49 protein-coding genes (1 of these 49 only partly in view) are annotated in these 57,516 nt (G+C 71.8%); 23 read left to right on the top strand and 26 right to left on the bottom strand.

Going from position 1 to position 57,516, the window contains the following annotated elements; all coding sequences use genetic code 11:
- The 3 genes from PKF00_RS38565 to PKF00_RS38555 form a co-directional block, all read right to left on the bottom strand.
- On the bottom strand, positions 1–464 hold the 5' portion of the coding sequence (locus tag PKF00_RS38565) for a HipA family kinase (RefSeq protein ID WP_271222695.1). It extends 346 nt beyond the left edge of the window; only the first 464 of its 810 coding nucleotides appear in the window; its start codon is at positions 462–464; the stop codon falls past the left edge of the window.
- 106 nt (positions 465–570) lie between these two features.
- Positions 571–2,274 (bottom strand): CHAP domain-containing protein, encoded by a 1,704-nt coding sequence (locus tag PKF00_RS38560; RefSeq protein WP_271222694.1) that lies wholly within the window; start codon positions 2,272–2,274, stop codon positions 571–573.
- A gap of 382 nt (positions 2,275–2,656) precedes the next feature.
- Positions 2,657–3,256 carry a TetR/AcrR family transcriptional regulator gene (locus PKF00_RS38555; RefSeq protein WP_271222693.1) on the bottom strand — a complete coding sequence of 200 codons (600 nt, stop codon included), beginning with the start codon at positions 3,254–3,256 and terminating at the stop codon, positions 2,657–2,659.
- Between the two features lie 160 nt (positions 3,257–3,416).
- Between PKF00_RS38555 and PKF00_RS38550 the strand changes: the two genes are divergently transcribed.
- Positions 3,417–4,355 carry a zinc-binding dehydrogenase gene (locus tag PKF00_RS38550; protein ID WP_271222692.1) on the top strand — a complete coding sequence of 313 codons (939 nt, stop codon included), beginning with the start codon at positions 3,417–3,419 and terminating at the stop codon, positions 4,353–4,355.
- 41 nt (positions 4,356–4,396) lie between these two features.
- Here the strand turns inward: PKF00_RS38550 and PKF00_RS38545 are convergent, their stop codons facing one another.
- From PKF00_RS38545 to PKF00_RS38530, 4 genes are all read right to left on the bottom strand, one after another.
- Positions 4,397–4,777 (bottom strand): VOC family protein, encoded by a 381-nt coding sequence (locus PKF00_RS38545; protein WP_271222691.1) that lies wholly within the window; start codon positions 4,775–4,777, stop codon positions 4,397–4,399.
- An 80-nt stretch (positions 4,778–4,857) separates the two neighbouring features.
- Positions 4,858–7,215, bottom strand: a complete 2,358-nt coding sequence (locus PKF00_RS38540; protein ID WP_271222690.1) for a serine/threonine-protein kinase — start codon at positions 7,213–7,215, stop codon at positions 4,858–4,860.
- 211 nt (positions 7,216–7,426) lie between these two features.
- The gene (gene bluB / locus PKF00_RS38535; RefSeq protein ID WP_271222689.1) at positions 7,427–8,053 is read right to left on the bottom strand and encodes a 5,6-dimethylbenzimidazole synthase; all 627 of its coding nucleotides are present in this window, start codon (positions 8,051–8,053) and stop codon (positions 7,427–7,429) included.
- Positions 8,054–8,371: 318 nt separating this feature from the next.
- The gene (locus PKF00_RS38530) at positions 8,372–9,916 is read right to left on the bottom strand and encodes a BTAD domain-containing putative transcriptional regulator (RefSeq protein ID WP_271222688.1); all 1,545 of its coding nucleotides are present in this window, start codon (positions 9,914–9,916) and stop codon (positions 8,372–8,374) included.
- 161 nt (positions 9,917–10,077) lie between these two features.
- Between PKF00_RS38530 and PKF00_RS38525 the strand changes: the two genes are divergently transcribed.
- The gene (locus PKF00_RS38525) at positions 10,078–11,334 is read left to right on the top strand and encodes an alpha/beta fold hydrolase (protein ID WP_271222687.1); all 1,257 of its coding nucleotides are present in this window, start codon (positions 10,078–10,080) and stop codon (positions 11,332–11,334) included.
- 69 nt (positions 11,335–11,403) lie between these two features.
- On the opposite strand, the gene PKF00_RS38520 is transcribed toward PKF00_RS38525, so the two are convergent.
- From PKF00_RS38520 to PKF00_RS38500, 5 genes are all read right to left on the bottom strand, one after another.
- The gene (locus tag PKF00_RS38520) at positions 11,404–12,927 is read right to left on the bottom strand and encodes an ATP-binding protein (RefSeq protein ID WP_271222686.1); all 1,524 of its coding nucleotides are present in this window, start codon (positions 12,925–12,927) and stop codon (positions 11,404–11,406) included.
- Positions 12,924–14,603: an NAD(P)/FAD-dependent oxidoreductase gene (locus PKF00_RS38515; RefSeq protein ID WP_271222685.1), complete on the bottom strand. Its 1,680-nt coding sequence runs from the start codon at positions 14,601–14,603 to the stop codon at positions 12,924–12,926. Before PKF00_RS38515 ends, PKF00_RS38520 begins: the two co-directional genes overlap by 4 nt.
- A gap of 101 nt (positions 14,604–14,704) precedes the next feature.
- Complete coding sequence (locus tag PKF00_RS38510) at positions 14,705–15,556, bottom strand: TrmB family transcriptional regulator (RefSeq protein WP_271222684.1); 852 nt, start codon at positions 15,554–15,556, stop codon at positions 14,705–14,707.
- Between the two features lie 180 nt (positions 15,557–15,736).
- Positions 15,737–16,750, bottom strand: a complete 1,014-nt coding sequence (glnII, locus tag PKF00_RS38505; protein ID WP_271222683.1) for a glutamine synthetase — start codon at positions 16,748–16,750, stop codon at positions 15,737–15,739.
- Between the two features lie 222 nt (positions 16,751–16,972).
- The gene (locus PKF00_RS38500) at positions 16,973–17,650 is read right to left on the bottom strand and encodes a MerR family transcriptional regulator (RefSeq protein WP_271222682.1); all 678 of its coding nucleotides are present in this window, start codon (positions 17,648–17,650) and stop codon (positions 16,973–16,975) included.
- Between the two features lie 121 nt (positions 17,651–17,771).
- Here PKF00_RS38500 and ngcE point away from each other — a divergent pair, with 121 nt between their 5' ends.
- The 4 genes from ngcE to PKF00_RS38480 all read left to right on the top strand — a co-directional run bounded on the left by ngcE (position 17,772) and on the right by PKF00_RS38480 (position 22,028).
- Positions 17,772–19,181 carry an N-acetylglucosamine/diacetylchitobiose ABC transporter substrate-binding protein gene (gene ngcE / locus PKF00_RS38495; RefSeq protein WP_271222681.1) on the top strand — a complete coding sequence of 470 codons (1,410 nt, stop codon included), beginning with the start codon at positions 17,772–17,774 and terminating at the stop codon, positions 19,179–19,181.
- 6 nt (positions 19,182–19,187) lie between these two features.
- Entirely contained in the window at positions 19,188–20,102 is a 915-nt protein-coding gene (locus tag PKF00_RS38490; RefSeq protein WP_271222680.1) for a carbohydrate ABC transporter permease, read from the top strand.
- Complete coding sequence (locus tag PKF00_RS38485) at positions 20,099–20,989, top strand: carbohydrate ABC transporter permease (protein ID WP_271222679.1); 891 nt, start codon at positions 20,099–20,101, stop codon at positions 20,987–20,989. The genes PKF00_RS38490 and PKF00_RS38485 overlap by 4 nt, the downstream gene beginning before the upstream one ends.
- Positions 20,990–21,161: 172 nt before the next feature.
- Positions 21,162–22,028, top strand: a complete 867-nt coding sequence (locus tag PKF00_RS38480) for a chitosanase (protein ID WP_271222678.1) — start codon at positions 21,162–21,164, stop codon at positions 22,026–22,028.
- Positions 22,029–22,088: 60 nt separating this feature from the next.
- Here the strand turns inward: PKF00_RS38480 and PKF00_RS38475 are convergent, their stop codons facing one another.
- Positions 22,089–22,889, bottom strand: coding sequence for a DNA alkylation repair protein (locus tag PKF00_RS38475; RefSeq protein ID WP_271222677.1), 801 nt, complete (start codon positions 22,887–22,889; stop codon positions 22,089–22,091).
- Positions 22,886–23,575, bottom strand: a complete 690-nt coding sequence (locus PKF00_RS38470) for a TetR/AcrR family transcriptional regulator (RefSeq protein WP_271222676.1) — start codon at positions 23,573–23,575, stop codon at positions 22,886–22,888. Before PKF00_RS38470 ends, PKF00_RS38475 begins: the two co-directional genes overlap by 4 nt.
- 690 nt (positions 23,576–24,265) lie before the next feature.
- On the opposite strand from PKF00_RS38470, the gene PKF00_RS38465 reads away from it, so the two are divergent.
- Positions 24,266–25,777, top strand: a complete 1,512-nt coding sequence (locus PKF00_RS38465; RefSeq protein ID WP_271222675.1) for a glycoside hydrolase family 3 protein — start codon at positions 24,266–24,268, stop codon at positions 25,775–25,777.
- Positions 25,778–25,960: 183 nt separating this feature from the next.
- Here PKF00_RS38465 and PKF00_RS38460 read toward each other — a convergent pair whose 3' ends face one another.
- Complete coding sequence (locus PKF00_RS38460) at positions 25,961–26,398, bottom strand: GNAT family N-acetyltransferase (RefSeq protein ID WP_271222674.1); 438 nt, start codon at positions 26,396–26,398, stop codon at positions 25,961–25,963.
- A 120-nt stretch (positions 26,399–26,518) separates the two neighbouring features.
- Between PKF00_RS38460 and PKF00_RS38455 the strand changes: the two genes are divergently transcribed.
- From PKF00_RS38455 to PKF00_RS38445, 3 genes are all read left to right on the top strand, one after another.
- On the top strand, positions 26,519–27,562 hold the full coding sequence (locus PKF00_RS38455; RefSeq protein WP_271222673.1) for an SDR family NAD(P)-dependent oxidoreductase: 1,044 nt from the start codon (positions 26,519–26,521) through the stop codon (positions 27,560–27,562).
- A 265-nt stretch (positions 27,563–27,827) separates the two neighbouring features.
- Positions 27,828–28,319, top strand: coding sequence for an ATP-grasp domain-containing protein (locus PKF00_RS38450; protein WP_271222672.1), 492 nt, complete (start codon positions 27,828–27,830; stop codon positions 28,317–28,319).
- A gap of 49 nt (positions 28,320–28,368) precedes the next feature.
- Positions 28,369–28,554: a hypothetical protein gene (locus tag PKF00_RS38445; RefSeq protein WP_271222671.1), complete on the top strand. Its 186-nt coding sequence runs from the start codon at positions 28,369–28,371 to the stop codon at positions 28,552–28,554.
- Between the two features lie 94 nt (positions 28,555–28,648).
- Here the strand turns inward: PKF00_RS38445 and PKF00_RS38440 are convergent, their stop codons facing one another.
- Entirely contained in the window at positions 28,649–29,947 is a 1,299-nt protein-coding gene (locus tag PKF00_RS38440; RefSeq protein ID WP_271222670.1) for a DUF2252 domain-containing protein, read from the bottom strand.
- A 240-nt stretch (positions 29,948–30,187) separates the two neighbouring features.
- On the opposite strand from PKF00_RS38440, the gene PKF00_RS38435 reads away from it, so the two are divergent.
- From PKF00_RS38435 to PKF00_RS38420, 4 genes are all read left to right on the top strand, one after another.
- Positions 30,188–30,475 (top strand): YceI family protein, encoded by a 288-nt coding sequence (locus tag PKF00_RS38435; RefSeq protein ID WP_271222669.1) that lies wholly within the window; start codon positions 30,188–30,190, stop codon positions 30,473–30,475.
- 57 nt (positions 30,476–30,532) lie between these two features.
- The gene (locus PKF00_RS38430; RefSeq protein WP_271222668.1) at positions 30,533–31,258 is read left to right on the top strand and encodes a GntR family transcriptional regulator; all 726 of its coding nucleotides are present in this window, start codon (positions 30,533–30,535) and stop codon (positions 31,256–31,258) included.
- A 163-nt stretch (positions 31,259–31,421) separates the two neighbouring features.
- Positions 31,422–32,945 (top strand): MFS transporter, encoded by a 1,524-nt coding sequence (locus tag PKF00_RS38425; protein WP_271222667.1) that lies wholly within the window; start codon positions 31,422–31,424, stop codon positions 32,943–32,945.
- 297 nt (positions 32,946–33,242) lie between these two features.
- Positions 33,243–35,786, top strand: coding sequence for a glycosyl hydrolase family 18 protein (locus PKF00_RS38420; protein ID WP_271222666.1), 2,544 nt, complete (start codon positions 33,243–33,245; stop codon positions 35,784–35,786).
- 78 nt (positions 35,787–35,864) lie between these two features.
- On the opposite strand, the gene PKF00_RS38415 is transcribed toward PKF00_RS38420, so the two are convergent.
- The 4 genes from PKF00_RS38415 to PKF00_RS38400 form a co-directional block, all read right to left on the bottom strand.
- Positions 35,865–36,680, bottom strand: coding sequence for a putative protein N(5)-glutamine methyltransferase (locus tag PKF00_RS38415; protein ID WP_271222665.1), 816 nt, complete (start codon positions 36,678–36,680; stop codon positions 35,865–35,867).
- Between the two features lie 396 nt (positions 36,681–37,076).
- Positions 37,077–38,279: an FAD-dependent monooxygenase gene (locus PKF00_RS38410; RefSeq protein ID WP_271222664.1), complete on the bottom strand. Its 1,203-nt coding sequence runs from the start codon at positions 38,277–38,279 to the stop codon at positions 37,077–37,079.
- A gap of 178 nt (positions 38,280–38,457) precedes the next feature.
- On the bottom strand, positions 38,458–41,763 hold the full coding sequence (locus tag PKF00_RS38405; protein ID WP_271222663.1) for an AfsR/SARP family transcriptional regulator: 3,306 nt from the start codon (positions 41,761–41,763) through the stop codon (positions 38,458–38,460).
- A 72-nt stretch (positions 41,764–41,835) separates the two neighbouring features.
- A complete protein-coding gene (locus PKF00_RS38400; protein WP_271222662.1) occupies positions 41,836–42,981 on the bottom strand; it encodes an acyl-CoA dehydrogenase family protein in 1,146 nt (381 codons plus the stop codon).
- 745 nt (positions 42,982–43,726) lie between these two features.
- On the opposite strand from PKF00_RS38400, the gene PKF00_RS38395 reads away from it, so the two are divergent.
- The 3 genes from PKF00_RS38395 (at position 43,727) to PKF00_RS38385 (ending at position 46,093) form a co-directional block, all read left to right on the top strand.
- Positions 43,727–44,473: a GntR family transcriptional regulator gene (locus PKF00_RS38395; protein WP_271222661.1), complete on the top strand. Its 747-nt coding sequence runs from the start codon at positions 43,727–43,729 to the stop codon at positions 44,471–44,473.
- A gap of 212 nt (positions 44,474–44,685) precedes the next feature.
- Entirely contained in the window at positions 44,686–45,375 is a 690-nt protein-coding gene (locus tag PKF00_RS38390; protein ID WP_271222660.1) for a GNAT family N-acetyltransferase, read from the top strand.
- 43 nt (positions 45,376–45,418) lie between these two features.
- Positions 45,419–46,093, top strand: coding sequence for a copper homeostasis protein CutC (locus PKF00_RS38385; protein WP_271222659.1), 675 nt, complete (start codon positions 45,419–45,421; stop codon positions 46,091–46,093).
- 141 nt (positions 46,094–46,234) lie between these two features.
- Here the strand turns inward: PKF00_RS38385 and PKF00_RS38380 are convergent, their stop codons facing one another.
- The 3 genes from PKF00_RS38380 to PKF00_RS38370 all read right to left on the bottom strand — a co-directional run bounded on the left by PKF00_RS38380 (position 46,235) and on the right by PKF00_RS38370 (position 50,373).
- On the bottom strand, positions 46,235–47,698 hold the full coding sequence (locus PKF00_RS38380; RefSeq protein ID WP_271222658.1) for an FAD-dependent oxidoreductase: 1,464 nt from the start codon (positions 47,696–47,698) through the stop codon (positions 46,235–46,237).
- 206 nt (positions 47,699–47,904) lie between these two features.
- A complete protein-coding gene (locus tag PKF00_RS38375) occupies positions 47,905–49,230 on the bottom strand; it encodes an FAD-dependent oxidoreductase (RefSeq protein ID WP_425582331.1) in 1,326 nt (441 codons plus the stop codon).
- Between the two features lie 171 nt (positions 49,231–49,401).
- On the bottom strand, positions 49,402–50,373 hold the full coding sequence (locus tag PKF00_RS38370) for an acyl-CoA dehydrogenase family protein (RefSeq protein WP_271222656.1): 972 nt from the start codon (positions 50,371–50,373) through the stop codon (positions 49,402–49,404).
- Between the two features lie 121 nt (positions 50,374–50,494).
- Between PKF00_RS38370 and PKF00_RS38365 the strand changes: the two genes are divergently transcribed.
- Together PKF00_RS38365 and PKF00_RS38360 are read left to right on the top strand one after the other, a co-directional pair.
- Complete coding sequence (locus tag PKF00_RS38365) at positions 50,495–51,157, top strand: hypothetical protein (RefSeq protein ID WP_271222655.1); 663 nt, start codon at positions 50,495–50,497, stop codon at positions 51,155–51,157.
- A 96-nt stretch (positions 51,158–51,253) separates the two neighbouring features.
- Positions 51,254–52,996 (top strand): proline--tRNA ligase, encoded by a 1,743-nt coding sequence (locus PKF00_RS38360; RefSeq protein ID WP_271222654.1) that lies wholly within the window; start codon positions 51,254–51,256, stop codon positions 52,994–52,996.
- 170 nt (positions 52,997–53,166) lie between these two features.
- Here PKF00_RS38360 and PKF00_RS38355 read toward each other — a convergent pair whose 3' ends face one another.
- From PKF00_RS38355 to PKF00_RS38345, 3 genes are all read right to left on the bottom strand, one after another.
- Positions 53,167–53,358: a DUF4236 domain-containing protein gene (locus tag PKF00_RS38355; RefSeq protein ID WP_271222653.1), complete on the bottom strand. Its 192-nt coding sequence runs from the start codon at positions 53,356–53,358 to the stop codon at positions 53,167–53,169.
- A gap of 139 nt (positions 53,359–53,497) precedes the next feature.
- Positions 53,498–53,956 (bottom strand): ferritin-like domain-containing protein, encoded by a 459-nt coding sequence (locus PKF00_RS38350; RefSeq protein WP_271222652.1) that lies wholly within the window; start codon positions 53,954–53,956, stop codon positions 53,498–53,500.
- Positions 53,953–54,465: a twin-arginine translocation signal domain-containing protein gene (locus PKF00_RS38345; protein WP_271222651.1), complete on the bottom strand. Its 513-nt coding sequence runs from the start codon at positions 54,463–54,465 to the stop codon at positions 53,953–53,955. The genes PKF00_RS38350 and PKF00_RS38345 overlap by 4 nt, the downstream gene beginning before the upstream one ends.
- Before the next feature lie 189 nt (positions 54,466–54,654).
- Between PKF00_RS38345 and rimP the strand changes: the two genes are divergently transcribed.
- The 4 genes from rimP to PKF00_RS38325 form a co-directional block, all read left to right on the top strand.
- Positions 54,655–55,155, top strand: a complete 501-nt coding sequence (gene rimP / locus PKF00_RS38340; protein ID WP_271222650.1) for a ribosome maturation factor RimP — start codon at positions 54,655–54,657, stop codon at positions 55,153–55,155.
- A gap of 23 nt (positions 55,156–55,178) precedes the next feature.
- Entirely contained in the window at positions 55,179–56,174 is a 996-nt protein-coding gene (gene nusA, locus PKF00_RS38335) for a transcription termination factor NusA (RefSeq protein ID WP_271222729.1), read from the top strand.
- Positions 56,158–56,460 (top strand): YlxR family protein, encoded by a 303-nt coding sequence (locus tag PKF00_RS38330; RefSeq protein WP_271222649.1) that lies wholly within the window; start codon positions 56,158–56,160, stop codon positions 56,458–56,460. The genes nusA and PKF00_RS38330 overlap by 17 nt, the downstream gene beginning before the upstream one ends.
- A 142-nt stretch (positions 56,461–56,602) precedes the next feature.
- Positions 56,603–57,516: translation initiation factor IF-2 N-terminal domain-containing protein (locus PKF00_RS38325; RefSeq protein WP_271222648.1), on the top strand; the 914-nt coding region annotated here is incomplete at its 3' end.

The following is a 57,516-nucleotide window of genomic DNA, read 5'->3' as shown; positions in this document are numbered from 1 at the left end:
GCGCCGTGGTCGATCAGCCAGGTCTCGCCGTGCCAGACGAGGAGGTTCGGGTTGCGCCAGCTCCGGTCCACGTTGTGGATCAGGGCGTCGAACCAGAGCAGCCGGGAGGCGAAATCGGGATCGGGAGGCCAGGTGAGCGGTTCGAAGCCGAGCGCGGCGGGCAGGAAGTCGACCGCCAGGTTGAGGCCCGCGCTGGCCCGGAGCAGGTCCTGGATCTCCTCGTCGGGCTCCCTGAGGCCGAGCTGCGGATCGACGTCGATCACCTTCAGCTCGGGGGTGCGGAAGCCGAGCCGCCTGGCGAGCTCGGCGGAGATGATCTCCGCGACGAGCACTCTGCGGCCCTGGCCCGCCCCGCGGAACTTCACGACGTAGGTACCGAGGTCATCGGCCTCGACCACCCCGGGAAGCGATCCGCCCTCTCTCAGGGGGGTCACGTAGCGGGTGGCCGTGATCTGTTCCAGCACTCCGCCAGGCTACCGGTTGATCCTGCCCGGGAGTCCGGCGGCGGACCGCCGGGGGCACGCCTTCCCGGGGCACGTCCTTTCCGGGAAGGCGTCGGCGGAGGCGGGCCTACACGGACACCCTCGCCCTGCGGCGTCCCTGGTAGCCGCGGTGAACCAGGACGTCGTCCCGCTCGGCGGGGGAGGGGACGGTGGGAGAGGACCCGGTGAGAGAGGGCGCGGTGGGAGAGGGCGGGACGGGGGAGGCGAGGACGGCCGTCTGGTCGGGGAAGCCGTGTCTGGCGCGGCCTGGGGGACGGGTCTGCGTGGTTCGCATGGTCGTGCTGACCACGGGTTCCGCCCTGCGGTGACGCCGCCCGCGCAGGGGGGCGTCCTGGACGAAGGTGGACGACTCGACCACCGGACGCTCGCGGAGGCGGCGCCTGCCCTGGTAGGGCAGGCGAGGACCGTCGTGCCGGAGGTGGCCGGCGCGGGTCTCCCCGGCGCGGGTCACGCTCGCCGGGGAGGCGGCCTCCTCGACGCGGGTCAGACTGGTCCTCGCCGCGGGGACGAGGTCCGAGGGACGCCTCTCCTCGGCCTCCCCGGTCCCGCCCTGACGGGACCGGGTCTCGTGGACGTGCGCCAGCGGGGCCGTGACCGAGGGGAAGTCGACGGCCGCGGCCGGTGCGAGCGTGGTCTCGGCGACGGTCTCCGCGGCGGTCGGGGCGGTGATCCGCAGGGCGGTCCCGCGCTCCTCGGCGAGGACGGGCGCGTTCCCGGTGATCCGGCGGCGGCCGGGGGCGCGGCGGCGGCCCGGAGCCCGCCGCGACGGGCGAGCGGGCGCGGCGGCCTCCGCGGCGAACGCGAGCCGCGTCTTCGACTGCTTGGTCCTGGCGTGGGCGATGATCGCCACCGCCGCCAGCAGGACCGGGGCCAGGATCGCGGGGCTGCCGAGCTGCGGGGCGTCCAGCGCCAGGTCGTGTCCCGTGGCGGCAGGGGCGGCGGCGACCGCGTTGGTGTCCGCGGTGGCGGGCTTGGCGTGCTTGCCGGTACGGCCCGCGGAGGTCTGGGGTGCCGCCGTTGTGACCTTGGGGGTCTCGGCGGTCTTCGCGGTGCCCTGAGAGGCGGTCTGGGCGGTCTTCTCGCGGCTCTCCGGAGCCCTGTTCCCCCCGGTGGACCCCGAGGAGGACTCGGTGGCCGGCTTGGCGTGCTTGGGGCCGGTTCTGACCTGGGCGGGCCTGGCGGGCGCTTCGCTCTCCCGCACCGGGGCGGGCGGGGGGACCATCGACAGCAGGCTGGGCCCCTGGGAGAGGGCCACCGAGTTGTTCACATGGGCGTCGGAGGTGACGATCTCCTGCTGCTGGGCCGCCTCCTTCTCGAGACGCGCCTTGATCTTCTCCGGATATCCGTACCCGACGACCTTGTCGGTGTCGCGCTTCTTGCGCTTGGCGACGCCGCCGTCGATGTTGCCCTCGATGGTGTGGATCGTCCTGCCTTCGACCTTGGTGACGATCCCGACGTGGTCGATGCCGTCGATCTTCTTCGAGCCGCTCCAGTCGAAGAAGACGATGGCCCCCGGCTCGGGGACGGTTCCCCAGGCGCCCTGCTGCTTGAACCACTTGGCGTGGCTGACGGTGTAGGCGAACTGGCCGATCCAGTCCTCGTATCCAAGCTTCTTGGCCGCCCACGACAGGTACATGTCGCACCAGGGGGCCGCCGTGTAGTCGGCGTCGAACTCGACGTTGCCGCCGTACCAGGCACCGAACTTGGTGTAGCCGCTGTCTCTCTCGGAATATCCGAGCTGGCTCTCCAGCAGTTCGATGTACTTGTGCATCTCAGGTGTCATTGGAAGTTTCGGGTCACCCTCCGACGGCCGTCGAAGCATGGTCGCGCCGCCCTCGCGACCTGGCCGCCGAAAGATGGGGGTTGAGCGATGGCGCGTTCACGGGGACCGATCAGAGGGACGATCGGGACTCGTGTGGCGGCACCATTGGTCAGTTGTCTTCCGTGACGAGGGAGGCTACCTCCCTTAAAGGGAAGGTCAAGACGGCCCGGGGCGCGTGTCTGGAAGCTCGCGGGCATACCGGGCGGCGAAAGCCGACGTCAGAGGCTTTTTCATGATTTTTCCACTGTAAACGCCTCAACGAAAAAGATCCGCCGAATGTCGGATCTGGTGGCTTCGGCGGCCCGAAACCCCGGCGCGGCCGGGGTGGAGGTCACCGTGCCGGCGGGCGGGAGACGGGCGGGGCGGTGAGCAGGGCGGTGGCCGTCTCCTGGATGGACCGGGTGAAGCGCCGAGGGTCGTCGGGGCGCGTCGTGCGCCTGACCAGCTCGCCGTCGAACAGGGCGAGCAGCGCGTGGGCCAGGAAATCCGCGTCGAGGTCGGCGCGCTCCTCCGCCACCAGGGACGCGATGTGGCGGTGCCAGAACAGGTAACTCGGCTCGGTGTACTTGTCGTCGGCGCACGCCTGCTCGTGCGCGGTCAGCAGGGCCGCGTTCCCCTCGGCGATCTCGCCGAGCCCGTCGAGGAAGGCCGTGAGCCGTTCCCTGGCGGGCGCTCCCGGCCCCAGGGGCGGACGGCCGCCGGCGACGGCTTCGCGCAGCGCCAGCGACCGCTCCTCCAGCAGCGCTCGCATCAGCCCGGTGCGGCTGCCGAACCTGCGGAAGACGGTTCCCTTGCCGACGCCCGCCGCCGCGGCGACGCGGTCCAGGGAGACGTGGTCGCTGCCGTGCTCGGCCACCAGCCGTTCCGCCGCCCGCAGGACCGCGTGCCGGTTGCGCGCCGCGTCGGCGCGCTCCTGGTGCTGCCCGGCCATGGAACCCCCTCGTTGACAAACGGACCTTTGGTCCGAATATGCTACTCCGAGATAAACGGACTGTCGGTCCGCTAATTCCGGAGGGCGGCCCCGCCCGCGTCCTCCGCGTCCGCGAGGCGCTCCGCCTCGCGCGCGTCCCGTCTCACCCGAAGGAAGCCTCATGACCGTTCGCGCTCTCGTCGCCGACCCGGCGGCGCAGGAAGGCATCGGCCTCGGCGAGGCCGGGGACCCCGACCCGCGCCCCGACCAGGTGCTGGTCGACGTGCGGCACATATCGCTCAACCGCGGTGAGGTGGCGTTCGCGAGCCGTTTCGCGCCGGGAACGACGCTCGGCCACGACGCCTCGGGCGTCGTGGCGCGGGCCGCGGCGGACGGCAGCGGGCCGGTGGAGGGCGCTCGGGTCGTCGTGTTCGGCGCGGGCGCCTGGGCGCAGCGCGTGGCGGTCGGCACGGACTCGGTCGCCGAGGTCCCCGACGGCGTCGACCTGGCCGACGCCGCGGCGTTGCCGATGGCCGGCGTCACCGCGTTGCGGACGTTGAGATCCCGCCCGATCCTGGGCCGCCGGGTCCTGATCACCGGGGCCGCGGGGGGAGTCGGCAGGTTCGCGGTGCAGCTCGCCGCGCTGGGCGGGGCGCGCGTCATCGCCTCCGTCGGTTCGGCGGCACGCGGGGAGGGGCTGGCCGAGCTGGGCGCCCACGAGGTGGTGGTCGGCCTCGACGGGATCGACCGCCCCGTCGACCTGGTCCTGGACAACGTCGGCGGGGCGCAGCTGGTCGCGGCGTGGCGGCTGCTCGCCCCCGGCGGCGACATCCAGAGCGTCGGCTGGGCCTCCGGCGAGCCCGCCGCGTTCGCGCCGCACTCGTTTTTCTCCCTCGGCCCGTCAAGGTCGATCAGCACGTTCGGCGACGCCACCCGGTTCGGGCCCGACCTGGCCACCCTGGTCGAGTTCGTCGCCGAGGGCAGGCTCTCTCCCGAGATCGGCCTGCGCGGAGCCTGGGACGGCGTCGCCGAGGCCGCGCGGGCCCTGCTCGGCCGCCAGGTCTCCGGAAAGGCCGTACTGGACGTCGAGCCGTACCGGCGGGACGCCGGCGGACGGTGAGGGGCGAGGGAGAAGAAGGGGGAGCCGCAGAGGGAGGGGTCTCAGAGGGGCGAGTAGAGCACGAAGACGTTGCCCGACGGGTCGCGGAGCACCGCCCTGACCTCGTGCGGTCCCGTCTCGGGCTCGCCGACCACCTTCGCGCCCGCCTCCACCAGCTCCCGTACGGCCAGCGCGACGTCGCCCACCTTGTAGGACGGCGCGGTGACGTCGCCCGCGACCCGTTCGAGCGCCCCGACCAGCGCGACCGTGACACCCCCTCCGTCCAGGGCGGCGAACCTGTCGCCGTCGCGGAATCTCACCGCCAGGCCGAGCGCACCCGAGTAGAAGGCGATCGCCCCCTCCATGTCGTCGACGGGGATCAGGACGTTGCCGAGCTTGCTCACACTGGCCTCCACGGGGGGCAGGTCGAAGGTCACTCGCACCGGTGCGCGGATTCGCAGCCGGTCCCGCGCGTCGCCGGTCGCCGGTCCCGCGCCGATCTGGTCCGACGACGGGGCGTCCGCTATCCCGGTTCCTCCGGGGACGTCCCGCCGTCCGAGGACGGCTCCTCGGACACCGACGGCTCCGGTTCCTCGTCCGACTGGCACGGCGGAAGGGTGATCCGCGTCTCCCTGGAGCGGCTCTCCCCCTCGGGGACGGTGGTGATCACCACTGTCCGCCTGACGGGCAGGCCGCATTCGGGCAGGGGGGCGAACCGGCCGGTCACCTCGCGCGAGTACTCGGTACGGCCTGACAGCTCCAGCGTCTGGGCGCTGCCGGTCTGCCCGGTCTCGCCGCCGACGACCTTCTGGGCGAACGCGAGTCTCACGGTCACCGGAGAGGCGTCGGAGGCGCGGACCCGGAAGCCGACCGTGGCGCCGTCGAAGGAGGTGATCGTGACCGAGGGAGGCGCGCACCTGTCTCCCCCCACCGTCGTCTCCTCGTACTGCGCGCCGTTGGCGGAGGGACGGTCGGTGGTGACCGTGATCCCGAGCACGGCCTCGCCGTCGCACGGGATCTCCGTCGCGGGGCCGGGGAGGTCCACGCTGTAGCCGGTCTCGCCGGACAGGTTCCTGGTCAGGGTGCTCAGGGTCCTGACGGCTCCCTCGCCGTCCTTGCGGGTGAAGACCGCGGTGAGCCGCACCTTGCCGGGGCCTCCCGCGCGGACCTTGACGGTCGCCTCGTCGCCGTCCCACGAGGCGATGTCCACGCTCTGGACCGTGGGCGCGGGGCAGGGATCGCCCCTGACCTCCGTCGTACGGCTCAGCTCCCCTCCGGAGAACCGGGGCGAGGTGGAGACCGTGACCCGCCGGTAGAGGGTCTGCTCGCAGGCCGGGGCGGTGAAGGCGTACCCGACAGGCTGGGAGTAGACGTCGGCTCCGGTGAGGGTGAAGCTGCGCGGGGCCGTCTCGGTCAGCTGGTCGCGGTCGTCTCCCTGGGCGAACCTGACGGTCAGCACGACGTCCGCCGGGGTCGACGCGCGCAGGGAGACCGTCGCCCCGCCCGCGTCCATCCGGGTGATCGCCAGGTCGCTGACCGCGTGCCTGGGCGTGGGCGGCGGCGTCGTGGGGGCGGTCGTGATCGGGGTCGGGGTCCGAGGGGGCGAAGGGGAGGCCGAGGGGTTCGAGCCGGTTCCGCGGGTCGGCGACGGGCGGGGCGAGTGGCTCGCGCCGCCCGGGTTGGTGTTCCCCGAGGGAGGAGAGGTGCGCTCCGTGAGGCTCCGCGAAGGGCCGGGCGGGGTGACGGGCTCGGCGGGGGGCGACCCCCCTTCGCCGCCCGGCGGCGTCTCGTCGGAGGAGGATCTCGGCGGCGGAGTGAAGATCGTGTCGGCCGAGAGCCTGTCGGTCGACCGGCCCGAGGCGACGAGCCCGACGGTGGCCGCGACGGTGATCACGGCCACTCCGGCCAGGATCCTGGGACCGACCCGCGGGCGTCGCACCCCGCCCGCGCGGCCCGCGGCCCCCCTGCCGCCGATGCGGCCGACCACGCTCCGCGCGATCGAGGTGCTCGCCCTCTGCGTCGGTCTGGCGAGCGGGAACGCCAGCGCCAGCAGCGTCGCGAGCTCGGCCAGGTGCCGCCGCCCCCGCTGCTCCCACTCCGGTCCGTAGGCCGAGACCGCCGCCGTCTCCAGCTCGGCGAGGAACGCCTCCGCCGTCGCGGGCCGGGCCGCCGGGTTCTTCGCCATGCCCCGCGCGACCAGTCCCCGTACCGAGCTCGGCACCTCCTCCAGCGGGATCGGCGCGGTCTGGTGCTGGTGCATCAGCGCGGCGCCGTGCCCGGCCCGGTACGGCCTGCGCCCGGTGAGGCACTCGAAGAACACGCACGTGGCCGCGTAGACGTCGCTCGCCGCGGTCGCCGGGTGCCCCGTCCACTGTTCGGGGGCCATGTAGGGAGGGGTGCCCTCCGGCGTGCCCGCCTCCCCGGTCCGGGCGGCGATGCCGAAGTCCGTCAGCTTGCTGCCGCCGTCGGCCTGGATCAGCACGTTCTCCGGTTTGTAGTCGCGGTGCACGATCCCGGCGGAGTGCGCGAACGCCAGGCCCAGCAGCGAGCCCTTGAGCACCACGAGCGCCGCCTCGGGGCTGGTGGTGCCGTGGTCGGCCAGGATCCTCCTGAGCGCGACGCCGTCCACCAGTTCCATGACGATCGCGGCCTCGAGCACGTCCTCGTAGTACTCGTAGAACTGGACCACGTTCGGGTCGTGCAGCTCGACCATGACCCGCGCCTCCTCGCGGAAGCGCACCAGGAACCGGTGGTCCTGTCTCAGGGCCGTGTTCAGATATTTGATCGCCACGTAGGCGCCGGTCGCGGTGTAGGTGGCCAGCACCACCCGGCCACCGCCTCCCGCGCCGAGCTCTCGAACCTCGTGGTATCCCGGAACCAATTGAGTCCCCCTCCGAGCGCCGTCGCTTGTTCGACGGTCTCACCCCCGCTGTCGGTTGTCACGGTTCGCGAATTTCGCTGGAAAGGTCGCAGGGAGTGATCGGAAATTCCGGTCGTCCCGCGCCGGACACGCGGCACGGCGGCGACGGCCGTACGGTCTCCACGGCTCCGTACGGCCGGGCTCGCGAGGGGACGTTCTCGAAGAAGGGCGCTCAGCGTCCTTTCCAGCCGTCCCGGTGGACGAGGTCGGACAGGGGGACACGCTTGCGCCACCCCTTGCGCTCGAGGTCGGGGACGGTCTTGAGGTGGCTCACGGGTCCCAGGCAGAGCCAGGCCACCGGGCGGACCCCCTCGGGGACGCCGAGCAGGCCGGTGACGAACTCCTCGCGGTAGAAGGACACCCAGCCGACCCCCATGCCCTCGGCGGTCGCCGCCAGCCAGAGGTTCTGGATCGCCAGGCAGACCGAGTAGAGCCCGGTGTCGGCGATCGAGTGCCGTCCGAGGACGGCGGGCGCGCCGCGCAGAGGGTCGTAGGTGACGACGACGGAGAGCGTCGACTCGCGCACCCCGTCGACCTTGATCGTGGCGAACGTGGCGGCCCGTTCCGCGTCCAGGGAGGCCGCGAAGACGGCGCGCTCCTCCTCGACGTGGCCGGCGAACGCGTCGCGGACGCCCTGGTCGCGTATCACGATGAAGTCCCATGGCTGCGAGAGGCCGACGCTGGGCGCGGCGTGCGCGGCCTCCAGGATCCGCATCAGGATCTGCTCGGGAACCGCCTCCCCGGTGAACTCCCCGCGTACGTCCCGCCGATCGAAGATCACTTCGTAGAACTCAGTCATGATCGATAGCATCTCCGACCCGGCCCGTGTGCCCGCCGGTGCCCCCGCCGTTCCGTGACCCGACGGGTTTCGGACATCGGCGAAGGGGCCGGCGGACACGCCCCCGCGGGCCGGAGGAGAGAGGAAGGCGAGGAGAGCAGCAGGCCTTCCGACCGAAGGCGGCAGGATGGGTGACCGCCCGCCGACAGCCTGTCGGGACGCTCTGTAGATTCGCTGTACGGCCGCCGTCCCCCGGGGGAAGGAGCCGGGAGCGGCCCTACAGGAATTGTGAAGGTCCAGGTCAGAAGGGGCGGCTTCGGGCGGCCCGTGCCCCGTTCCTCAGGGAACGACCTTGACGTCGAAGAAGATGCCGCTGAGGTGGGGCATGTACTGGTTGCCGTCCGCGTCGACCATCTTCCAGTAGACCTTGCACTTACCCGGTTCCCTCGGAGCCCGCACCTCCACGTTCACCAGCGCCGAGCCGCCGGGGTCGGTGTCGGGCAGCGGCACGCTCCGCTCCGTCTGGCACAGGTCCTCGCCGTCCCACGGCCACTGGCGGTACAGGAAGCGGTCCCGCCACGGGACCGTGCCGATGTTGTCGATCTTCCAGGTCTTGACGAACCTCTCGCCGACCCTGACCGCGCTGCCGTCGGGATAGGTCACGTCCGCGGCCAGCCGTGACTTGTCGCCGGGGACGGGCCGGACCAGGTCGGGCTCGGGAGGGCCGGAGGCCGGACGCGACAGCCACAGGAACACCGCCGCCGCGGCCAGGCAGACGACCACGGCCGCGGCGGCCACGCGGCGGGCGCGCGATCCGAGTGGGCCGAGGCCCGGACGCCTCTCCGCGCCCGGCGCCTCCGCCCCGGCTCCGCCGTCGCCGCCCGGCGTCTCCGCTCCCGCTCCGCCTTCGCCGTCCGGCCGCCCGGCTCCGCCGTCGTCCTTCCCACGCAGGGGTCCGCCGTCACCGTTTTCCCGCTCGGCCTCACCGCCGTCACCGTTTTCCGGCTCGGCCTCACCGTCGTCGCCCGTTCGCCCGATCTCGCCCCCGAAGGAGCCGGCCTCGTGGGTCTCCCCTTCCGCCTTCCGCACGAGGAGCGGGGTGTCGTCCCGGGGGAGGAGCACGGGGCACGGCGGCCCCGGCTCGGCGGCCAGGATCTCCTGGTGCAGGGCGCGCACCTCGGGTCTGGGATCGGTGCCGAGCTCGTCGCGGAGGGTCCTGCGGAGCCGTTCGTAGAGTGTGAGCGCCTCCGCCGACCTGCCGGTGGCGTGCAGGACGCGCATCAGGAGGAGGTGCAACGGCTCGCGCAGCGGGTTGCGGCTCGCCAGCGTGGTCAGGTCGGCGACCAGGGTGGCCGGGACCCCCGGCCCTGACAGGCTCAGCGTGGCGTACGCCTCCATGGCGGAAAGGCGCAGCTCCTGGGCGTGCGCCGCCTGGTCCGTGACGCACGGCGTCTGCGGGACGTCGCAGAACGGCTCTCCGCGCCACAGCGCGAGTCCCTCCCGCAGCGCCTTCATCGCCGTCTCCGGGGTGTCCGCGCGGCCCGCGAGGGAGAGCGCTCCCTGCAGGCGCGCCAGGTCGGTGCCCGCGTCGCCGAGGTCGAGCTTGTAGCCGCCCGACCGGCTGCACAGCACCGACTCCGCCTCGGCGGGCGCGGTGACGGACCGCAGCAGCGTGCGCAGCCGGGACGCCCGCACCTGCACCGCGTTCGCCGGGTCCGCGGGCAGGCGGTCGGGCCACAGGGTGTGGGCGAGGTGCTCGGTCGAGACCAGCTCGCCGGGATGGGCGAGCAACTCACCGAGGAAGGCGCGATCTTTGGCGGCGCTGGGGGCGGTGGACTGCCCCTGGTGCGTGATCGTCAGGGAACCCAGCACGAGAAAGTCCACGGGGTGGAGTATCGCATAACAGGTCACTTAACCGACTGCGCGGATTGATGTTCGAAGCGTGACGTGGCAGCGCCTACCGTGATCTTTCGTAAGGGCGGAGAAACGCGGCGAACCCGGTGACGACCTCTTGAACCGCCGGGACAACGGGTAGCGTTTCGCGGGTGACCGTCCTTCTGCCCGGTGTCGCGCTCACCGACCACGTGTTCACCGTCCCCCTCGACCACGCCGACCCCGGCGGCGAGACGATCGAGGTCTTCGCCCGTGAGGCGGTCGACCCGGCCAAACAGGACCGGGACCTGCCGTGGCTGGTGTTCCTGCAGGGCGGTCCCGGCGGCAAGTCCCCCAGGCCCGTCGCGGCGGACGGCTGGCTGGGACACGCGCTGAAGACCCACCGGGTGCTCCTGCTCGACCAGCGGGGGACGGGGCGCAGCACCCCTCTCACCGCCAGGACGGTGACCGGCACGGACGCCGAGCTCGCCGCCCGCCTCAGGCACTTCCGGGCTGACGCGATCGTCGCGGACGCCGAGCTGATCCGGCGCGAGCTCGCGGGCGGCAGGCCGTGGGAGACCCTCGGCCAGAGCTACGGCGGTTTCGTCACGCTGACCTACCTCTCCAGGGCGCCGGAGGGCCTGGCCGCCTGCTATGTGGCCGGAGGGCTGCCGGGGCTCGACGCGACCGCGGACGACGTCTACTCCCGCACCTACCCCAGGGTCCGCGGCAAGGTCGACCGCTTCTTCGCCCGCTACCCCGAGGACTCCGCCAGGCTGGACGCGATCGCCGCCCGCCTGCGCGAGGAGGAGGTCAGGCTTCCCGACGGCGACGTGCTGAGCGTGCGCCGCCTGCAGTCCATGGGCATGTGCCTCGGGATGGGCGACGGAGCCGACTACCTGCACTGGGTCCTCGACGAGGCGTGGACCGGCGGCAGGCTCTCCGACCTGTTCCGCTACGAGGTCATGATGGCGACCGGCTTCGTCGGCAACCCGCTCTACGCGGTCCTGCACGAGCCGGTCTACGCCCAGGGGGCCGCGACCCCGTGGTCCGCGCACCGGCTGCTGCCCGCCGAGTTCGCCGAGGACGCGCGGCCCCTGCTCCCCACCGGGGAGATGATCTACCCCTGGATGTTCGACGAGATCTCCGCCCTGCGCCCCTTCAAGGGCGCGGCCGAGATCCTCGCCGCCGACACCGTCTGGCCCGACCTCTACGACCCGGTGCGGCTGGCCGCCAACCAGGTCCCGGTGTTCGCGGCCGTCTACTACGACGACATGTACGTCGACGAGGACCTGTCCATGCGGACCGCGCGTGCGGTCGGGAACGTGCGGACCTGGGTGACCAACGAGTGGGAGCACGACGGGATCAGGGTCTCGGGCGGCCAGGTCCTCGCCCGCCTGATGGAGATGGCCGACGGCGTGCACGGGTGAGGACGCCGGGGCGGGCACGCGCCGTCCCGGCCGTCACGCGCGGGCGTCCGGCCTCTCCGGGCCCCGCCCTCAGGCGACGGGAAGCTCGGTCAGCGGCAGCCGTACCTGGAAGCGGGTGTTCCCGGGGACGGACTCCACCCGCAGGTCGCCGCCGTGGCGGCCCGCGACGATGCGGAAGGAGATGTCCAGGCCGAGGCCCGTGCCCTCGCCGACCGCCTTCGTGGTGAAGAACGGCTCGAAGATCCGCTCACGCAGGTGCTCGGGCACGCCGGGGCCCGTGTCGCAGATCTCGATCAGGGCGGTGGTCCCGTGCTCGAGGCGGGTGCGGACGGTGAGCGTGCCGACGCCCGCCATCGCGTCCAGCGCGTTGTGGATCAGGTTGGTCCACACCTGGTTGAGCTCCCCCGCGTAGCCGGGCAGCGGCGGCAGCTCGGGGTCGTAGTCGGTGGCCACGGTGATCCCCGGCGGGATCTTGCCCCGGAACATGGTGAGCGTGCTGTCCAGCAGCTCCCGCACGTCGATCGTCTGGTAGGGCGCGCGGTCCATCTGGGAGTACTGCTTGGCCGAGGCGAGCAGTGAGGAGATCCGCTCGGTCGCGTCGGTCACCTCGTCGAGCATCTGGGAGATCTCGACGGCCTCGGACAGCCAGCGCACCGCCCCGGACAGGTGCTCCTGCCCCACTTTGCCGCGGACCTTCTCCAGGTTCTCCGGCCCGAACCCGGCGCTCACCAGCGGCGCCGCCAGCTCCCAGCCGTTCTCGACGCCGGCCTCCTCCAGCGCGTCGCCCAGCTCGTCCTCGGCGTCCGAGGTCTCGAGCGGGGTGCGCGCGGGCACGTTCCCGACGCTCTCCGCGCAGCTCTCCTGCAGGTCGACCAGCGCGCGCAACCTCTCGGGCGGGATGCCGCTCTCCGCCAGGTCGGCGAGCTCCCGCCGCGCTGACTTGATCTTGTCCCGCAGCTCGCCCACCGCGCGCACGGCGGCCGCCGCCGGGTTGTTGAGCTCGTGGGTGAGCCCGGCGGTGATCGTGCCGAGCGCGGTCAGCCGCTGCCGCCGGTCGATGAACTCCCGCTGGGCCAGCCCGCCGAGACGCACCCCGTCGAGCAGGTGCACCGCCATGGGGAACCACTCGGTGAGGATCTTTCCGTACTTCTTCGCGGGGAGCACGAAGAGGCGCGAGGGCTTGGTCGCGCGCAGCGAGTGGGCGTAGGTCTCGGGGGCGCGCTCGCCCAGGTAGGCCAGGGTCGCCCCGGCGTACACCCCGACCTGGGAGGTCGGGGTCATGGTCACCAGGCCCGCCGGGGTCTCGGTGGACATGACGATCTCGCCGTCGACGAGCACGACGAAGCACTCGGCGGGGTCTCCCTGCCGGATGACCAGCTCGCCCGCGCCGAAGTCGCGCTCCTCGCCGTACGTGGCCAGCCACTGGAGCTTCTCGTCGTCGAGTTTCTCGAAGAGGAACAGCCCTCTGAGCACGTCCGTGCTGGTCATGAGGCCTCCTTCGTCACCTACGGCCCAGGTGCGGCGCTCGGCGGGATCCCCGTCCCGCCCGGTCGCGTCCTGCCCGGACACCGCCTCCGCGCCCCGCTCGGTCATGTCTTCTCCAGGTAACGGTGCACGAGGGCCACGGCCATGGCCCCCTCGCCGACCGCGGAGGCGACCCGCTTGATCGAGTCGGCCCTGACGTCTCCGGCGGCGAACACGCCGGGCACGTTGGTCTCCAGGTGGTACGGCTCGCGCCGCAGCGGCCAGTTGCGGGGGCGGCTCTCCGCGGCGGTCAGGTCGGGGCCGGTGAGGACGAAGCCCTTCCGGTCGCGTTCGACCGTGTCGCCGAGCCAGTCGGTGAACGGCTCGGCGCCGATGAAGACGAACAGCCACTCGGCGTCGACCGGGCGCTCGCCCTCGGGGCCCTTGAGCGTGAGCCGTTCCAGGTGGTCGTCGCCCTCGGCGCCGACGACCTCGGTCCCGGTGTGCACCTCGATGTTCGGGATCTGCGAGATCTGCTCGATCAGGTAGTGCGACATGGACTTCTCGAGCCCGTCGCTCCTGACGATCAGGTGGACCCTGCTGGCGTACCCGGACAGGTAGACCGCGCCCTGCCCGGCCGAGTTGGCCGCGCCGACGATGTAGACCTCGCGGTCGCGGCACTCCGGGGCCTCGGTCACGGCCGCGCCGTAGTAGACCCCTCGGCCGACGAAGTCGTCCAGGCCGGGGGCGGTCAGCCTCCGGTAGGAGACGCCGGTGGCGAGGATCACGGTGTGCGCGGCGATGCTGCCGCCGTCGGCGAAGCCGACCACCCTGGCCTGCCCCTTGACCTCCAGGCTCGTGACCGTGCGAGCGGTCAGCAGTTCGGCGCCGAACTTCAGGGCCTGGCGGCGGGCGCGGTCGGCGAGCTGGGCGCCGGAGACGCCGTCGGGGAAACCGAGGTAGTTCTCGATGCGGGAGCTCTGGCCCGCCTGCCCGCCGGAGGCGTGCTGCTCGACCATCACGGTGCGCAGCCCCTCGGAGGCGCCGTAGACCGCCGCGCCCAGGCCGCCGGGGCCGCCCCCGATGACGATCAGGTCGTAGAAGTCGGTGGCCGGAGCGGTGGACAGGCCGACGGCGGCGGCCAGCGTCGAGGTGTCCGGGGCGGTGAGCTTCACGCCCTCCGAGGTGACGACCAGCGGCAGCCTGGCGGGGCTGACCTCGCAGTCCTCCCCTTCGAGCTCCTCTCCCGCGGCGGCGAGCAGTTGCGCCCCCTCGGGGGAGTCGGCCAGCAGCCAGCGGTAGGGCACCTGGTTGCGGGACAGGAAGTCGCGCACCTCGTAGGACCTCGCCGACCAGCGCGCTCCGACGACCCGCAGCTCGTCGGACTCGCGCCGGTCGGCCCGCTGCCAGGCGTCGAGCAGGGAGTCCAGCACCGGGTAGAACTTCTCCTCCGGCGGGTCCCACGGCTTGAGCATGTAGTGGTCGAGGTCCACGACGTTGATCGCCTGGATCGCCGCCTCCGTGTCGGCGTAGGCGGTCAGCAGCACGCGACGGGCGTGGGGGTACAGGTCCATCGCCTGCTCGAGGAACTCGACGCCGTTCATCTGGGGCATCCGGTAGTCGGCGAGGATCGCCGCGACGTCGTCGCCGCGCAGGCGCATCTCGCGCACGCTGTCCATGCCCTGGTTCGCGGTGTCGGCCCTGACGATGCGGTAGGACTGACCGTAGCGACGCCTCAGGTCACGTGCCACGGCACGTGAGACGCCTGGATCGTCATCGACCGTCACGATGACCGGTTTGTCCATGACCTGCCTTCCCCCGAACTCCGACAACCTTTATGAAGGATGTCATATCCCCCCAAAGCGACCGCCTGGTTCCCCTTGGGGTGACCGCCTGGTCGGGCCGGTCACAGGTCGGGCATCCCGACGGCGCGGAGCAGGGCCGCCGGATGGCCGTGGGCGGCGCGCAGGCGCATCAGCTCGGGGTCGCTGTTCCAGAACTCGCGCAGCGTGTCGTGGCCGAGCCGGTCGGCGATGATCTGCAGCGCGATGTCGTGCTTGATGTACTCGACCGACATCAGGACCACGGCGGGGTCCTCGGTGTAGACGCCCCAGGCGGAGCCGTTCACGAACCCCCCGATCAGGACCTCGCTGCAGTCGCCGACGACCACCAGGAGACTGCAGCCCAGGTTCTCGATCACCGAGTCCGGAACGGGGAAGCGGTGTTCGTACAGGTGCCCGACCGAGACCTCGGCCGGGCCGAAGTGCACGATCGACACCTCGACCCCGCGCTCGGCCACCCGTCCGACCAGGGGGCAGAGCTGTTTCATCTCGTCCGGCCAGATCGACAGGAACAGGTCGGTGCGCGCGGCGGCGATCACGTCCTCCGCCCGCGCGAGCACCGCCTCCGTGCCCTTGAGGTTGTGGATCATGTGCGCCCCCGGGGGCGCCACGATCGTCGGCAGTGAGGCCTGCAGCGACTCGATCGAGTCGTCGAACTCCCTGCGCATGCGCTCCAGCAGCGACTTGGGCGGCAGCGGCAGGTAGCCGACGGCCTCCTCAGGGCCGCGCAGCTCGTAGGCCGCGCCCTTGCCGACCAGTTTGCCCAGCGTCTCGTAGACGGTGCTACGTGGCACGCCGGAGCGTTTGGCCACCTCGTAACCGTTGAGCGGCTGCCCGGCGACCACCAATGTGACGTACGCCTTGGCCTCGTAACCCGACATGCCCAGGCGCTGCAACTGTTCCACGACGTCCCGCATCGCAGTCATGCTACGGCGCGCAGTGCCGTTTAGCGTTGTCCTAAAGCACCTTATTTGGTGTCATGTTAATCGTTTTGGAGCATCGTCCCGGTAACGACCGCTGTGAGCAGGGAAGTCTCCGGGGACGTGAAAGGCCGCGACCACCCCCGGCAGGGCGGTCGCGGCCTTCCGCGCGTCGGATCAGACCTGGCCGGCCTTCTCCAGAGCGGAGCAGCAGGTGTCGACGATGAGACGCGTCACGAGGTACGGGTCGACGTTGGCGTTGGGGCGACGGTCCTCGATGTAGCCCTTCTTCTCCACCTCGACCTGCCACGGGATGCGCACCGAGGCGCCGCGGTCGGAGACGCCGTAGCTGAACTTGTTCCACGGGGCGGTCTCGTGGTGGCCGGTGAGGCGCTCCTCGATGCCGGCGCCGTAGTGCTTGACGTGCTCGGCGGCGTTCGCGGCGAGCGCCTCGCAGGCGGTGATGATCGGGTCGTAGCCCTCACGCATCGCCTTGGTGGAGAAGTTGGTGTGCGCGCCGGCGCCGTTCCAGTCGCCCTTCACCGGCTTGGCGTCGAGCGTGGCGGCGATGTTGAAGTCCTCGGCGACGCGGTAGAGCAGCCAGCGGGCGATCCACATGTGGTCGGACACCTCGACCGGGCCCGCCGGGCCGACCTGGAACTCCCACTGACCGGGCATGACCTCGGCGTTGATGCCGGAGATCGCCAGACCGGCCTCCAGGCACAGGTCGAGGTGCTTCTCGACGACGTCGCGGCCGAAGACCTCGTCCGCGCCGACGCCGCAGTAGTAGCCGCCCTGCGGAGCGGGGAAGCCGCCGATCGGGAAGCCGAGCGGGCGGCCCTCCTTGAAGAAGGTGTACTCCTGCTCGATGCCGAACCAGGACTCCTGGTCGGCGAACCTCTCGGCCACCTCGACGAGCGCGGCGCGGGTGTTGCTGGAGTGCGGGGTCATGTCGATGTCGAGGACCTCGCAGAGCACCAGCACGTTGCCGCCGCCGCGGATCGGGTCCGGACAGGTGAAGACCGGCTTGAGCACGCGGTCGGAGGAGCCGCCGTCGGCCTGGTTGGTGCTGGACCCGTCGAAGCCCCAGATCGGCAGCTCGGCGCCGTCGGCCAGGATCCTCGTCTTCGAACGGAGCTTGGCGGTCGGCTCGGTGCCGTCGATCCAGATGTATTCAGCCTTGAAGGTCATCAGCGAAGTCCTTGAGGAGGGAGGGGTTGCTGCCCTCAAAGAGTCGCAAGTCGCGATTTCGCATCTGTTGCCCGTATGTGAACAGGATGTTACTCAGGTCTGTTCGGCCAGGCAGAGCCGTCGAGAAAACTTTGCACATTCCCTTTCCGGGGCTGTGAGCTGCTCATACGGCGGAACGGAGATCGGCCGCCCGGTGGACGTCCCGGGCGGCCGACGCCCCGGTCAGGGCGTCGGCCGGTCCTTCTCCGCCTGGCAGTCCTTGCCCGCCTGGCGGGCCTCGAAGATGCGAGCCGAGGCGGACTCGTGCGCGAGGCGGCGCAGGACGTCGAGGACCCGGCCGTGCACGACGGTGCCGATGACCAGGGCCTCGACCGCCGTCTCCCGGGGGCCGTCCATGGGGATGGTGCCCATCTCCTGCTCGACCAGCGAGGCCGCGGCCCGCGCGTAGGGGCGCAGAGCCTCGCCGGTCGCGGGCATGCCGAGCCGGTCGAGGGTCTGGACGGCCTGGGCCAGCTCGTCGCGTGTCGGGGCCCATGGCTCGATCCGCCAGCCGAGCTCGGAGATCAGGCGGTCCGCCTCCGCGCGGGCGCGCCGCCAGTCCTCGTCGTCGGGGTGGGGGGCGACCTCGGGCGCGATGGCGTAGTGGGCGGTGCCCAGCACGTGGTGCATGCTCAGGTCCTCGTCGTCCACGGCGGCGAGCACCTTGCGGATGGACGCGATGGGCAGCCGCCCGACCTCGAGCAGCGCGCGGATCAGCCGCAGCCTGCGCACGTGGGCCTCGCCGTACTCCGCCCTGGTGGCGGAGGTCTGCTCACCCGAGGGGAGCAGACCTTCGCGCAGGTAGTACTTGATGGTGGGGATGGGGACGCCCGACGCGGCGCTGAGCTGGGATATCCGCATAATTAGATAGTACAGGTAGCTAATAGGTGGGCGGGTCGCGCGATCTTCCGAGCTCGCCCCTTGCCGGGCGTCGACGCGCAAAGTAATCTGATGATTACTCTCCGTTGAGGAAGGGGTGGTCGTGGGCGCGGCCGGGCTGTCACGGCGCGAGCTCCTGCGCGGCGCCGTCCTCGCCGGGCTCTGCCCGCCCGCGCTGTCGGCGTGCGCGGGCCCGTGGGGCCGTGGCGGAGCGCCCGCCGCGCCCGTTCGGGGGGCCACAAGCGCCGCCAACCCGCTCGGCCTCGTCGAGGACGGCCCCCTCGAAGTCTGGATCTTCGACGGAGGCCTCGGCGACGGCTACGCCAGGACCATCCACGAACCCCTGGTCGCCGGCAGGTTCCCCAGACTCAGGATCAGGCACAACGCGACCAAGGAGATCGCCAAAGCCCTCCAGCCGCGTTTCGCCGGCGGCGATCCGCCCGAGCTCGTCAACAACTCCGGCGCCAACGCCATGGAGTTCGGCGCCCTGGTCCAGGACGGCCGGCTCACCGACCTGACGCCGCTGTACGACGCGCCGAGCTGGGACGACCCCTCCGTCACGGTGCGCGAGACCGTCGACGCCGCGGCGATCGAGCTGGGCAGCTACGACGGCAGGCCCTACGTCATGAACTACGCCACCACCGTCTGGGGCATCTGGTACTCCCGGGCGCTCTTCGAGGCCAGGGGCTGGCGGCCTCCCCGGACCTGGGCGCAGTTCCTGGCGCTCTGCGAGACCGTCGGGAAGTCCGGGACCGCGCCGTTCACCTACGCGGGCACGCACCCCCAGTACATCTGCGAGGCCATCCTCACCCTCGCCGCGAAGATCGGCGGCAGGGAGGTGCTCAGGCGCATCGACAACCTCGAGGAGGGCGCGTGGCTGGCCGAACCCGTCAGGCAGGCCGCCGAAGCCTTCGCGGAGATCGGGGCGAAACACCTTCTTCAGGGCACCGCAGGTCTCGACCACGTCCAGACCCAGACCGCGCAGAACAGGGGACGGGTCGCCATGCTGCCCTGCGGGTCATGGCTGGAGAACGAGCAGAGAGGCGCGGCCCCCGCGGGCTTCGACTACGCCATGTTCCCGCTGCCGGACTTCGGGCCGTCGGACGCCATGCCGTACGGCACGCTGCACGCCCAGCCGGGCGAGGAGTACATCGTGCCCGCGGGGTCGGCCAACCCCCGGGCGGGCCTGGAGTACATGCGGGCGATGCTCTCCAGACGGGCCGCGGGGAGGTTCACCGAGGCGGTCTCCACGCTGACCGTCGTCAAGGGGGCGAGCGAGGGCCACGTGCGCGGACCCGGCCTGAGGAGCGCGTCCACCGCCCTGGCCGAGGCGGGCGAGCACGTCGTGTCGTTCCTGTTCCGCAAGTGGTACGCCGAGCTGCACGACGAGGTCGCCGCGGTGTCCGGGCGGCTGATGAACGGCGGGCTCACCGTCGGCCAGTGGGCCGAGCGCGCGCAGCGCAGGGCCGACGCGATCAGGAACGACTCCTCGGTGCGGAAGTTCACGAGGTAGCACGGCGTGGACCGCGGCGGGAGACGGTTCGTCGCCGGGTTCCTCGCCGTCCCGCTCCTGCTCTACGCGATCTACGTGATCGTCCCCTGCGCGCAGGCCTTCCTTCTGGCGTTCACCGGCTGGCGCGGTGTGAACGCCACCCCGGAGTTCGTGGGGGCGGACAACTTCCGCAGGCTCCTCGCCGACGACGTCTTCTGGAGGGCGGCCGGCCACAACCTCCTGCTGCTGCTTCTGCTGCCTCCCGTCACCATCGTGATCGCACTCCTGTTCGCCCTCCTGCTCGGCGGCCAGGGCAGGGGCGTCGTCGGCGGGCGGGCGGCGGTGCGGGGCGCGGGGTTCTACCGGGTGGTGTTCTTCTTCCCCCACGTGCTGGCCGTCGCCCTGGTCGCGGTCCTGTTCCAGCAGGTCTTCAGGCCGGACCGGAGCGGCATGCTCAACGCTCCGCTGATCGCTCTGGGATTCGAGCCGGTCGGCTTCCTGTCCGACCCCGGTGTCGCGCTCTGGGCGGTCCTGGGCGTGCTCGTCTGGCAGGCGGTCGGGTTCTACGTGGTGCTCTTCTCCGCCGGGCTCGCCTCCATCCCGCGTGACCTGTTCGAGGCGGCGGCGATCGACGGCGCGGGGGGAGCGCGGCTGTTCGCCGGGGTCACGCTGCCGCTGCTCAGGGACACGGTCCAGGCGGGCTGGGTCTATCTCGGCGTCGCCGCGCTGGACGTCTTCGCCGTCGTGTGGGTGATGACGGCCGAGCGCGGAGGGCCGGACCACTCCACGACGGTGATGGCGGCGGAGACCTACCGCAACGCCTTCCAGTACTCCAGGTTCGGCTACGCCTGTGCGATGGGTGTGGTGCTGTTCCTGTTCGCCGCCGGGTTCGCGGTGCTCGCCCTGCGCCTGTCGCGGCGTGAGCGGATCGAGTTCCGGTGAGGGCGGAGCCCCGCAGAGCGGGGGAGCGCGCCAGGAGGGGTGTCCCGGCGGCCCTGGCGCACCTCGCGCTGCTGGTCTGGACGTTCCTGGTCGCGGTGCCGATCGTGTGGACGTTCCTGGCCTCGGTGAAGAGCGAGGAGGAGATCTTCGGGGACGCCTGGGCGCTGCCCGCCTCCCTCAGGCTCGACGGCTGGGGACGGGCGTGGGAGCGGGCGCACGTGGGCCGCTACATGCTCAACAGCGTCGTCGTGGTGGCGTGCGGCACGTCCGGCACGATGCTGTTCGGCTCGATGGCGGCATACGTGCTCGCCCGTTACCGCTTCCGCGGCCGTCGGGTGGTCCACGCCCTGTTCGTCGCGGGCCTGGCCCTTCCCGTCCACCTCGTGCTGACCCCGCTGTTCTTCGTCGTGCGGAGCACGGGCGAGATCCCGGTGATAGGCCCCTTCGTGGGCCTGAACACCCACGGCGGCCTGGTCCTGGTCTACGTCGCCTGCTCGCTGCCGTTCACGGTGTTCTTCCTGACGGCGTTCTTCAGGACGCTCCCGGAAGCGGTCGCGGAGGCGGCCTTCCTGGACGGGGCCTCGCACACGCGGGTGTTCTTCCAGATCATGTTGCCGATGGCCAGGCCGGGCGTCGTCGGCGTGGCCGTCCTCAACGTGCTCGGCCAGTGGAACCAGTACCAGCTCCCGCTGGTCCTGCTCCCCTCCGACAGGGACAGGTGGGTGCTCACCCAGGGCATCGCCGACATCTCGACCGCCGCGGGCTACGACGCCGACTGGCCCGCGCTGTTCGCCGCGCTCGGCATGGCGATCGTCCCGATGCTCGCCGTCTACGCGCTCCTGCAGGGACAGATCCGCGAAGGCCTGGTCGCGGGGGCCTTCAGATGACTTCGGCGATCATCGATTAAGACTCCCTTCGGGAGATCGTCTATGGTGGTTCACAGAGAATGGGTTGACTGTTGGGGCCTTCCAGAGAGAAAGTTCGTTAGGAAAGTTTCCTAACGAGCGGGCGGAAAACATCGCCCGTGGCAGAGCCTCCGACCCTCCCTGGAGAGATCACGTGCCTACCTCGTCAAACCGGCGTTCCCGCAGGGCCCTCAGCCTCCTGCTCGCTCCCGTCGTGGTCGCGGCCCCGGCCCTGATCGCCTTCGGCGGCCCCGCGCACGCCGACGACCCCTCGGCGTCCCCCGCGGAGGTCTCGCAGGTCGCGGCCGCCGCGGTCGACCTCAGCGATCCCGTCAAGAAGGAGATCGCGATGAAGCTCGTCTCCAGCGCGGAGAACTCCTCCCTCGACTGGAAGGCGCAGTACAAGTACATCGAGGACATCGACGACGAGCGCGGCTACACGGCGGGGATCATCGGCTTCTGCTCCGGCACCGGGGACATGCTGGACCTCGTCGAGCTCTACACCCAGCGCAAGCCGGGGAACGTGCTCGCCAAGTACCTGCCCGCCCTGCGCAAGGTCAACGGCACCGACTCGCACAAGGGCCTCGACCCCAACTACCCGAAGGACTGGGCCACCGCGGCCAAGGACACGGTCTTCCAGCAGGCGCAGAACGACGAGCGGGACCGGGTGTACTTCAACCCGGCGGTGAGCCAGGCCAAGAAGGACGGCCTGCGCACCCTCGGGCAGTTCATCTACTACGACGCCATCGTCATGCACGGTGACGGAGACGACTCGCTCAGCTTCAGCTCGATCCGCAAGAACGCCCTGAAGAAGGCCAAGCCGCCGTCGCAGGGCGGCGACGAGGTCAAGTACCTCCACGCGTTCCTCGACGCCCGCAAGGTCGCGATGAAGGCCGAGTCCGCCCACGAGGACACCAGCCGGGTCGACACCGCGCAGCGGGTCTTCCTCAACAAGGGCAACCTCGACCTGAACACGCCGCTGAGCTGGAAGGTCTACGGCGACTCCTACACGATCAAGTAGGACCGGCCGGCCCCCGGCGGTCTGACGGCCGTCCTCCGCCGGGGTCTCCCGCGACCGGGCTCACAACGGGACGGGTCCGCTCGCCGGGCCCGTCCCTCGGCCTGTTCGGCTGCTCCCTCCGGCTGATCCGTCCGGTCGGCCCGCTCGCCGGGTCCGCCCGCCGAGGGCGGGAACGGCGCCGCCGTCCGGCAGGTTCCTCAGGGCCTCGCGGCGGCTCAGACCGGTGATGCCCATGTGGTCGACGTAGCGGACGACCCCGTGCGGGTCGGTCCTGGCGTACTCGCGCAGGGCCCAGCCGATCGCCTTGCGGGCGAAGAAGTCGGTGTCCGCCAGGCTGGGCTCGATGCACGCGTGGAGCAGGCCGACGTCCGTGGCGGACCCGAACCTGTTCTGGCAGAGGATCGCCGTGCGGCGCTTCCAGAGGTCGTCGCCGCGAGCCCATTCGAGCATGAGAGGGCGCATCACGTCGGGAAAGGCGGTGAGCAGGCCGCCGACGCGGTGGACGGCGAGCTCGTCGACGTAGTCCCACCAGGCCCCGCTGACGATCATCTCCTCGTACATCGGGACGGCCTCGGGCGTCTGGAATCCCCGGCAGGCTCTGGAGCCGCTCAGCTCGATCGCCGCGTAGCGCTCCTCGCGGTATCCGGCGTCTCGCCACAGTGCGAGCACGCTGTCCCGCCACAGCGTCGCCTCGCCGATCGGGTGCGCGGCGAAGACCTTCCGCAGCGCCGTACGGCGAGGCGTGGCCTGGACCCCGAGGAACGGCATGTCCGACTTCATGTAGGCGCGCATGGCCGGGGCCTTCGCCGGGTCCGCCACCTCGGTGAGCGCGGCGCGCACGGCCGCGTGAAGGGGCGTCATGCCTGCTGGCTGCTCCGATCGCCGGTGGCCAGGCCGTCGAACAGGGTCGTGATGTAGTGCTCGGCGAGGTTCGCGGTGTTCAGCCGGCCGCCGGTCCTGAACCAGCGGACCGTGACCCAGATGCTGTCACGGATCATGCGGTAGGTGAGCTTGGGATCCACGTCGGCGCGGACCTGGCCGACGGCCTGGCCCCGCTTGATCTGCTCGACCCACATGCCCTCGACCTCGTCCTCGACCCTGACGAGATAGTCGAAGCGGTCGCCGGGCAGGGAGCGCAGGTAGTTCCAGTCGTTCTGCATGACGGTGATCGCCGCGCGGTGCGGCTCAAGGGTGTCGAAGCCGATGCGGACCATCTGCGAGAGGATCTCGCGTGGTTCGCCCCCCTGCTCCAGGGCTGTGCGGTAGCGGCCGACGAGGTCGTCGAGGAAGGTGGTCAGCACCTCGTCGACGATCGTCTCCTTGGAGTCGAAGTGGTGGTACAGGCTTCCGGAGAGGATGCCCGCCTCCTCCGCGATCTCGCGGACGGTGGTCGCCTGGAAGCCCTTGCGGGCGAAGAGCTCGGCGGCGAGCTTGACGAGGTAGTCGCGGCGCTCCGAGGCGGAGCCGGATGACGGCGCGCGCTTCGTCGTGCCCTGGCGCCTGACGGAGGTGGTGGCCGCGCCGCCGGAGTTCCTTCGCGTGTTCACGCCTTTCATTATGAACCTTTGCGCAATCGCTTGTTCATGGGAACGCGCCAGCTCATCCGGGCCCTGGGTGTCACCGATCACTTGTTCGGTCCATCCGGAGGCGACCGGGCTCCGCCTGGACGCCGGCCGGGACGGTCGGGGGCGTCCGGGGAGGGCGGGGCGGGTGGCGCGGGGGCGGAGGGAACCTCGCCGCCGCGCCGGCGGCGGGGACGAGGCCGGAGCGGCGGAGGAACTCGCCCCTGGAACGGGTTCCGGTTCTCCGCAAAATGGCGCTAAATTACTCCTCTTACTGACAAAACTCACAAACATCACCTCTCTGGACATGCCCTAGGGTCTGTCTGAAGCGCGCGCCTGGGCGTCGTCGCCTCGTGACGGATCCGGCATCGATCTCTCACATCTCATGATTGGTTTCGCTGGGACGCCGGTCGCGGTGACGCACCCGGCGCGTCCCGGGGCCTCCGATGACCGTTCCCCTGGCATCGCTGGAGCGTTCCTGGACCCCACCTGCCACTCCAGAGTGCAGACTCTGGGTGAAAGGCCCATGGTCAGACCCCTAGCGATAAAGAAAGTTTCCTATTAGATTTGCGCCCAAGCCTATGGGAGCGCTTCCTCCCGAGGCATCTGAAAACAACATGTTGTCCGCGTGTCCTCGGCATGAGATGCCGGCCGGCCGTGAGGCGAGGAGGGTGCATGAAGCGCGGCCAAGAGCTGCTTCGTCTGGCGGACACGGTTGTTCTCCCGGGATTCGAGGGCAAGTCGCCGCCTGACTGGATCCGCAGGCGCCTCGGCGACGGGCTGACCGGTGTGGTGCTCTTCTCCAGGAACATCGCGACCCCGTCCCAGGTGGCCGACCTCACCGCGACGCTCCGTGCGGAGAACCCGCAGGTCCTCGTCGGCATCGACGAGGAGTCGGGGGAGGTCACGCGGCTCGAGGCCGCCGCCGGGAGCACCCGCCCCGGCAGCTTCGCCCTCGGCGTGGTCGACGACGTCGTGCTCACCGAGGAGATCGCCGCGGACCTGGGTCGTGACCTCGCCCTCGCGGGGGTGAACCTCAACTTCGCGCCCTCGGCCGACGTCAACTCCAACCCGGACAACCCGGTCATCGGCCTGCGATCCTTCGGAGCCGACCCCGACCTGGTGTCCCGGCACACCGCGGCCTGGATCCGCGGCCTGCAGTCCGCGGGCGTCGCCGCCTGCGCCAAGCACTTCCCCGGGCACGGAGACACCTCCGTCGACTCCCACCACAGCGTCCCGCTGGTGCCGGCGACCGCCGAGGAACTGCGCGAAGTGGCGCTGCGACCCTTTCGCGCGGCCATCGCCGAAGGCGTGCACACGGTGATGACGGGCCACCTGCTGGTCTCCGCGCTGGACCCCGGCGTGCCCGCCACGCTCAGCGGCCGGGTGCTGCACGACCTGCTCCGCGTCGAGCTGGGCTTCGAGGGCGTCATCATCACCGACGGCATCGAGATGACCGCCGTCTCCGGCCCCTACGGCATCGGCGGCGCCTCGGCGCTGGCCATAGCGGGCGGCGCCGACGCGATCTGCATCGGCGGCCAGAACTTCGACGAGCAGACCGCCCTCGACGTCCGCGACGCCATCGTCGACGCCGTGATCGAGGGCAGGCTCTCCGAGGAGCGGCTGGCGGACGCGGCCCAGCGGGTCTGCGACCTGTCCCTCTGGGCGGCGTCGACCGCGAGCCGGCGTCGCTCGCCGGCTCCGCGCTCGGGAGAGGTGTCGATCGGCCTGGAGGCGGCTCGGCGGGCGCTGAGAATCACCCGTCGTTCGGCGACCGCGGCCCTTCCCCTGGTCGCCCCGCCCCACGTGGTCGAGCTGGCCCCCGAGATGAACCTGGCCATCGAGAAGGACACGCCGTGGGGCGTCGGCGAGCCGCTCGGCAAGCTGCTGCCCGGCACCACGGTGACGCGGCTGGGCGCCTCGGCCGCCACCGGAGGGGCGATCGAGGCCGTTCTGTCGGCCGCGACCGACCGTCCGCTGGTCGCCGTCGTCCGCGACGCCCACCGCCACCCCTGGCAGATGGACGCGCTGCAGCACCTCCTGGCGGCCCGCTCCGACGCCGTCGTGGTCGAGATGGGCCTGCCGGGCCGTTCCGACCTCGGCGCGATCCACATCGCCACCCACGGGTCGGCCAAGGTGTGCGGCCAGGCCGCCGCCGAGATCCTGGCCGGAGACGTCCAGCTCTGACATCTGGCACGGAACCCGCCGCCCGTGTTCGCTCACGGGCGGCGGGTCCCGTCCACGATCCCTGAGAGCCCGTCGCCCAAGGAACCGGTCCCCTGACGCGGCCGATCGCTCTGAGCGGACGGCGCCCCGCCTGCTCACTCGGCGAGCGACGCCGGTGTGGGCGAGCGGCCGAGCCTCTCGCTGTCAGGACGGCCGGGCCACGTACGCCTGCTTGGCGTCGGCGGAGAACCCGCAGGCACGGTAGAAGGCATGGGTCGCGGCTCTGCGAGAGCCCGTCATCAGCATCGCCTTGTAGCAGCCCGCGTCCCATGCGGCCTGGAGGGTGCCGGCCATGATCTGCTTGCCCAGCCCGGCGCCCCGCCGTGACTCCTCGACGACGACGTTCTCGATGACGGCGTAGGGCGACGCCGACCGGGTGATGTTGGGGATCACGTTGAGGTAGGACGTCGCGACGACGACCCCGTCCAGTTCCAGCACGAAGAGACGCAGCGCGGGAGATCTCAGAATCCGCTGGAAGACCACCGCGTCGGAGCCGTCCTTCAGCTCCGGGTCGTCAGGCTGCAGTTGCCGGTAGAGGCGGATGATGTGCTCGAAGTCGCCGGTCCGGGCCTCGCGGAACATGGGGGGAGCATAGCCAACGCGCCGAAGTCCACGGGGTCCCGTGCGGCGGCGGAGCGCATCTGGACATGACACGTGAACTCCGGGGAAACTCTGCCTGATCACGGCGGAAAGGACCTGGGCATGGGTGGGATCTGCGACGGGCGCGTGGTGATCGTGACCGGAGCCGGACGGGGCATCGGGCGGGAGCACGCCCTGGAGTTCGCCAGGCAGGGAGCCAGGGTCGTGGTCAACGATCTCGGCACCGGGCGTGAGGGGAACGGGCGGACCGGTGCCCCCGCGCTCGAAGTGGTCGAGGAGATCCGCGCCCTGGGCGGCCAGGCGGTGGCCAACAGTGACGACGTCGCCGACTGGGGCGGCGCGGCCCGGCTGGTCAAGACGGCGTTGAGCGCGTACGGGCGGTTGGACGTGCTGGTGAACAACGCGGGCTTCCTCCGGGACCGGACGCTGGTCTCGATGACGGAGCAGGAGTGGGACGAGGTGATCCGGGTCCATCTCAAGGGGCACTTCCTGCCGCTGCGGCACGCGGGGGCCCACTGGCGCGAACGTTCGAGGTCCGGAGCCCCGGTGGACGCCCGGGTGATCAACACCTCCTCGGGAGCCGGGCTGTTCGGCGGCGTCGGCCAGGGCAACCACGCCGCCGCCGCGGCGGGCGTCGTGGCGCTCACCCGGGTGGCCGCGGCCGAGCTCGGCCGTTACGGCGTCACGGTGAACGCGATCGTCCCGGCCGCACGCACCAGGATGACCGAGGAGGTTCCCGGCGGGGCGGAGGCAGGTCCCGGGATCGGGGCCGACATCGTGGAAGCCGGGGGCGGGACCGGAACCGGGGCCGCGGGGGCCAAAGGCGCGGTCGCGAGAGCCGGGGGCGCGGCCGGGGTCGAGGTCGCGGGAGCCGGTCCGGGGGGCGGCGTCCTGAAGGCGGAGGCCGGGGACGGGTTCGACGCCATGGACCCGGCCAACGTGGCGCCGCTGGTCGCCTGGCTCGGCTCGGCGGACTCCGCGCACGTCACGGGACGGGTCTTCGAGGTCGTGGGCGGGACCATCGCGCTCGCCGACGGGTGGCGGCACGGCCCCCGGGCCGACAGAGGGGGGCGCTGGGAGCCCGGCGAGATCGCGGACGCGGTCGCCGGGCTGCTCGCCGAGGCCGCAGGGGCGGAACCCGTCTGAGGCGGCTGACGTCGGTCACATCTGATGCCCGGCGGCTGACGGAGGCCCGCCCTGACATCCGGCGACGGCCGAGCTCGGCGGTGTCCGAGACTCGAGAGGCGCGGCGTCGGCGCGTCCGGGATTCGAGGGGCGACGTCGACCGCACCTGAGGCCCCGAGGGGTCCGGCGTCTGTGGTGTCCGGCGTCCACGCTCGAGTCGCCGACCGTCCCCACCTACTGGGTCGCGCCGGGGGAGACGGCGGACCTCCCGATCCTCCACGACTACGTGGCGAAGCCCTCGGTGTCGGCGGGGGCCATGGACACGATCAGGACCGGGGACCGCGACAAGGCCATGGCGCACGCCGCACGGCTGGCGGACGAGGGCAGGACCGCGATGATCCAGCCCTACCTGGACATGGTCGAGGCCGAGGGGGAGACCTCGCTGATCTACTTCGGCGGCCGGTTCAGCCACGCCGTACGGCGCAACCCGATGCTCGCGGGAGGAGTGGACCCGCTGGACCCGGAGAGCTCCAGGGCGGTCGAGCTCCGCACCCCCGAACCCGACCGGTTCGCCCTCGCCGAGCGGGTTCTCGGCGAGTTGCCCGAGACGCTCTACGCCCGCGTCGACCCGGTCCGTCTCGCCGACGGCGCTCCGGTTCTCATCGAGGCCGAGCTGACCGAGCCCTACCTGTTCCTGCGCCACGCGCCGGGAGCCGCGGCCAACCTGGCCCGCGCGCTGGCCGAGGCCGTCCGGGCGGCGACCAAGGGGCAGGTGTAGGCGGGCCGGTTGCGGGGAGGCACTCCCGCATCGAGAAGGGAAGCAGCACATGTCGCAGCCAGAAGAGGACAGGCCGCTCGCCGACCGCAGGGACGCACCGGAGGATCACGAGGAGCCGGACTTCGCCGGTGAGTTCGCCCCGTCCGCGACGGACCCCGCCAACCAGCCCGAGGACGACCCGGACGACCGGGTCTACGGGCAGGACGAGGGGTACGAGAAGCCCACCGAGACCTGAGGCGGAGTCCGCGCGAAGAGGCGGAAGGCGCCCGGGCCGGGCTGACCGGCCGGGCGCTCCTCAGCTGTTCATCGGCAGAGGGCGGGCAGCGCCCTCACAGACCCGGCAGGCGGCCGTTGCGGAACAGGTCGACGAACAGCTGGTGGTCGGTCCTGGCCTGCGCGCCGTAGGCATGGGCGAACTCGACGAGCACGCGGGTGAAACCGTCGAGGTCGCCGCCGATCACGTTCACGATCGCGTCCTCGGTCGAGAAGTCGACCAGGTCGTGGCTGGACTCGTCGTCCGCGACCGAGTGCATGCGGGCCACGGCCCGGCCGAGGTCGCGGATGACCGAGGCGAGCTCGTCGGGCTCGTTGACGTCACCCCAGTCGAGGTCGGCCGAGTAGGGGGAGACCTCGGCGACGAGCTGGCCGACGCCGTTCAGCTCGGTGTAGCCGAGCCAGGGGTCGGCGTAGGCCTGCAGGGCCCGCTGCGACTCGGCGGTGCGGTGCCCCTGGTGCTTGAAGTAGCCGCGCACCTTCTCGTCGGCGATGTGCCGGGCCACGGCCGGGACCTGGGCCTGCTTCATGTAGAGGATGACGTCGTTCTCCAGGGCCTGGGTGTGGCCCTCCAGCAGCATGTTGTAGGACGGCAGCCCCGCGGAGCCGATGCCGACCCCCACGCGGAGCGCGAAGTCCTTGATCCTGTGCTCGATCTCGGAGACCGAGGGAAGCGTGGTGAGGTACTCCTGGAAGGCCGCCTCGACCAGGTGTCGGGTCTCCTCGTCGACCGGGTAACGGCCCTCCATGATGGCGAACCTGCGGTCGAAGTTGTCGATCGTGGTCTCGGCGTCCAGCAGCGCCACCCGGGTGTTCAGCCTGGCGACCTGCAGCACCCGGTGCAGCACGCCGGTCGTGGTCTCCAGCGTCAGCGAGCCGATCGCCTCGTCCCCGCCCTGTGCGATGCCGGTCAGCTCGGCGAGGTAGGCGTGGCCGAACTCGGTCACCAGGTCTGTGATCACCTCGTCCGAAAGGGCCTTGGCGTAGCCGATGAGGGCCACACTGGCCACGAACCGCTTGAGGTCCCAGATGTAGGGCCCGACATAGGCCTCGTCGAAGTCGTTGACGTTGAAGACGAGGACACCTGAGGCGTTCATGTAGGTGCCGAAGTTCTCGGCGTGCAGGTCGCCGTGGATCCACACCCGGCGCGTCTGGTCGTCGAGGAAGGCCGCGTCGGCGAACGTCCCGGTCATGTCCGCGTAGAACAGGCTGGCGCTGCCGCGGTAGAAGGCGAACGGAGAGGCGGCCATCTTCCGGAACTTGCGCCGGAAGGCCGCGGGGTCACGCCTGATGGAGTCACCGAACTCGGTGATCAGAACGTCGAGAATGTGCGCCGAGCGCCCATCGGTGGTCATGATGCGCACGTTAGAGCCAGGGCGGGAAACTCCGCCAGATGCGACGCGTCACAGATCTGGAACGTACCAATCGCGGGTGTCGCTCACAAGCCTCCGAGCGTCACGGGACAGCCACGATCTCACCGGCCGTCCGGCGGCCGTACCCGAGAGGCCCGCCGGGTGCGCGCCGCCCGTCGGCGCCGGTCGGGTTCGTGTCACCACTCGCCGCACCGGCGCCGTGGAGCGCGCTCAACGGGTGGGGTGGGGGCCCGTGCCGGGCCGGGGAGGGGCGTCTTCACGATCGAGGACGAGCTCACCGTGCGCGGGATCACCCGCCCGGTCGAGCTGGTCGCGCGCTACCTCGGCACGCACTCGGACGGCGGGGTGCCGCTGCTGGCGTTCAGCGCCACAGGGTCGGTGAACAGGGAGGACTTCGGCGTCACCTTCAACCGCGCGCTCGAGGCCGGAGGTCTCGCCATCGGCAGTCGGATCGACATCGAGATCCTCGTCGAGGCCCTGCCCGAAGGAACAGCCAGGCATGTGCTGTGATGGGGCTTTCGACCCGATCAAGTAGGGAAAGACGGTCAAGGCGGACAGGAGGGGGAGGTGGCGGTGGGACACACGCACGGTTCCGCTGAGGAGGTCACCTTCGCCGACATCGTCGGCAGGGCCGCGGGCGGCGCCCGTACCGCGGGGCAGCTCTCCTACGCGGTGATCCGGGAGTGCATCATCACCGGGCTGCTCGCGCCCGGTGAGCACCTGCGGCAGGAGGACCTGGCCGAGCGCATCGGGGTCTCCCGCATCCCGGTGCGCACCGCCCTGATGCAGCTCGAATCCGAGGGGCTGGTCTCCTTCCACCCGCACCGCGGCGCGGTGGTGCGCACGCTCACCGTCGAGCAGGTCAGGGAGATCTACCAGCTGCGGGAGCTGGTCGAGGCGCACGCGCTGCGCAAGTCCATCGCGCGGATGACCTCGGCCCGCGCCGCGCGACTGCGCGAGCTGGGCGAGGTGCTCGACGGGCCCCACGAGAGGGGCACGCTGCACGAGCAGCGGACGGCCTTCTACCGGGAGCTCTACGACGCCGCGGACAACCCGTTCGCCGTCGAGATCATCGAGGACCTGCGCAACGTCGTCAACCGCTACCTGGTGGGACGGCACGTCGCCCACGGCCTGCGTTACCACCGTGAGCTGGCGAGGTTGGCGGCGCGCGGCGACGGCGACGGCGCGGAACGGGTGCTCCGCGACTACCTGGCGGAGTACTGCCGCAGGGTCATCGAGACCCTGGCGGACGAAGGCGAGCCCGCCGAGCCCGCCGAGAGGGAGCAGGTGTGAGCCTGCCGGTGAGGGGCCGCGGCCGTTCCGTCCCGCTCGTGAGGAGCGGGAGGCGCGGCCGTGGCCTGCCTCGGGGAGGCGGCCGTGACCGACCACGGGGAGGGGGGCCGCGACGGCACGACGCGGGCTTTCTCCCCGACCGATCCGTGAGGAGAGACCGAGGGTGACACGACGTGGACCGGTGGTCGCCGGGCTCATGCTGAGCACGGCACTGGCCGCGATGGACGCCACGATCGTGGCCACCGCCGTCCCGGCGATCGTGCGCGACCTGGGCTCCTTCTCTCTGTTCCCCTGGGTCATCGCGGTCTACATGCTGACCCAGGCGGTGTGCACCCCGATCTACGGGCGCCTCGCCGACGTCTACGGGCGCAAGCCCATGCTGCTCGTCGGCGCGGGGATCTTCCTGGCCGGGTCGCTGTTCGCCGGCGTCGCCTGGAGCATGCCCGCGCTCATCGTGGCGCGCGCCCTGCAGGGGGTGGGTGCGGGAGCGATCCAGCCGATCACCCAGACGATCGCGGGCGACATCTACCCCCTCGCCCAGCGAGGACGCATCTCCGCGCTGATATCGACCGTGTGGGGAGGGGCGGCGCTGCTCGGACCGGCACTCGGCGGCCTGCTGTCGGAGTTCGGGCTGTGGCGCTGGATCTTCCTGCTGAACCTGCCGGTGGGGATCGCCGCGCTCACCATGGTCACGGTGTTCCTGCACGAGTCGGTCGAGCGCCGCCCGCACCGCCTCGACCTGCTCGGCACGGCCCTGCTCTCGGTCGGCGTCGTCGTCGTGATGATCGGACTGCAGGAGTCGCTCTGGTGGGCGGTCCCGGTCGGCCTCGTGTCGCTGGTGGCCTTCTTCCGCTGGGAGCACCGCGCGGCCGAGCCGATCGTGCCGCCGTGGATCTGGCGCGACCGGATGCTGCTCGGCGCGTTCCTCGGCAGCGCGGTCGTCGGCGCGGTGCTGATAGCGCCCTCCCTCTACCTGCCGACCTACGCCCAGGGCCTGCTCGGCGCGAGTGCGGTCGCCGCCGGGTTCGCGCTGGCGACGCAGTCCATCGGCTGGCCGCTGGCCGCCGCGCTGGCCGACCGGCTCTACCTGAGGTACGGCTTCCGCGACACGGCGCTCGCCGGACTGGCGCTCATTGTCGTGTCGTCGGTGATGTTCGTCCTGCTGACCCCGGACTCGCCGCTCGTCTACGCGGGCGCCTGCTCGTTCGTCAACGGCTTCGGCCTCGGCCTGCTGTCCGTCTCCTGCGTCGTCGGCGCGCAGTCCGTGGTCGGCTGGGAGCGGCGCGGCGTCGTCACGGGCGGGGTGGTGTTCTTCCGCAGCGCGGGCAGCGCGGTCGGCACGGCCGTCTTCGCGGCGGTCGCCGGCGCCTCCATGCTCTCCGGGGGAACGGTCTCGTCGGTCGACCAGGTCGCCGCCGCGCTGGACGGGCCGCAGGCGCGGGCCGCCCGCGCCGCTCTGGCGTCGGCCGTGCACCACGTCTTCCTCGCGATGCTGGCCGTGGCGGTTCTCGGCGTGCTCGCGGTGCTGGTCATGCCCCGCAGGAGGGAGCCGCTCGCCGACGCGGCCTCCGCCGACTCGGACCCCGCAGGTTCGGACCCCGCAGGTTCGGACCCTGCCGACGCGGGCGCCGGAGGCGGCGGGCCCGCGGGCGAGGGCGCCTCCGCCGAGGGGCGGCCGACGGGGTGAGGCGGGCCCTCGCAGGGCCGGCCGCACCGGGGGAACGAGGCGTTCCCGGCGTCGGAGGACCAGGCGGGGAAAAGGCGACGGCGGGTTCTGCCGCGCCCGCCGCATTTGAGGACCGGTCCAAAAGAACGGGTCCGTACGGCCGCGAGGAAACGCCGTGCGCGCCATGTCGACGTCGCGATCATTTACAGCGGTTTTGGGTCTTGTAGACACGGGGGGTCAGGGTTACGATCCGCATAATTATTAGGAAACTTTCCTAAAGGAAAGAGCATCCACATGCGCCGATTAGCATCTGTGCTGGTGGCTTTCGCCATGGCGGCCGCGATGGCCGCGCTGGCGATGCCCGCCCAAGCCGCCGCCCGCCTGACTGCCGCCTTCACCCTGACCGGCACTCAGGGCAAATTCGTGGTGAGCAATCCCAACAGCACCGCCGTGACCGGTTGGTCGATCACTTTCGAGCTGCCGGCCGGTGTGACCGTCAGCGGTGCGCAGAATGCGACGACCTCGCAGACCGGCACCAAGGTGAAGCTGACCCCCGCCTTCTACATCAACACCGTCAAGGCGAACGGCAACACCGAGCCCTACAGCCCGACGTTCACGCTGAGCTCGGCGGTTCAGCCGACGAAGTGCACCATCAACAACGCCAACTGTGACGGCAGCGGCGAGGACCCGCCGGCGGACGCGCCCGTCACGGCGTCCTACACGGCCAGCGGCACCCGCGGCAAGTTCGTGGTCAACAACAACACCAACGCCGCGCTCAACGGCTGGACGATCACGTTCGACCTGCCCGCCGGCGTCACCGCGAGCGCCGCGGACAACGGCTCGATCAGCCAGAGCGGCCGCTCGGTCACCCTGAGCCCGGCCCACTACAACACCAACGTCGCGGCCCACGGCTCCACCGAGCCCTACAGCCCGAGCTTCACGCTCAGCAGCGCGTCCGCGGAGCCGGAGAACTGCCGGATCAACGACGTCAAGTGCGACGGTTCCGCCGACGCCGCGCCCGGCGCGCCCGGCAACCTGCGCTCGCCGGTCAAGACCACCAAGACCGTCTCGCTGGCGTGGGACGCCGCGACCCCGGGAAGCCTGCCCATCGTCGGCTACCAGGTCTACAACGGCGCCAACCTCGCCGCCACGGTCACCGGCACGACCGCGACCGTCAGCGGTCTGACCCCGAACACCGAGTACACCTTCACCGTCAAGACCAAGGACAGGAAGGGCACTCTCTCCCCGGCCAGCACCGCGTTGAAGGTCACCACCAACAACGCCGGTGACGACACCCAGGCCCCCACCGCGCCCAGCAACCTGCGCAGCACCGGCAAGACCTCCTCGACCGTCACCCTCACCTGGGGCGCCTCGACGGACAACAAGGAGGTCGCGAACTACGAGATCTACAACGGCTCGACCCTGCTCACCACCTCGACCACGACCACGACCACGGTGAGCGGCCTGTCGCCGTCCACCGAGTACACCTTCACGGTCAAGGCCCGCGACACCTACGACAACGTCTCGGACGCCAGCAACGCGGTGAAGGTCACCACCGACGACATCATCGGCAGTGGCTACGCCAGGGTCGGCTACTTCGTCCAGTGGGGCATCTACGGCAGGCAGTACTTCGTCCGCAACCTCGACACCACCGGCGTCGCGGCGAAGCTGACCCACCTCAACTACGCCTTCGGCAACATCGACCCGGTCAACCTGACCTGTCTGCAGGGCGTGACCAAGGGCACCACGGGCAACCCGCAGGACCCCAGCCAGGGCGACGGCTCCGGTGACGCGGACGCCGACTACGGCAGGCCGATGAGCGCGGGCCAGTCGGTCGACGGCGTCGCCGACACCGGCTGGGAGAAGCTGCGCGGCAACTTCAACCAGCTCAAGAAGCTCAAGGTGAAGTACCCGAACCTGAAGATCCTGATCTCGCTCGGCGGCTGGACCTACTCCAAGTACTTCTCCGACGTGGCGGCGACCGACGCCTCCAGGAAGAAGTTCGTCGCCTCCTGCATCGACACCTACATCAAGGGCAACCTGCCCACCTACAACGCCGCCGGCGGCCCCGGCAGCGCCGCGGGGATCTTCGACGGCATCGACCTCGACTGGGAGTGGCCGGGCTCGGAGGGCCACGCGGGCAACCACATCGGCGCCAACGACAAGCAGAACAACACCCTGCTGATCGCCGAGTTCCGCAAGCAGCTCGACGCCCTGACCGTGGAGACCGGCAAGCGCTACCAGCTCACCGCGTTCACCCCCGCCGACCCCGCGAAGATCGAGGCCGGCTGGGACCTGGCGGAGATCGCCAAGTCGATGGACATCTTCAACGTCCAGGGCTACGACTTCCACGGCTCGGGCAGCGACAACTCGTGGGAGCCGAACAGGGCCGGCCACCAGGCCAACCTGTACGCCGACAACGACGACCCGTACAACTTCCACTTCAGCGTGGAGAACGCGGTCAACGTCTACCTGCAGGCCGGAGTGAACCCCCGCAAGATCGCCATCGGCCTCGCCTACTACGGGCGCGGCTGGCAGGGGGTCGCCGACGGCGGCAAGTCCGGTGAATGGCAGTCGGCGACCGGTGCGGCGCCCGGCCAGTTCCAGGACGAGGCGGGCACCCGCGGATACAGCAACCTGCTGGCCAGCGTGCCGGGATGCACCATCAAGCACGACGAGCAGGCGGTCGCGACCTACTGCTACACCGGCAACGGAGGCCAGTGGTGGACCTTCGACGACACGTGGACGATCGCGAAGAAGACCGCGTGGCTCCGCAGCAAGAACCTGCTCGGCGTGATGATCTGGGAGATGTCCGGTGACCCCGGCACCCTGACCAACGCCGTCGACGCGGGCCTGAAGTAAACCGTCCGGACGGGCTGTCCTCGCGACCTGCGACGCTGCGAGGGCGGCCCGTCCTTCCCGTTTCCGCCTGTTCCCAGGTCAGCCGGCCGATCCGTTCGGCGGGGCGGGCCTGGTGCCGATGACGACGGTGGCGTTCAGCTCGTCGGACACGGCCACCCGTGGGACCAGCCCGTTGCGGGCGACGGTCTCCGCGGTCCGCGAAGCCTGGGGCCCGCTCGTCTCGACCAGCAGGCGGCCGCCGGGGGCCAGCCACAGCGGGGCCGCGGCGATCACCCGCCGCACGACGTCGAGCCCGTCGGCCCCGCCGTCGAGCGCCGTCAGCGGCTCGTGCACGCGGGCCTCCGAGGGCAGCAGCCCGATCGCCTCCGTCGGCACGTAGGGGGCGCTGGCGACCAGGATGTCGACGCGGCCCCGCAGCCCGGCGGGCAGCGGCTCGTAGAGGTCGCCCTCGTACACCCGGCCGTCGGCGGCGGCCACGTTGCGGCGGGCGCACCGCACCGCGACGGGATCGAGGTCGACGGAGTGCAGCTCGGCCCGGCCCAGGGCGGCGACCAGCGCCGCCCCGATCGCACCTGAGCCGCAGCACAGGTCGACGACGACGGCGCCCCGCTTGACGAGGGCGACGGCCTGGTGGACGAGGAACTCGGTGCGGCGGCGGGGGACGAAGACCCCGGCGTCCACGGCGATGCGCAGGCCGCAGAACTCCGCCCAGCCGAGGACGTGCTCGAGGGGCAGACCGGCGACCCGCCGGTCCACCATGGCGGAGAGCTCGGACGGCGTGCGCGCGGTGGAGACGAGCAACCGCGCCTCGTCCTCCGCGAAGACGCAGCCCGCGGCCCGAAGCCTGGTGACGATGGCGGAGAGGGGAGGAGCGGAGGAGGGGGAAACCGACATGGGAGAACCTTTCGGGATGCCGATGGGCGCTCCCTCGGTCACCTGTCCCAGGTCGACCGCGCGGCCGTGAGGGGGAGCACCCAGCCTGATCTGGCGGTAATGGGTCTCACCTCCTCGGTCGGTCCTGCTGCGGACGGCAACACTACCACCGATGCGTTCCGCGGCCGGGGACCCCCTCCCGCGGTCCGTGGCCGCTCGTCGGCCGCTCGTCCCGTTCCCGTCCGGCTCCCGTTCGCCGGGGACCGGGAGGACGGAGTTCCTCACGGCGTCGCCCGCCGGAGACCGCCGGGAGAACCGGGGGAGCCGGAGAACCGGGGGAGCCGGGGAGCTGGGGAGCCGGGGAGGCGGGGGCCGGGGGGCCGGGGAGCCGGGGGGCCGGCCGTACGGCCGCGCGGCTCAGAGCCCGTAGTCCTTCAGGGTGATGGCGTCGGCCGTCCTCCTGACGCTCTTGGCGATCATTCCCTTCCACGGCAGGTAGGGCAGGAGCTTGTAGTTCTGGGTCATGAACCAGGCGAGGAACCGGCTGTCCGGGACCATCCACTTGCCCACCCCGTCGGCCGACTTCTGGCATCCGGCGACGTAGTCGCGCATGGCCTCCTCGTAGCGGGCGAAGCCGACGAGGTGGTCGCCGTCCGCCGCCGCCAGTTCCCCGGCTAGGACGTAGGCCCCGACCATGGCCAGCCCCGTGCCCATGCCCGACAGCGGCGAGGCGCAGTAGGCGGCGTCCCCGAGCAGCACGGTCCGGCCGCGCGACCAGCCGTCCATGCGGACCTGGCTGATGGAGTCGAAGTAGAAGTCCTGGGCGTCCCACATGGCCTTCAGCAGCCGTGGGGTCTCCCAGCCGTTCCCGGCGAACGCCTCGGCGAGGATCTTCTTCTGCTGCCCGACGTCGCGGCGGTCGTAGTCCAGCGGCGGCGAGCCGAAGTGGAACATGGCCTTGGCCTCGGTGTTGTTCCTGGCGCTGTAGACGCCGACGACCTTGCCGGGGGTGTTGTACAGGTGCCCGGTGTGGTCGAGGCCGAGGTGGTTCGCGGTGGTGAAGATCGCGCAGTACAGTCCCATCTCCTTCACGAACCGCGATTCGGGCCCGAACACGGCCCCCCTGACGGCGGAGTGCAGCCCGTCGGCCCCCACGACCAGGTCGAACCGGCGCGGCGCGCTCCGCTCGAAGGTGACCTGGACGCCCCGGTCGTCCTCGGTGACGGAGACGATCGAGTCGTCGAAGACGTACTCGACGTGCTCCTCGGTCACCCTGTGGAGGATGCGGCCCAGGTCGCCGCGGAGGATCTCGACGTCCCCGCTGAAGAGGTCGGCGGGCATGCTGGAGATCTTCCTGCCCGCCTCGTTGACGTACGACATCGCGCCCATGTTCGTCTGCTCGCGCCGCACGTCGGCGGTGATGCCCATCCGGTCGAGCACGGTGAGGTGCGCCTCGCCCCGGAAGTCCACCGCGTAGCCGCCGTCGCGGAGGGCGGGAGCCCGCTCGACGATCGTAGGGGTGAAACCGCGGCGGTGCAGCCAGTAGGCCAGCGCGGGGCCCGCGACGCCCGCTCCGGAGATCAGGATGTGCTTGTTCTTGAGCCGCGATGCGTTGTTCATGCCCATGAGCCTGTCCGGGGGCGCTCACCGCCGCCTGACCGCGCGCTCACCGCGCGTGCGCCGCGCGGTGAGCGCCCCCGGTCCCGCGTCGGTTCGGACCGGGTCCTTCGAGGTCAGGAGCCCGGCCTGAGGGGCAGGAGCGGTGTGCCGGCCGGGAGAGACCTCAGGATGGCCGAGGTCAACTCCAGGAACGGCCGATCACGTCGTGGTCGGCCATGGCGCTGATCGGCGACTCACGGATGACCCGCTCGTCCGCGCCCGCCAGGCGGAGCGCCTCCTCGTGGGACAGCCGCACGCCCCGGCGGTGCGCGGCCGTGTAGCGCGCGTGGCCCAGGGCGGCCCGCGCGGCCGCGGCCGTACGGGAGACGTCGGGGTCGTCCTCGACGAGGACTCCGCGCATGGCTGTCGCCGCGCCGAGCAGCAGGGCCGCCTCCTCCGCGTCGCCCTCCAGCAGCGCGATCCCCGCCAGGGCCTCGATCGGCCGCGCGCTCTCGGTGACCGCGCCCACGGCCACCGAGGTCTCGACGGCCCGCCGCTGCAGGGATCTGGCCGCCTCCAGGTCGCCGGAGGCCTCGGCGATCCTGCCGAGCCCCATGAGCGCGCCCGCCCGATGACTCGTGAGCCTCACCCAGTGCGTCTCGAGCCGCTCGAGCGCCCGCTCGTACAGCAGGCGCGCCCCTTCCAGGTCGCCCTGGAGGCGCGCGATGTCACCGAGGCCGCGTGTCGCGGCGGCGAGGTAGGCGGGGCTGCCCACGCGACGCGCGAGCTCCGTCGCCCTCTCGTAGTCGGCCCTGGCCCGCGCCAGGCCCGCGCCCGCGTCCCGGGGGACGGACCCCCGCCCGGCTCCCGGCGAGCCGGGCACGGGGGACGCGCCGGCGGGCATGTCGGCGGGCACATCGGTGGGCATGTCGGTGGGCATGTCGGTGGGCAAGGTCGCGGGCCGTTCTCCCCGGACCAGGGCGGCCTGTGTGGCGCGGACGCGGTAGTCGCCCCGGTTGCAGAGCAGGTCGAGGATGTCCTCGGTCGCGCCGAGCTCCTCGGTGAGGGTGAGGGCCTCGTCGGTCAGCACGGTCGCCTTCTCCGGGTCGCCGCACGTGGCGGCCAGGCCGGCCAGCGCGTCCAGGGCCAGCGCCGTCCCCCACCGGTCGCCCAGCGAGCGGAAGGCGTCGGCGGCCGCGGCGAACTCGTGCTCGGCCAGCGCGGGCTCCCCGCTCGCGAACTGCGGATAGCCCCACAGCAGGTGGACGGCGGCCCGCTCCCACGGGTCGGACGCGGTCCGCCCGCGGGCGATCACCGAGAGCGCGGCGGAGGGGTCTCCCGCGCCGGCGTTGACCATCGGCCACAGGAAGGTGACGACCGGGTAGCGGTGCGCCCTGTCGGGGCCGACGACGATCGACTCGGCCGTCCGCCGGTGGCGCTCCCACGCCTGCCTGCCCGCGTCGCTCGCCGCCGCGGCCAGGGCGCACAGGACGTACTCGTCCTCGAGTCCCTCCGGCGGGCGCTCGCCGACCAGGTCCAGGAGCGCGGCCGCCTGCGGCGTCGTGGCGGCGCGCATGCCGCGCATCCAGTGGTACGTCGACAGCGAGGCGAGCAGCCTGAGCGCGAGCTCGGTCTCTCCCGCCTCGACGGCTCCGCTCAGCGCCGTCCTGAGGTTGTCGTGCTCCGCGGACAGGATCAGCAGCCATTCGACCTGCTCCGCCCGTCGCAGGTGGGGGTCGGCCGAGCGGGCCAGCTCCAGGAAGTGATCGGCGTGCGCCCGCCGCAGGGTCACCGCCTCCCCGGCCGCGGCCAGCTGCTCCGCGCAGTAGGCGTGGATGGTGTCGAGCATGCGGTAGCGTCCGCCGCCGACCTCGACCAGGGACTTGTCGACGAGCGCGTCCAGCACGTCCTCCGCGTCGGGAACCCCGCAGACGCGCGCGGCCGCCTCCACGCTCGCCCCTCCGGAGAAGACCGTCAGACGCCTGGCCATGGTCTGCTCCGCCTCCGACAGCAGGTCCCAGCTCCACGCCACGACCGCGCGCAGCGTCTGGTGCCTGGCCTGCGCCGTACGGCTGCCGCGCGACAGCAGGCGGAACCGGTCGTCCAGGCGGGTGGCGAGCTCGGCGGCCTCGTGGGTGCGCATTCTCGCCGCCGCCAGCTCGATGGCCAGCGGCAGGCCGTCGAGCGCCCGGCAGATGTGCCGCACCGCCTCGGCGTCCGCGTCGTCCATGACGAGGCCGGGCCGTACGGCGCGGGCGCGGTCGGCGAACAGGCGCGCGGCCGAGGAGGGGGCGAGCGGGCGGACCGGCCACAGGTTCTCCCCGGTGATGCCGAGCGGTTCCCTGCTCGTCGCCAGGACGCGCAGCCCCGGACAGCTCGCGAGCAGCCGTTCCACCAGCGTCGCGGCGTCATCGATCACGTGCTCGCAGTTGTCGAGGACGAGCAGCAGCGGCGACCGGTCGGCAAGCGCCGTGACCAGACGCGAGGTGGGTGTCGCCTCGGCGGGCCCGCCGAGCAGCGCGCTCTCGCGCAGGCCGAGCGCGCCCAGCAGCGCCTGCGGCAGTCCGCGCCCGTCGCGCAGCGGCGCGAGCTCGACGAAGCAGACGTCCGCCATGCGGCTCGCCACCTCGATCGAAAGGCGGGTCTTGCCCGCCCCGCCCGGGCCGACCAGGGTGACCAGGCGCGCGGCGCCGAGCAGTTCGGCGACCCCGGCCAGGTCCTCGGCGCGGCCGACGAAGCTCGTCAGCTGCGCGGGCGGCGCGGGCGGCTCGAAGGGGCGCTCACCCTGGAGCAGCTCCCTGTGGAGGGCGGCGAGCTCGGCGGAGGGGTCCGTGCCGAGCTCCTCCGCCAGCAGCAGCCTGGCCTCCTCGAAGGCGGCCAGGGCCTCGGCCTGCCTGCCGTCCGCCCGCAGCGCGCGCATGAGCAGGCCGCGCAGCCGCTCTCGCAGGGGGTGGTGGGCGACCAGCTCCCGCAGTTCCGGCACGACGGCCCGGTGCTCGCCCCGCCGCAGGTCCGCCTCGATCCGGTCCTCGAGGGCGCAGAGCCTGCGCTCCTCCAGCCGCAGGATCCGCGCCTGGACGGCCCCCGCCTCGGCGGCGTCGGCCAGCGCGGGTCCCCGCCACAGGGCGAGGGCCTCGCGCAGGAGCGCCGAGGCCCGCTCGGAGTCCCCGCTCCGCAGGAGCCGGCGTCCCTCCTCGGAGAGCCGCTCGAAGCGGTCGGCGTCGACGTTCCCCGGATCGACGGCGAGGCGGTAGCCCGAGGGGGCGGACTCGATCGCCGCGCCCCCCTCCAGGATCCGCCTGAGCCGGGAGACCTGGGACTGCAGGGCGTGCGCCGCCCCGTCCCTGGCGTCGTAGAGGTCGTCGACCAGGCGGTCGGCCGTCACCGCCTCGCCGGGTTCGGCGAGCAGCAGGGCCAGCAGCGCCCGCCTGGCCGGTCCGCCGAGGGGCACCTCGCTGCCGTCGTCGTTCCACACTCGCGTGGTGCCCAGGATCCCGAATCGCACGGGACGATTGTCTCCCGTTTCCCCGCGACCCCGGGCGCTCCGGCGATCCCGGTCTCCCCGCGGCCCGTCACCTCAACGGGGCAGTCCCAGCGTGCGCTCGGCGATGATGTTGCGCTGGATCTCGCTGGACCCCGCGTAGATCGTGTCGGCGCGGCTGAACAGGAAGAGCCGCTGCAGGTCGTTCAGGTCGTACGGCGGGCCGTCCGCGACCAGCCCCTCCCTGCCCTGCACGGCCTGCGCCAGCTCGCCCAGCCGCCGGTGCCACTCCGACCAGTAGAGCTTGCCGATCGACACCTCGGGCCCCGGTTCGCCCGCCGACAGCGAGCTCATCGTGCGCAGCGCGTTCAGCCGCATGATCCGGAGTTCGAGCCACGACCTGACGAGGCGGTCGCGCAGCACCGGGTCCTCCGAGGCCCCGGTGCGCCTGGCGGTCTCCACGACCTTGGCGAACTCGCGCTGGAAGCCGATCTGCTGGCCGAGGGTGGAGGCGCCCCGCTCGTAGCCGAGGGTGGCCATGGCGACCCGCCAGCCGTCGCCGGGAGCGCCCAGGACGTTGGCGGCGGCCGTACGGGCGCCGTCGAAGAAGACCTCGTTGAACTCGCTGGTTCCGGTCATCTGGACGATGGGCCTGATCTCGACTCCCGGCTGGTCCATCGGGACCAGCAGGTAGGACAGGCCGCGGTGCCGCTGCGAGCCGGGCTCGGTCCTGGCGATCACGAAGCACCAGTCGGCCACGTGCGCCAGCGAGGTCCACACCTTCTGCCCGGTGATCACCCATTCGTCGCCGGAGAGCACGGCCCTGGTCTGCACCCCGGCCAGGTCGGAGCCCGCGTCCGGCTCCGAGTAGCCCTGGCACCAGAGTTCCTCGCCCCGCTGGATGGGCGGCAGGAAACGTCGCTTCTGCTCCTCGGTGCCGTACTCGAGGACGGTCGGCCCGATCAGCCCCTCGCCGATGTGCCCGACCCTGGCGGGAGCCTGCGCCAGGGCGTACTCCTCGTGGAAGGCGACCTGTTCCTCCAGGGTCGCGTCGCGCCCGCCGTACTCCTTCGGCCAGCCGAGGCAGGTCCATCCCGCCTCGCCGAGCAGCCGCTCCCAGGCGAGGCGCACCTCGTGGCCCTCGTGCTCGCGCCCCGGGCCGCCCAGGCCCCTGGCGTGCGAGAACTCGCCGTCCAGATGCTCCCTGAGCCAGGAGCGGATCTCCTCGCGTAGCGTCGTCATGCTTGGAACCCTCCGTAGCCGCCACGGAAGGTCAGCAGCGGGCCGCCGTGGCCATGGACTCCGGCATGCTCGCATCCGGCGCGCCTGTCATGGCCCGCGGGTCCCGCTGGGTGGGAGGAGGCGGGAGGAGGCTGCGGCGGTGTGGCCGCCTGTGGTGGAGGCGTGTCCTGGCGGGCGTGGGGGACCCGCCAGGACACGCTCCTCCCCGGCGCGGCGGCGCGAGGACCCCGGCGAGGGTTGGGGTCCTCGAACCGGCTAGTCGCGCACGGAGCCGGTGACGGGAGAGGGGCGGGCCATGGAGCCCGTCCTCCCCCCGGAGGGGATGTCGCCGAAGATCGGTCTGCGGTGGTGCCGGGAGATGAGGCGTGCCGCCCCGGCCGGGTCGTCGGCCGGATGACAGGCCCCGCGGCCCTCCTCATTCCAGATGAAAAGCCCGCTCCTGCACCATACGGTCAGGTCTGCCAGTACCGAAAGTACGGACATGCCGTTCCCGTTGCTCTGGTAGGTGTGGGTGAATCCGTGGCGACGCAACGCGTAGCGCAGTAAACGTGTTGCCTCGCGGGGATCACGCCAGGGCGGATACGGCGTACCCGTGCGGACCGACAGCACCGGCATTCACCCCCTCGCCGACCTTTCGATGGATTTGTACCAACGATTGGATGATGCGGGTAGCGAGAGGTTGGGTCAAGAGGCTGTTCCCCGGTAAAACCAGATCGTCTAGTTTTGTTGGCACAAAGGGGACTAAATGGCACGGTCAACGCTGTATCAGTTGGTGGCCTCCGAACTTCGGAGGACCATCTACTCCGGTGCGCTCCGACCGGGTGATCAGCTGCCGACCGAAGTCGAACTCATGACGACCCACCAGGTGAGCCGCAACACCGTGCGCCTGGCCCTCGGCGAGCTGGTCAACGAGGGTTTGATCACCCGCACCCCGCGCAGGGGCACCGTGGTCAGGGAGCGCCGCCCGCTGCTCATCCACCCCCAGCGGGAGCTCCAGCCCCAGCCCGAGGAGACCAGGGAGGCCTTCGCCTGGGCCGTCTCCCAGGAGGGGCGCGTGCCGAGCCAGCACATCGAGGTCTCGATCGTGCATCCGGCGGAGGAGATCGCCAGCAGGCTGGAGCTGGCCGACGACGAGTTCGCCGTCGTCCGCCGCAGGCTGCGCTTCGTGGACGACCAGCCGTACAACACCAACGACTCCTACTTCCCGCTGTCCCTGGTCGCCGACTCCGAGATCGCCCGTCCCGGCGACATCACGCGCGGGGCCAACAAGGTGCTCGCCGAACTGGGACACCTCCAGGTCCGGGTCGTGGACGACATCTGGGCCAGGATGCCCAACAGCTCCGAGACCGAACGGCTCCAGCTCCAGTCCGGCACCCCGGTCGTCGTCTACGTCAGAGTCGGCTACGACGAGAGCGACACCCCCGTCCGCGTCGCGGTCTCCGTGCTGCCCGCGGACAAGCACCTGATCAGATACGAGCTGGAAAGCCGTTGACGTCTCCGTGACCGCCCTGACGGGCCGGCCCCCCTCACGCCCGTGCCGCGGGCGACCGCCGGGCCGCGCTCGCCGGGTGGATAGGCGCGGGCTTCTCTCCCCGCCTCCCTCAGACCCCTAGGCATTCGCCTGGGCCGACATGGATGCCGTGCGCCATCAGGCGACTACTCTCCGTGTCATTTCGCGCACCCCCTGCAACGAAGGGATTCACCATGCACTCCAACACCGTCAGCCCCGTCGCCGAGCGTCCTCTCACGTTGCGCACGGCGACCGCCGCCGATCTGCGGGCGGTGCTCTCCCTCCTCGGGGAGGCTGCGGACTGGCTGAACGCGATGGGCGTACGGCAGTGGCCCGCGGGCGGCTTCCCCGCCGAGCGCATCACCCCGCTGATCGAGGCGGGCGACATGTATCTGCTGGAGGGGCGGGAGGGCGTCGTGGCCACCCTCGCCCTCGACGGGAACGCCGACCCCGAGTTCTGGGGCGCCCAGGACGTCCCCGGATCGGCGCTCTACGTCCACAAGCTGTCCGTCGCGCGCGGACGCTCCGGCCTCGGCCTCGGCCAGGCGCTGCTCGACTGGGCGGGACTGCGGGTGCTGGCGACGGGAAGGCGCTGGCTCAGGCTTGACTGCTCCAAGGACAACGCCAGACTTCAGGACTACTATCGAGGTCAGCGTTTCAGCCACCTGCGCACGGTCGACCTGCCCCACCGCGCCTCGGGGGCGCTCTTCCAGCGGGCCGGAGGCCTGCGCGGCGGCGACTTCGGAGCCGTGCCGCCGTTCGTCGACCGTCGCGGCCCCGCCGCGGAGCGTCACGAGGTCGTCGCGGGAGGTGACCGGTCGCCGGAGCGGCGTCACGAAGTCCCCGTGATCGGCCGCGGGTCCTCCATGGTCGAACATGTCTGAACCACGGCGATCCCGGGACAAAATCATCCGATAGCCTCACCCCATGACCGGATCCTTGCTTGAGGTGATCGCACTTGACGTGCGTGACGCCGTCGCGGCAGAAGAGGGCGGTGCGGACCGCCTGGAGATCGTCGCCGACATGGCGTCCGACGGGCTCACCCCGGCGGTGGAGACGGTCGCGGCGATCTCCAAGGAGTGCGCGCTGCCGCAGATGGTGATGTTGCGGGGCGAGGCCTCGTTCCTGGCCGAGCCCGAGTCGCTCGAGAGCCTTCGGCGTGACGCCAGGGCCCTCGCCGACGCGGGCGCGGCCGGGTTCGTGTTCGGCTTCCTCGACCGGGCGGGGACGGTCGACCTGGCCGCCACGGAGGCGCTCATCCACGCCGTCGCCCCCCTGCCCTGGACCTTCCACAGGGCCGTCGACCACGCGGCCGACGTCCAGGCGGGCTGGCGGGCCGTACGGCTGCTGCCCAACCTCGCGACCGTGCTCACCTCGGGCGCGCCCGGCGGCGTCGCGGACGGCCTGCGGGTGCTCAAGACCCGGTGCGAGGCGGGCGACGGGCCGCTGATCATGGCGGGCGGCGGGCTCAGGCCGGGACACGTCCCCGTGCTGCTCGAGTACGGCGTGCGCGCCTTCCACGTCGGCAGCGCGGTGCGGGCCTCGTGGTCGGACCCGGTCGACGCCAGGCGGGTCCGGGAGTGGCGGGCCCTGATCGACTGAGACGCGGGCCGTGCCCGCCGGCGGCACCGCGCCCCGGTCCCGGACGTCCGGGCCAGATCCGTCCGGGGAGGGCGCGCCCGCGGCGGGACGGTACCCGGCCCGGAGGAACGGCCGCCGCGAGGCGGGGCGTTCGCGCCGGGGTCAGCCCGCGGTCACCGCGGCGAGATAGTCCCGCAGCCCGGCCTCCCCGCCGTGGTAGCCGACGTAGCCGTCGGGGCGGATGAGCACGAGCCCCTTGCCGTAGTGCTCGTGGAGCAGGCCGTCGACGTCGACCAGGTCGCCCGTCCCGCCCCCGGGGGCCACGGTGTGGGCGCGGACCGCCGCGCCGTACCGGGCGTTGACCTCCTCGACCGGCCCCGCGTCCGCCGCGCCGAGGGCCAGCAGGGTGAAGTGGGGGCCGCGCAGGACGTCGAAGAGACGGCCCCCGCCGAGCGTCGCGTCCGGGGCGCGCTCGCCGCCGCGCTCGCCGACGGCCAGCGAGCCCTCCCGGTAGCCGAGCAGGAGCTGCTGGGTCTCCTCGTCCCTGGCGTGGGCCCCCTCCTCGCCCCGCTTCGCCCTGCCGTACAGCCTGGTGCTGATCCCGAGCACGTCGGCGGCCACCGGCAGCCGCTCCTCCTCGTAGGTGTCCAGCAGCCGCCCGGGAGCGCCGCCGAGGACGGCGGCGAGCTTCCAGCCGAGGTTGTAGGCGTCCTGCACGCCGGTGTTGAGCCCCTGACCGCCCGCGGGCGAGTGGACGTGGGCGGCGTCCCCGGCGAGGAAGACCCTGCCGACGCGGAAGCGCTCGGCCATGCGGACGTTCACCCGGTAGAGCGACGTCCAGGCGACCTCGGTGAGCCGGATGTCCGTGCGTCCCGAGCCCTCGTCGAGGATCCGCTGGAAGGACTCCAGGGAGAGCTCGGGGGCCTCCTCGCCGGTGAACGGCGCGGTGAACTGGAACACGTCGGTGCCGGGGAGCGGGCACAGCGCGACGCGCATCGTCCTGGTGGCCATGTCGGCCCAGGTGTGCCAGTGCTCGTGGTCCAGGCCCGTGGCCCTGACGTCGCCGAGGACCATGCGCTCGGTCTCGGACGTCTCGCCCTCGAAACCGACGCCCAGCCCCTTGCGCACCGAGCTCCGCCCGCCGTCCGCGCCGACCAGGTAGTCGCACCGCACCCGCTCCGCGCCGCCGAGTGTGACCGTCACGCCGTCGTCGTCCTGCTCGAACGCGGTCACCTCGACGCCGAGCTCGACATGGCGGCCCAGCGCGGCGAGCCGGTCGCGCAGTATCCGCTCGGTGCGCCACTGCGGCTGCATGAGGACCATCGGGTACGGCACGGCGGCCTCGGGCTCCCTCGGCTCGTGCATCCGGCCCTCCCAGACCACCCGCTCGCCCGCGTAGGCGCGGATGGGCGGGTAGACCCGCCCCGTCGCGAGGATCTCTTCGGCGACGCCGAGGTCGTCGAAGACCTCCTGGGTGCGCGGCTGCAGGCCCTTGCCGCGCGACCCCGCGGGATGCCGGGGAGACCTCTCCACGATCCTGAAGTCCACCCCGCGTCTGGCCAGGTCGACGGCGAGCGTCAGTCCGGTCGGCCCCGCGCCGACGATGATCACCTGGGTTCCGTTCATCACTGTCTCCTCTGCGGTCATGGAGAAGACGGTGTCCCGGCGCGCTGTCAGACCGCTGCCGGACCGCTGCCGGACCGCTGTCGGAACACTGCCGGACCGCTGTCGGCGCGCTGTCAGGCCGCCGCCGCGCCGTCCCCGACGCGGCTCACGGACGTGCCGGGGGCGTCAGGGGACGCCGGCGGCGGACGCCGGGCGTCGCGGAGGCGTCAGCGACCGCAGGCGTCGAGCATGGCGGCGAGGCCGAGGAGCTTGACGCGCTCGCCCCTGCCCAGGGTTCTGGCCAGGGCCGCCTCCGCCGCCTCGATGGACAGCCAGTGGTCGTAGGTGACGGGGGAGACGCCGCGCGAGGCGAGGAGGGCGTCCAGGTCGCCGCGCGGTGCGGGCCCGCGGCCCGCGAGGTCGGACAGGAGGGTGCGGACGGTCTCGGCGGCGTCGGACTTGTTGGTGCCGATCACGCCGGTCGGGCCGCGCTTGAGCCAGCCCGCCACGTACTCGCGGTCGCGGATCCGGCCCGCCTCGTTCGGCACGGTCATGGTGGTCTCGGAGAACGGCACCCCGGGCAGCGGAACGCTCCGGTAGCCGACCGAGCGCAGGACCATTCCGACGGGGAGGGTCTCGAACTCGCCGGTGCCCACGACCCCGCCCTCGACCAGCCGGGTCCGCTCGAGTCTGAGCGCCTCGACCCGGTCCTCGCCGAGGATCTCGACGGGACGCATCCAGAACCGGACGTCCAGCCGTCTGGGACGCCCCGCGGGGGTGCGGGCCGCCCAGCTCTGGAGCACCTCGACGTTCCCCCTGACCTGCCGGGACGCCTCCGTGAGGTCGGCCACGGCCTCCTCGGGACGCACACACACGTCCGCGTTGCCCAGCTCGCCCAGCTCCCGCAGCTCCTTCAGGGTGAACTTGGCGTGCTCGGGGCCCCGGCGGCCGATCATGTGGACGACCTTCACCTGGCTGTTCCCGAGGCGGACCAGCACCTCCTCGGGCACGTCCGTCGCGCGCAGCTCCTCGGCGGTCTTGGCGAGGACGCGCACCACGTCGACCGCCACGTTGCCCACGCCGACCACCGCGACCTCGGGACTGTCGAGGACGAAACGCTCGGCGGGCATGTCGGGGTGGCCGCAGTACCAGTTCACGAAGTCGGTGGCCGCCACGCTCCCCGGCAGGTCCTCGCCGGGGATGCCCATCCGGCGGTCCACCATCGCGCCGGTGCAGTAGACCACGGCGTCGTAACAGCCGAGGAGGTCGGCGACCCCGACGTCCCTGCCCAGTTCGACGCCGCCCAGGAAGCGGACGCCCGGCAGCTCGAGCACCCGCTGGAGGTAGTTCGCGATCGACTTGATCGAGGTGTGGTCGGGGGCCACGCCGTACCGCACGAGGCCGTACGGCGTGGGCAGGCGTTCCAGCACGTCCACCTCGACGGCGCCCGGGGCCTGTTTCCTCAGGGCCTCGGCCGTGTAGATGCCCGCAGGCCCCGATCCGACGACCGCGACTTTCAGTGGCACGTCTTTCGGTGACACGTCGCCTCCCATGCGGTGGCTGCCCTGAACGTGATTCTGTATCAACGGGCACCGCGCTGCCAGACAGGCGCGGCCTGTAGCCGAGATGTCCCGTTCCGGTGACCGCCGAAGCCCCCGGCGGGGTGGCCGGGGGCTTCGGCGGTCAGGAGCGGGAGGCGAGGGGGAAGAACGTGTGCGCGGGGCCTACAGGCCCGCGGCGGAGGCCAGGCGGGCGCGGTGGGCCTGCGGCGGACCGAACAGCTCGGCGTCCGAGGCGGCCCGCTTGAGGTGACGGTGGGCGCTGTGCTCCCAGGTGACGCCGAGGCCGCCGTGGATCTGGATGTTCTCCCCCGCGGCGGCGAGGTAGGCCTCCGAGCAGTAGGAGCCCGCGATGGCGGCCAGCACGGCGAGCTCGTCCTCCGACGCCCTCGCCGCGGCCATGGCGGCCGAGCGGGCCGACTCGACCAGCAGCAGCAGGTCGGCGGCCTTGTGCTTGACGGCCTGGAAGGAGCCGATCGGACGCCCGAACTGGTGGCGTTCCTTCGCGTAGGCCACCGCCGTCTCCAGGCAGCGGGCCGCGCCGCCGACCTGCTCGGAGGCGAGGCCGACGACGCCCAGGTCGCGGATCCGCCCGTGGGCCGCGCCGTCGCCCACGCGCAGCACCGGCGCGTCGGCGAACGTGAACGAGGTGAGCGGGCGGGTCTGGTCCAGGGTCGTGTGCGGCGTGCGGGAGGAGGGGACGGCCTCGACCAGCTCGCCGTCGACGAAGGCCAGCACCACGTCGCCGTCCAGGGCGTGGCGGGCGACACCGGTGAGCCGGTCGCCGCTGAGGGACAGGTCCGCGTCGCCGGGAAGCAGGACGGTGGCGGTGACGGAGCCGTCGGCGATGCCGGGAAGCAGCCTGGCCATGGCGTCGGGGTCTCCGGCGGCCTTGACGGCCTCGACGGCCAGCACCGCGGTCTGCAGATAGGGGTGGGACGCCGTCACCCGGCCCAGCTCCTCGCAGACGACGGCCGCCTCCGGCATGCCGCATCCGGCCCCGCCGTACTCCTCGGGGACGGCGAGGCCCGCCACGCCCAGTTCGGCGGCGAACCGGCTCCAGGGGGCGTCGGGGCGTTCGGCGAGGAAGGAACGCACGGCGTCGCGGAGGTCAAGCTGGTCATCGGTAAGGCTCACGCGGGCAGCATAACAAGCGCTCGCTTCTTGGTGAACGCTTGGGGTATTTTGGGTATTCTTGCAGGTCAGATATGCTATGGGGGGCCGTGAGGGGAACGCGATCGGGGGATCACCGGTTTTGGTGGAAACGGACAACGCGCTCGACTACGACTACCTCGCCGGAGACCGGCAGGAGCGGGCCATCCTTCGGCACATGGTGCTCTCCCTCCTGGTGGGTATGGTGCTCGGCGCGGTCGGCGCGTTGCTCGCCTACGGGCCCCACCTGATCCACTCGATCTACGAGCCGTACGCCTACGTGCTGCTCGTCGTCGTCGTGGGACGCAGCGCGGCGGGGTTCGGCTGGGCGGCCCTGACCAGCGCGCTGGCGACGTTCGGCCCGCTCATCTCGCTGCTGGCCGCCTCGCTGTTCGAGTCCGGCGCCCGGTTCCTGAACCTGAGCTCCGGCTCCTCGGTGAACCTCGGCTCGAACGGCCTCACGATGAACCTCACGGTCGTCACGATCGCGACGTTCGGCGTGCTCGCCTACTTCACCAGGCGTGAGGACGGGTGGGGCGACCTGGCGTGCGGCGTGCTGGCCGGCGTCGTCGCGGTCGACGGCCTCGACAAGACCCTGAGCGGCGGGCCTGAGTACGTCCCCGGGTACTGGCCGTGGAACACCCTGCTCGTGGCCACGCTCGTGGCGGGGCTGCTGTTCGCGCTGCGGCGGGGGAACGGCGTGGCCCGCTCCGGGTTCGTCGCGCTGGTCGTCCTGTGCGCCGCCTTCGTCTTCGCGGTCGCCTTCTGAGGCCGGCCCTCCTGGCCGTGACCCCTATTGACAGGCGACGCGGTCGCGCGAGTCGATAGCCTGTAGGACATCTGTCCCTGCTAGCTAGGAGTAGCCGTGCTGCTGCGCATGTCGTCGTTGTTTCTTCGAACGCTGAGGGACGACCCGGCAGACGCGGAAGTCCCGAGCCACAAGCTGCTCGTCCGCGCCGGTTATGTTCGTCGTGTCGCACCCGGCGTCTACTCCTGGCTGCCGCTCGGCAAGAGGGTCCTGGAGAACGTCACGCGCGTCGTGCGCGAGGAGATGGACCGCATGGGCGGCCAGGAGGTGCTCTTCCCCGCCCTGCTGCCCCGCGAGTACTACGAGGGCACGGGCCGCTGGACGGAGTACGGCGACACGCTCTTCCGGCTCAAGGACCGCAAGGGCGTCGACTACCTCCTCGGTCCCACCCACGAGGAGATGTTCACCGACATGGTCAAGGGGGAGTACTCCTCCTACAAGGACTACCCGGTGACGCTGTACCAGATCCAGACGAAGTACCGCGACGAGGCCCGTCCCCGGGCGGGCATCCTGCGCGGCAGGGAGTTCGTCATGAAGGACTCCTACTCCTTCGACCTGGACGACGACGGTCTCAAGCGCTCCTACGAGCAGCACCGCGAGACCTACATCAGGACCTTCGACCGCCTCGGCATCACCTACAAGATCTGCTTCGCCACCTCGGGCGCGATGGGCGGCTCGGCCTCGGAGGAGTTCCTCGCCCCCGCGGCGACCGGTGAGGACACCTTCGTCGCCTGTCACCACTGCGGCTACGCCGCCAACGCCGAGGCCGTCACCACTCCCGCGCCCGCCGCGCCCACCGGGGAGCGGCCCGCCCAGCGGGTGCTCGACACCCCCGACACGCCGACCATCGAGTCGCTGGTCGCCTACGTCAACGAGCACCACGGCCTGGGCGTGACCGCGGCCCAGACGCTCAAGAACATCGTGGTCAAGGTCGTCACCCCCGGCTCGGACAAGACCGAGACCCTGGTCGTCGGCGTCCCCGGCGACCGCGAGGTCGACTTCAAGCGGCTCGAGGCCTCCCTCGCCCCCGGCGAGCCCGCCATCTTCGAGGCCGAGGACTTCGCCAGGCACCCCGGCCTGGTCCGCGGCTACATCGGCCCGCAGGTGCTCAAGGACCTGGGCATCCGCTACCTCGTCGACCCCCGCGTGGTCGACGGCACCGCCTGGGTGACCGGCGCGAACGAGCAGGGCAAGCACGCCGCCGACGTGGTCGCGGGACGCGACTTCGTCGCCGACGGCACGATCGAGGCCGCCGAGGTGCGCGAGGGCGACGCCTGCCCCGTCTGCGGCTCCGGCCTGTCCATCGACCGGGGCATCGAGATCGGCCACATCTTCCAGCTCGGCCGCAAGTACGCCGACGCCGCGAAGCTCGACGCCCTCGGCCCCGACGGCAAGCCGGTCCGCGTCACCATGGGCTCGTACGGCATCGGCGTCTCCAGGGCCGTCGCGGTGCTGGCCGAGCAGCGGCACGACGAACTCGGCCTGGTCTGGCCCCGTGAGGTCGCCCCCGCGGACGTCCACATCGTGGGCACCGGCAAGGAGAACCAGATCGAGGTCGCGACCAGGATCGCCGAGGAGCTTCAGGAGCGCGGCCTACGCGTGCTGGTCGACGACCGCCCCGGAGTCTCTCCCGGCGTGAAGTTCAAGGACGCCGAGCTGCTCGGCATGCCGACGATCCTGATCGTCGGCCGGGGCCTCGCCCAGGGCGTCGCCGAGCTGCGCGACCGCGCCACCGGCGTCAAGGAGGAGATCCCCATCGCCGAGGCCGCGGAGCGCGTCCTGGCCGCCTGCCGCGCCTGACCCCGCACCCGTCCCCGAGATCGCTCACACCCGCTCCGCGCCCGGCTCCGGGCCCGGGACCGGCGTCCGCGACACGAGGCGGCCACCGTCGACGGTGGCCGCCTCCGCGGCGTGCTCCGGCGTCCCTCGACGCCTCCCGCGAGGTGCGGGGCGTGGGGCTTCGGCCGAGGCTAGCGGGAGCCGTTGCTGAGGGTCTTGCGCCAGTGGAAGCCGCCGGGGAGGTTCACGGTCAGAGTGCGGCGGCCGTCGGCCGTCCTGGTGACCCGGAAGACGCGGTTGCCCCAGCTGTGGCCGACTCCGGTGCGCGACAGGTTGAGACGGAACGGACCGAACTTCATCGACTTCCTGTATCCCCAGCCCATTGCTTCCTCCCTGTGGGGGTCGGCTTTGTGCGTTCGACGGTGACTCAGCTACCCGGCTGTGTCATCGCAAACATGGGCGAAACGGTCTCCGGGGGCGGTGAGGGAGCCGATCCCCGAGCTCACGCGCGACGTCGGCCGTTCACGACGGCGGGGTCGGCGGGGCCGACGAAGGAGTGGGGGAGGCAACGTCCGCGGGCATCCCGGGGAAGGCCTCGATCTCCGGGCGCAGGCCGTAGGACCGGGTGACGCACTCCTGCATGGCCAGCGCCGCCATCTGCCTGACCTCCGTGTCCGGCGACGCGGTCAGCTCCAGGTAGGCGGCCGTCACGCCGCGCTCGACCAGCGTGGCCAGCTCGACGGCCTGGGCGGGGGTCGAGGGGGTCACGGGAAGGCGGTAGGCCGCGTCGGGCTCCGCGGGGGCGTCGCCGCGGGCGGCGATCAGGGCGCGGAGCTGGTCTCTGCGGGCGCGGTGCGCGTTGAAGGCCGCCGTCGCGGTCACGCGCAGCGAGCCGGTGGTCCTGGCGGCGATGACCCCGTAGGCGTAGACGGCCGCGTGCTCGGCCGCCAGGGCCGTGCTGAGCCCCTGGTCGGCCGTCACAGCGACCTCGACAGGGCCAGGGCGTGCGCGGCCTCGCACGCGCCGATGGAGGCGATCAGCTGGGCCAGCGCGGGGGAGACGCCGTCGAGCTGGCGCGGGCGCAGCGCCGCCGCCTTGCGCTCCATGTCGCGCAGATCTCGCACGGAGATCTGCGAGCCGGCCGTGGCGGCGCCGGAAGGCGAGGCCGAGGGGTCGGCCTGCGCCCCCGCGGAGGACGCGGGGGAGGCCGATCCGCTCTCGCGGGGCAGCCTGCGGCGGAGCTCGGCGAGGTGGGCCTCGTGCCGCTGTCTGAAGGGCGTCAGCCTGTCGGAGTCGGCCGAGGAGTAGAGCGCGACGGTCCGCTCCTTGCCCGCGATCAGCTGTCTGATCAGCATGGTCTCCGGATCCGGCGGCTCGGCCGCGAGGCGCTGGGCCTGTCGCGGCTCCTGCTCGGCGCATCCGGCGACGGTCACGGCGGCCACTCCGAGAGCGCCGCCCCGCAACAGGGAGCGCCGGGAGACGGAACGCACGGACGACCTCCGGTTATGGGTGTGGCTGCTGACGCATCTAGCATCGTACGGGCTTGGAATGACAATCACCTCGCTTCTCGGACGGCCCCGCCGCGCCGAGTGGCGCTCCTTTCACGCCCCGGTGTGGATAGGCTGGTGAACCGCAAGGGCGAGGTCCGCCCGCTTAGATCGTGACAATGGGAGGTCGGCATGGGCAGCGCCACATCCCGCGACCGCCTGATGAAGCTTCTGGAACCTGTCGTCGGAGCCGAGGGGCTCGACTTGGAGGACGTCACGGTCACCCCGGCGGGCAAGCGGCGGTTGCTGCGCGTCGTCGTCGACCGTGACGGAGGCGTGAGCCTGGACGACGTCGCCGAGGTCAGCCTCGCCGTCTCCGCCGCGCTGGACGCGGACGACGCGATGGGTGCCACGCCGTACGTGCTGGAGGTCTCCTCACCCGGGGTCGACCGCCCGCTCACCGAGCCCCGCCACTGGCGTCGCGCGGTGAAGCGGCTGGTCAAGGCCGACCTGCGTGACGGCACCCTGGTCGAGGGCCGGATCGTCGCGACCGACGAGGCCGGGGTGGAGTTGGACGTCGCGGGCACACCGCGCCGCATCGAGTATCAAGACCTGACCCGAGGACGGGTGCAGGTGGAATTCCGCCGGTTGGACGACGCCGAAGACGACGGCGAAGACGGCGACGAAGGCTAAGGGGGAGCCTCGTGGACATCGACATGAGCGTCCTGCGCAGCCTGGAGCGGGAGAAGGACATCTCCTTCGACCTGGTCGTCAAGGCGATCGAGGACGCGTTGCTGATCGCGTATTTCCGGAGCGAGGGAGCGGCGGCCAAGGCGCGCGCCGAGCTCGACAGGCAGTCCGGACACGTGACCATTTTCGCCGCCGAGCTCGACGACGAGAGCGGGGAGGTGCTCAGGGAGTTCGACGACACCCCGGGCAACTTCAGCCGCATCGCCGCGACCACCGCCAAGCAGGTCATCCTGCAGCAGCTGAGGGACGCGGAGGACGAGATCAACTTCGGCGAGTTCGCCAGCCGTGAGGGCGAGCTCGTCGCGGGCGTCATCCAGCAGGGCAAGGACCCGAGGGTCGTCCTGGTGGACCTCGGCAAGATCGAGGCGGTGCTGCCCCACAACGAGCAGGTGCCGGGCGAGGAGTACGTCCACGGCGAGCGCATCCGCTGCTACGTGGTGCAGGTCAAGAAGGGACACAAGGGCCCGTCGGTGACGCTGTCGCGGACCCACCCGGGACTGGTGAAGAAGCTCTTCGCCCTGGAGGTCCCGGAGATCGCGGACGGCACGGTCGAGATCGCCGCGATCGCCCGCGAGGCCGGCCACCGGACCAAGATCGCGGTGCGTTCACGGCGTCCGGGCGTCAACGCCAAGGGCGCCTGCATCGGCCCGATGGGCTCGCGCGTGCGCAACGTCATGGCCGAGCTGCACGGCGAGAAGATCGACATCATCGACTGGTCGGAGGATCCGGCGGAGTTCGTGGGCAACGCCCTGTCGCCCGCCCGCGTCTCCCACGTCGAGGTGATCGACGCCGAGGGCCGCGCGGCCCGCGTGATCGTGCCGGACTACCAGCTCTCCCTCGCGATCGGCAAGGAAGGGCAGAACGCCCGGCTGGCCAATCGCCTGACCGGCTGGCGCATCGACATCCGTCCCGACACACAAGCGGGGGACGCGGCCGGTTCCGCAGATGCGTCCACACGGTAAGCTGGAATATGGTGGCCAGGCTGCCCCACTGAGAACCTGTGTGGGCTGCCGGGTTCGCACGGTTTCCTCCGAGCTGCTCCGCCTGGTGGTGGTCGAGGGCGTTATCGTCCCCGACCTGCGACGACGGCTCCAGGGGCGTGGTGCTTCGCTGCATCCCTCCCTGAGCTGTCTCGAACTCGCCGAGCGTCGCCGAGCGTTTCCGCGCGCGTTTCGCGTCGCGGTTCCGCTTGATCTGTCGCGGGTGCGAGAACACCTGGAGGGGCTTCACGCTGAAAGGATCGGGTGAAATGGTTGCCAACTGTCATGTAGGACGCCGAGTTGATGGGCTGGTCAGATAGCTATGAGCGCCTGATGAGCATGCGGCGATGAGTACGTCTACGTAACGACGGTCCGGCGGCACAGCCTCCCGGGCCGAGTAAGGGAGTGCAGTGGCGAAGGTCCGGGTATACGAGCTCGCCAAGGAGTTCGGTGTGGAGAGCAAGGTCGTCATGGCCAAGCTCCAGGAGATGGGCGAGTTCGTGCGTTCGGCGTCCTCGACTATCGAAGCACCGGTAGTCCGCAGGCTCACGGAAGCTTTGGGCGGCCCCTCGAAGGGTTCGTCCGACAGGGGCGGCAACAGGTCGCCCAGGCCGCAGCAGGCGGCCCCCCGGCCGGCAGGAGGCCAGGCCGGAAACGGCGTTCCCACGCCGTCATCCATTCCCAAGCCGGGACCGGTTCCCAAGCCGGGCCCCAGGCCGGGTCCCGCCGCGGCGCGTCCCGCGGCCCCCGCGCCGCAGGCCCCGCCGCCGGTCCCCCAGCCCCAGCAGGCGCAGCCCCAGCAGCAGGCGCAGCCTCAGCAGCCGCAGCAGCAGCCCTCACCGGTTCAGCCGCCGCGTTTCGAGGCTCCCCGCCCCGCGGGCCCCGGGCCCAAGCCGGGTCCGCGTCCGGCTCCGCGTCCCGGCCCCAGGCCGGGTCCCGAGGCGGCGCGTCCCGAGGGCCGTCCCTCCGGCGGCCAGGGTGGCCCCGGCGGTGGAGGCCAGGGCGCCAGGCCCGGTGCGGGTGCCCCCGGCGCGGGCGGCCCCAAGCCGGGTCCGCGTCCCGGGCCGCGCGGTCCGCGTCCCGGCAACAACCCGTTCTCCTCGAACGCCAGCGGCATGGGCCAGGCCCGTCCGCCGCGTCCCGGCGGCCGTGACGGCGGCCCCGGCGACAGGGGTCCGCGTCCCGGTCCTCGTGAGGACCGCGGCCCCCGCGAGCAGCAGGGTCAGCGCGACAACGCCGGTCCCCGTCCGCCCGCGGCGCGCTCCGGCCCGCCCGGAGCCGCGGGTCCGCGTCCCGGCCCCGGCGCGGGCGGTCCGCGTCCCGG

Origin of the sequence: Streptosporangium carneum (assembly GCF_027922005.1) — a bacterium.
Classification (GTDB): domain Bacteria; phylum Actinomycetota; class Actinomycetes; order Streptosporangiales; family Streptosporangiaceae; genus Streptosporangium; species Streptosporangium carneum.
Note: the sequence above shows the minus strand (reverse complement) of the source record. Positions and strands in the feature narration are given on the sequence as shown.

Bases quoted from the DNA above. Each gene is read 5' to 3' on its own strand.
- PKF00_RS38520 (WP_271222686.1), bottom strand. From the start codon at position 12,927: ATGACCGAGCGGGGCGCGGAGGCGGTGTCCGGGCAGGACGCGACCGGG.
- PKF00_RS38400 (WP_271222662.1), bottom strand. From the start codon at position 42,981: ATGACGACGCTACGCGAGGAGATCCGCTCCTGGCTCAGGGAGCATCTG.
- PKF00_RS38395 (WP_271222661.1), top strand. From the start codon at position 43,727: ATGGCACGGTCAACGCTGTATCAGTTGGTGGCCTCCGAACTTCGGAGG.
- nusA (WP_271222729.1), top strand. From the start codon at position 55,179: ATGAGCGTCCTGCGCAGCCTGGAGCGGGAGAAGGACATCTCCTTCGAC.
- PKF00_RS38390 (WP_271222660.1), top strand. From the start codon at position 44,686: ATGCACTCCAACACCGTCAGCCCCGTCGCCGAGCGTCCTCTCACGTTG.
- PKF00_RS38475 (WP_271222677.1), bottom strand. From the start codon at position 22,889: ATGACGCCCCTTCACGCGGCCGTGCGCGCCGCGCTCACCGAGGTGGCG.
- PKF00_RS38500 (WP_271222682.1), bottom strand. From the start codon at position 17,650: ATGCGGATATCCCAGCTCAGCGCCGCGTCGGGCGTCCCCATCCCCACC.
- PKF00_RS38445 (WP_271222671.1), top strand. From the start codon at position 28,369: ATGTCGCAGCCAGAAGAGGACAGGCCGCTCGCCGACCGCAGGGACGCA.
- PKF00_RS38440 (WP_271222670.1), bottom strand. From the start codon at position 29,947: ATGACCACCGATGGGCGCTCGGCGCACATTCTCGACGTTCTGATCACC.
- PKF00_RS38410 (WP_271222664.1), bottom strand. From the start codon at position 38,279: ATGAACAACGCATCGCGGCTCAAGAACAAGCACATCCTGATCTCCGGA.
- PKF00_RS38415 (WP_271222665.1), bottom strand. From the start codon at position 36,680: ATGTCGGTTTCCCCCTCCTCCGCTCCTCCCCTCTCCGCCATCGTCACC.
- PKF00_RS38560 (WP_271222694.1), bottom strand. From the start codon at position 2,274: ATGCACAAGTACATCGAACTGCTGGAGAGCCAGCTCGGATATTCCGAG.
- PKF00_RS38385 (WP_271222659.1), top strand. From the start codon at position 45,419: ATGACCGGATCCTTGCTTGAGGTGATCGCACTTGACGTGCGTGACGCC.
- PKF00_RS38515 (WP_271222685.1), bottom strand. From the start codon at position 14,603: ATGGACAAACCGGTCATCGTGACGGTCGATGACGATCCAGGCGTCTCA.
- bluB (WP_271222689.1), bottom strand. From the start codon at position 8,053: ATGACTGAGTTCTACGAAGTGATCTTCGATCGGCGGGACGTACGCGGG.
- PKF00_RS38465 (WP_271222675.1), top strand. From the start codon at position 24,266: ATGAAGCGCGGCCAAGAGCTGCTTCGTCTGGCGGACACGGTTGTTCTC.
- glnII (WP_271222683.1), bottom strand. From the start codon at position 16,750: ATGACCTTCAAGGCTGAATACATCTGGATCGACGGCACCGAGCCGACC.
- PKF00_RS38510 (WP_271222684.1), bottom strand. From the start codon at position 15,556: ATGCGGGACGTCGTGGAACAGTTGCAGCGCCTGGGCATGTCGGGTTAC.
- PKF00_RS38460 (WP_271222674.1), bottom strand. From the start codon at position 26,398: ATGTTCCGCGAGGCCCGGACCGGCGACTTCGAGCACATCATCCGCCTC.
- PKF00_RS38555 (WP_271222693.1), bottom strand. From the start codon at position 3,256: ATGGCCGGGCAGCACCAGGAGCGCGCCGACGCGGCGCGCAACCGGCAC.
- PKF00_RS38355 (WP_271222653.1), bottom strand. From the start codon at position 53,358: ATGGGCTGGGGATACAGGAAGTCGATGAAGTTCGGTCCGTTCCGTCTC.
- rimP (WP_271222650.1), top strand. From the start codon at position 54,655: ATGGGCAGCGCCACATCCCGCGACCGCCTGATGAAGCTTCTGGAACCT.
- PKF00_RS38455 (WP_271222673.1), top strand. From the start codon at position 26,519: ATGGGTGGGATCTGCGACGGGCGCGTGGTGATCGTGACCGGAGCCGGA.
- PKF00_RS38380 (WP_271222658.1), bottom strand. From the start codon at position 47,698: ATGAACGGAACCCAGGTGATCATCGTCGGCGCGGGGCCGACCGGACTG.
- PKF00_RS38330 (WP_271222649.1), top strand. From the start codon at position 56,158: ATGCGTCCACACGGTAAGCTGGAATATGGTGGCCAGGCTGCCCCACTG.
- PKF00_RS38550 (WP_271222692.1), top strand. From the start codon at position 3,417: ATGACCGTTCGCGCTCTCGTCGCCGACCCGGCGGCGCAGGAAGGCATC.
- PKF00_RS38375 (WP_425582331.1), bottom strand. From the start codon at position 49,230: ATGGGAGGCGACGTGTCACCGAAAGACGTGCCACTGAAAGTCGCGGTC.